The organism is Candidatus Villigracilis proximus (assembly GCF_016717045.1).
Lineage (GTDB): Bacteria > Chloroflexota > Anaerolineae > Anaerolineales > Villigracilaceae > Villigracilis > Villigracilis proximus.
In genome coordinates this window covers 1-52,232 of record NZ_JADJUO010000024.1, presented here as the reverse complement: position 1 = coordinate 52,232, position 52,232 = coordinate 1, and the positions used below count along the sequence as shown (strand labels likewise).

Below are 52,232 nucleotides of genomic sequence, written 5' to 3'. Positions count from 1 at the left end.
TCCCAGCCCGCGCCTGCGTGCTGTTCCTGACGATGAATCTCAGCCCGGATATTTAACCGAAATCGATGGCGGCGTGCAGTGGAATATTTCCATCATCGGCGCGGACAAAGTATGGGACGAGTTCAATGTGCGCGAAGGCAGCGTCGTGATCGGTCAATCTGACTCAGGCGTAGACGGGAATCATCCGGCCATTCACGATCAATATCGCGGCGTGACCGAAGGCGACGATTACAACTGGTTCGATCCATGGGATGATACAACCTCGCCCAACGATGAAGGCGGGCATGGCACACACACCACCGGCACCATCCTCGGTGCAGACGGTATCGGTGTTGCGCCTGATGCGCAATGGATCGGCTGTGTGAATCTAGATCGCAATCTCGCGAACCCCGCTTTGTATCTGGATTGTATGCAGTTCGTGCGCGCCATTTCACGACGGCAATCCGTTGACCGATGGTGACCCGACCCGCGCCGCGCATGTATTAAATAATTCATGGGGCTGCCCGAGCATTGAAGGCTGTGACCCCGATGCATTATTACAAGCTACGGATAATTTAAGATACGCGGGTATCTTCGTAGTTGTCTCCACCGGCAATGACGGGCCAAATTGTGAAACCGTTGAATCTCCGCTCTCGTTGTATGACTCCGCTTTTTCAGTGGGCGCAATTGACCAGCTTGGAAACATGGCTGATTTCAGCAGCCGCGCCCGGTGATGGTGGATGGCTCAGGTCGTATCAAACCTGATATCGTCGCCCCCGGTGTGGATATTCTCTCCTCAATGCCTGATGGCACCTGTGGTTCAACAGCGGCACATCGATGGCGGGTCCGCACATTGTGGGCGTGGTAGCTTTGATCTGGTCTGCCCAGCCTGAGTTGATCGGCGATATTGATGCGACAGAACAACTCATCATTGACACCGCTCACCCCTACACAGGTGACAAATCCATTGGATGTTTCAGCGGCAGCACACCCAGCAATGCATATGGCTACGGCGTTGTAGATGTGTACGAAGCTGTGAAGCAGGCATTGGGTAAATAAAATAATATAGTCTTGAATTACAGAGACACAGAAGAATGACTCTGTGTCTCTGTTTTATAAGCAGGGTCATAAAGAAAAAAAATGGTATCTTTGCGTTAAAACTGAAAAACGGTTTTGTAAAAATTCAAAGGAGAATAAAATGCCAAAAGTTTCCCGTCCCAAACTGCCAAAAGGCTATGTTGATAACCCGATCTCCGAAGTGCCGTGGGAACATGTCGAAACCCGCCTGACCGGGTCAACCAACTACTGGCTCTGCACTGTCTACCCTGACGGGCGTCCGCATGTTGTTCCGCGCTGGGGCGCATTGTTAGACGGCAAACTCTATTACGATGGCAGCCCTGAGACGCGTCACGCCCGCAATCTGGAAAAAAATCAAAATGCGACTTTGCATCTCGAAAGCGGAAATGACGTGGTCATCATGGATGGGACTTCACACCCCGCATCCAAACCGGACCTCGAACTGGCTCAGCGACTATCGGCAGCCTACTGCGCCAAATACGAAGCTGACGGCTACGCCCCCAAACCCGATCAATGGGATGCAGGCGGACTGTACATCTTCACCCCGTGCCAATGTTTAGCGTGGACAACGTTCTTCGAGAAATCCTACGAAATTTATTTTTGAGTAAATAATACAACTTGGAAGTCTGCATTTTCTCAAACTTCCGAAGTCTCTAGATCCCTTCCTGCAAAAACACCTCAAAAAAGACTTCGGAAGTTTTTAGTGACTATGTGGATTTACTTATTTCAAGGCACCGTCTACGGGCTAACCGCCGCTTCACGCAACCGGGTTCGTTCCAAACCTACCTCATTTCGCAAACTCTCACCCGCGGTTGGAAGCGGACCCTGCCTGCTGCGCTCGCACCGCTCATCAGCGACGGGCCGATCATCCTGATCTGTTTGCTGCTGCTTAGTCAGGTGCCTGATTGGTTGAAACGTTTTCTGCATATCGCCAGGCGGACTGTTTATTTTGTATCTGGCCTATGGCACATTCAAAAACCTGGAAAAACTTCAACCTGTCTGTTCCTGTGGTTGAAACAGAAACCCGTCAAAGTGTGCTGAAGGCTGCGATGATGAATGCCTTGAATCCCAACCATACATCTTTTGGACTCTTGTGACCGGCCCATCCTTTTACAAGGCTGGCGCGAATCTCCGCTCAATGGGATTGGGTTCCTCGCAGGTTTTTATCTGACCATGGTCGCATGTCTGGCTGCGATCATCCTTATCTTTGGCACAGCGCAAAAATTGGGGCCAAAGGTCAACCGTATGATGCTTGGCGTTTCAGCAATTGCATTATTTTGCTTTGGCTTGTATCAATTATGGCTTGGACTATTTCAAGGAGGAACCATATGAACACAAAAACAGATCTACTTATTATCGGTGCAGGACCATTTGGGTTATCGCTTGCCGCGTATGCCGGATCTTTGGGCATCGATCATCTTGTGGCAGGCAAGCCAATGGAATTTTGGAAGCAGAATATGCCCGACGGCATGTATCTGCGTTCCGCATCAGACTGGTCTCTCGACCCGACAGGCAAAGCCAGTATTATGAATTATCTGGAAACTCAGGAAAGACCCCGCAGATGTGGAGCCGCTCTCCCGTAATTTTTACCTTGCGTATTGTCAATGGTTTCAAGAACAGTCCGGCATCGAATCCATGCCGCATTACGTGACTCAACTCGCAAAGAAAAACGACAACTTCTTTGCACATTTTGAAAATGGGGATGTGGTTGAAGCAAAGCAGGTAGTCATAGCTATTGGTATGGGATATTTCAAGAATCAACCGTCAGACTTAACTGCGCTTCTGCCAAAGGGAAGATACAGTCACACTTGTGATGCGGTGCAGTTGCAAGGTCAAAAGGAAAAGCGGATTCTCATCCTCGGCGGCAGACAAAGCGCGTTTGAGTGGGCTGCTTTATTAAATGACGCGGGCGCGGCGGAAGTGCATCTGGTACACAGACACGAGTCACCCAAGTTTACCGAGTCAGATTGGTCGTGGGTGGCTCCAATGGTGGATGGAATGGTCGCGGACCCTGCATGGTTCCGAAATTTGCCGCAGGAAGAAAAAGATACGATCACCAAACGGATGTGGGGGAAGGACGTTTGAAAGTGGAGCCCTGGCTGGAAAAGCGCGTTATGAAAGCGGGTACATATATTCATGAGAAAGCAGCGCTGGCTTCATGTGTAGAGTTGGCTGATGGTTCAATGAATATCACACTTGATAACGGAGATACTTTTGTCGTGGATGAGATCATTCTTGCCACAGGTTATAAAGTGGATCTAAATCAAATTCCATTCCTTGATAAGAATCTATTGAGTGAAATTTCAACGCGTAACGGCTTCCTGTTCTCGATGAACATTTTCAAACCAGTGCGCGGTTTATATTTCAAGCATGCCTGCCGGTCAGATTTCGGTCCTTTCTTCGGGTTCACAATTTCAGTCAGAGCTTCGGCGCAGATCATCGGAAATGCAATCGCAGGCAGGTAGGAAAAATGAATATCGTTCACGTGCATGTGCATATTAAACCTGGAGTTCGTCAGAAGCCTTCAAACAGGCCACTCTCGAAAATGCATCCAACAGCGTGCTTGAGGAGGCATTGCCCGTTTTGATGTTCTTCAACAAAATGACGACCCAGCCCGCTTTATTCTCGTTGAAGTTTATAAAACTACCGAAGCGCCCGCTGCGCACAAAGAAGACCGCCATTATGCAAAGTGGCGCGATACGGTTGCTGAGATGATGGCCGAAAGCCAAGACAGGAATCAAATTCAATAATATTTATCCCGAAGATTCGGGCTGGTGAGCGTGATGTCCGCTTTTGAATTCGCCACCGCAAACCGAATCATCTTCGGGGCGGGAAAATTAAACGGGTTGGCCGACCAGCTTACGGGTCGTGCGAAGCGTGTGCTTTTGGTCTGTGGAAATTCCCCCGATGCGATTCCGCGTGTGAGGGAGATTCTCTCTGCGCATGAAATTCCCTTTGACGAATTTCATGTTCGGGGCGAGCCGACAGTTGCCACTGCCTCCGAAGGAGCCGACCTTGCGCTTCAACATGGCTGTGATCTGGTGATCGGGTTGGGCGGCGGCAGTGTGATCGACGCCGGCAAGGCCATCGCCGCGCTGACAACGAATCGCGACGATGTGTTTGATTATCTCGAAGCGATCGGCAAAGGCTGCCCGTTGACCAACGCACCGCTGACGTATATTGCCATCCCGACCACCGCCGGCACAGGTTCTGAAGTGACTCGTAATGCTGTGCTTGGCTCGCCCGCGCACGGTGTAAAGGTCAGCTTGCGCAGTCCGATGATGCTGCCTGAGACCGCACTCGTCGACCCGAGTTGACATATTCCCTGCCGCCCGCAATTACCGCAAGCTCCGGTTTGGATGCGTTGACTCGGGTGATCGAACCGTTTGTTTCAGTCAAAGCGAATCCCATGACCGATGCCATTTGCCGTGCAGGGATCCGTTATGCGGCGGGGCCATTGCGTTTGGCTTATCACACCGGCTCAGACGCATCTGCACGCGAAGGTATGGCACTCGCAAGTTTGTTCGGCGGACTGGCTTCTGGCAAACCGCCGCACTCGGAGCCGTGCATGGTTTCGCCGGTCCTCTGGGCGGGATAAGCTGCAAGCTCCGCACGGAGCACTGTGCGCGAAATTACTTCCGCTGGTAATGGAAGCGAATATCAAAGCGTTGACTGGTCAGGCCGCAATTGAAAGATATGACGAGATCGCCCGCATCGTCACCGGCGATCAAACGGCATCCGCGCAAGATGGCGTGCAGTGGGTGAGCGACTTGGTGAAAGAACTGAATATCCCATCATTCTCTGCGCACGGGATGAACGAAGCACACATCCCTGAAGCCGTGCAAAAACTTTGAACGCCAGTAGTTATAAGGGAATCCAATCGCATTGAGCGAAGGTGAATTGAGAGATTTTGGAAATGGCGTTGTAAGGGAATAGTGTTTTCGAAATTCACCACAACCACGGATAAACACAGATGAACACAGATTTTTCTTCCATCCCTTTTATCTGTTTTCATCTGCGGTGAAAAATGTTTCCAAGAGCTTTTTCTCCGTGATCTCCGCGGGCTCTGTGGTGAACGCTTTTGGGGACCATCAACAAAAAACTCCTTCCAGAAGGAAGGACTTACCAGAGTGAGCGCGGGGGGATTCGAACCCTCAACAAATGGCTTAAAAGGCCACTGCTCTGCCGTTGAGCTACGCGCCCATCATTGAAGCGGATTGCATTCTATCACGTGAAATTATTTGCGTCAACGTAATAATGAACAAATAACAACGCGTCTATCTGGCTGGAGGCCAAAATGACAGACATAACTTATGTAACCGAAGCAGATTTCCAGGAAGAAGTAATCTCATCTACCCTGCCCGTCCTTGTGGATTTCACAGCCACCTGGTGCCAGCCATGCAAGATGATCGACCCCATCGTAAAGCAGCTCGCAGGCGAATGGGACGGCAAGGTCAAGGTGGTAAAACTTGACGCCGACCAAAACCCAAACCTCATGATGCAGTACGGCGTTATGGGCATCCCGACCTTGATGCTTTTCAAAGGCGGCGAAGTCAAAGAACGCCTGACCGGTTTCCAGCCCAGGAAAAACTGGCTGCGAAAGTCACCCCGCACGTATAGCATTAAGTTGATGAAGGGCAAATAGAGCCGGTGAAGCCGGCTCTATTTTATTTCCCACCTCCATAAAAAATGATAACAAGCGGTAGAATACGCACATGAAATGGAGATGCATGTGTCAGAAGAAGAGATCATAAAAGCAGGCATCGCGGCTGCGAGGGTCCGGGGGATATGCCGCAGGCAGCTTCGCTATTTGCGCAGGTTGTCAAAATAAACCCGGCCTCAGAGCGTGGATGGTTTCTGCTCGGGATGAGTTGCTCTACTCTGAGCAGCGCGAATATTGTTTACGTCGGGTTCTTGCCATTAATCCCAACCACGCCGATGCCAGAAAACACCTGGCTGGCCTGGAGCAAACCTGCTGTGCAAATTCCGTCTCAAACGACCGTTCCGGAACATATTGAAAAGAAGCCGGTTCAGCCGAAAAGAGCGAAACCGCAAAAGAAAAAATCGAACGCTCTTCTTATCACCGCTATCATTGCCGCACCGCTTTTAATGATCTGTGGATTGGGACTCGCTTATCTGTTTGTCTCAGCCCAAACGCCCCGCCTGGTCCCTGCCGACGTTGCAGCCTTGCCCTCAGACACAGCGCAGCCTTCCCCACCGACAGTTGATTCTGCACCCACATCCACCCTCCTGCCCCCGACAGTTCTTCCGTCCTGCAATGGATTAATGAGCGCACAGGGTGTTAACTTAAACGCCTACTCCACCATCGAAAGCGCGGCAGATGTAAAAGATATTTTGAAAGTACTGGGATATCAAAAGGTAAACCTTTACGGCGCATCCTATGGGACCCGCCTTGCGCAGGTGGTGATGCGCGAATATCCTGAGATCGTTCAATCTGCCATTTTGGATTCCGTGGTTCCAGTGGATGCCAATATCTTTAATCGGTATCCTGAATCTTCCGAATCCGCACTTAAAGCATTATTCGAAACCTGCAAGAGTGACCCGAAATGTAATGCGGCCTATCCCGATCTGGAGGCAGTCTTCTGGAATATCGTGAGTAAGCTTGAAGCCAATCCGGTTACAGTGACCACGTCAACCTATCCGATCGGCACTGTCACAGAATCAATGACCGGGTCCACGTTTATGTCGGTTGTGCTTGGTTCCATCAAGAGTTCCAGATTTATTTCCACGGCCCCGCAGACCATCGCCCGTTTTGAAATGGGTGATTACGACCCTGATCGCCGCACAATATTCCCTGCCTTTTGCGTTCGAGAGCATTAGTCCCGGCTTATATGTTTCCATGATGTGCCATGAACATATTCTCACTACAAGCGTTGAAGAGCTTCAAACCATTGCGGCAAGGCGCGGCGTTAAGGATTATGGCTGGCTTCCCTTTTATGGCGAGGCCGATGAAATATTTAAAACCTGTAAATCATGGGGCGCAAAAGGTCCCTTCCTCGGTGAGAATGATCCGGTGGCGAGTGACATTCCGTCACTGATCATTACGGGAAGTATGACCCCGTCACACCGCCGGTTTATGGATTGCAGATCGCTGAAAAATTAAGTAACAGTTATTATTTTGAATTTCCAAACCTTGGGCACACTCCAACCGCTGCAGATTCCACGGCTTGCGCCATGGGAATTGCAACCGAGTTTTGGATAATCCTGCGGTTGAACCTGACCGTGGATACATGAGCCGTTTGAAACAGGTCAATTTCCCTGTGCCCCTATACGGGTGACCTGAGATTTCTCTGCAAACTGAAAAGGTGATGGGCGTTTCTGTTACAGCACCCGGAGGATTGGTATAACATTGGCGATGGCTTTTTCTTCCGTGGAAGTTCTGCATTGGACATCACTCAGATCGGCATTCTCCGTGCGAGACTCAGCGCAGAGAGTTAAAGTTGGTTTTCGCTGGGAGCCTGGTTACCGCGGACTGAACTCGGCTCCTTTGGATGTTGGCAAACATGAGGCAAACGGCTTAATCTGGACCCTCTACACAGCCACTTCAAACGGCCGTCCGGTGGATATTGCCATGGCAGATTTTCGCGGTAATTCATTGGTGGTGATGCTCTTCTCACATATTGATGAGCATGAGGCCTTATACCGCACGGTCTTCTTGCCAATGGTTGACTCTGCGAGGTAGCTTGAACCAAAATGGGGGAGATATCCCTGCTTGAAAAATCACATTTCATTGACGATTCGCCGTTGAGCATGGTATTATTCGTCCGCTAAAAACCAGCCGCTAAATGGCTGGATTTGTTTCATAGATAATGAGGAGTAGCATATCAGCGCCAACGAATTTCGAGTAAATGAGGGCATCCGCGTCGCGGAAGTTCGCCTGATCGGCCCAGATGGTGGTAATGTGGGCGTCGTGCCGATTCGCCAGGCTTTGCAAATTGCCCGCGATGCCGATATGGATCTTGTGGAGGTTTCTCCCGAGCCACACCGCCTGTTTGCCGTGTAATGGATTTTGGTAAGTTCATTTACGAAAAGGCAAAGAAGGAACGCGAAGCCAAAAAGACTCAGACCAAGATTGAGATCAAGGAAATCCGTCTGCGTCCCAAGACCAACGGTGCTCACCGCGGTTTCAAAGTGGATGATGCACGCCGCTGGCTGAATCAGGGACACAAAGTGCGCGTCACGATCAAGTTCCGCGGCCGCGAAATGGATTACCCTGAGATCGCGCTTGAAGATCTGCGCGAGATCGTTCAGGACCTTGTGGATGTGGCTGTGGTTGAAGTGCCGCCGCAGATGGAAGGCCGCACCATGCTTGTGGTTTTGGTCCCTGCCAAAGTGGCGGCCAAGAAGAAGGAAAGAGCGAGCAGGCCGAAGTTAAGAGCGAAGCGGCTCCTCAAGCGTAGTAAAGTTTCAAACAGGTTGATCGTCTGCGGGTGTGGTTAAATCCCGTGGTTAATTTTCTGAAAGGAGTGAATTAGCAATGCCTCGCAAAGCAAAGAAATCAGGCAAAATCAAGCTGAAGACTCACAAAGCGACATCCAAAAGATTTCGTTTAACTGGTTCGGGCACACTCGTGCGAACCAAGGGCGGCAAGAGCCATTTACGCCGTCGTACTTCAGACCGTACCAAAGCGTTATTGAGCGAAATGATCGTAGTGAAGGGTCGTAAGTTCATCAAACGTATCAAGCGCCTCGCGCCAAACATGGAATAAGATTTATTCCGGTCATCGTCAATTTTTATTTGCGGCTTTCGTTGTATGCAACTGGTGTAACTCACCGACGCTCGCGGGTTTGCAGGAGGTATAAGATATGCGCGTAAAAGGTGGTCCGCAAGGACATCTTCGTCACAAAAAAGTTTTAAAGATCACAAAGGGCCAGCGCGGTTCCAAGCACTTGTTATTCAGACGTGCGAACGAAGCCATGCTCAAGAGCCTGTGGTACGCCACACGTGATCGCCGCGTTCGCAAACGCGATCTGCGCAAGTTATGGATCGCCCGTATCAATGCGGCCGCCCGCTTGAACGGCACCACCTACAGCAAGTTGGTGTCTGCCCTCAAGAAGGCAAATATCGAACTCAATCGCAAGATGTTGTCCGATATCGCAATTCGCAATCCGCAGGCTTTCGCCGCGGTTGTGGCAAAAACAAAATAAATGAAATTGGCCGGGATGAAAATCCCGGCCAATTTTTTAAGGGGGTAAAATAAATGCATGAATACCATTTTGGTTGAACGTAATCTATCAACAGGCCAAACCCTGCAAATTGTTCAAGGTGATATCACCATTGAAGAGGTGGATTCCATTGTCAACGCGGCCAATGAATATCTACAGCATGGCGGCGGTGTGGCTTGGGCGATTGTGCGCCGCGGCGGGGATGTGATCCAGACGGAGAGCGACAAGTGGATTAAGAAACATGGTCTCGTTTCACGCGCATCCAGCGTGGACTTCGGGCGGGGCACTGCCTGCGAAATACATTATCCACGCTGTGGGGCCGGTTTGGGGCGATGGGGATGAGGATAAAAACTTGCAGATGCTGTTACTGGTTCCTTGCGCGTAGCAAGCGAGTTGAAGTGTGCATCTATTTCCATGCCAGCCATTTCAACCGGAATATTTGGTTTTCCAAAAGACCGTGCGGCGAAGATCATTTTTCTGCCATTGAAAAATATTTTATAGATACACAAGATTCAACCCTGAAAAATGTTCGTATTGTTTTATTTGATGATGCCACCATTCAGCCTTTCCTAAAAGTATGGGACAGTTAACTTCATCATTCATCCTTTCCCCATGATCACATCCAACCAGAACCCAAAACTAAAATTAATCCGCGCTTTGCAGGGACGTGCAAAAGAACGCCGTGATGCGGGCGCATTTCTCGCGGAAGGAATCCGCCTTGTGGAAGAAGCGGCCAATGCAAACTGGCCGATGCGATTTGTGCTGTTTGATGAGACGCTGAATGAAAGAGGAAGGTCGCAGGTCGAAACCTTAAAGTCACGCGGCGTGGATGTTGAGGAAGTTTCCACGAGTTTGATGAAGTCATTGAGTGATACAGAGTCTCCACAGGGAATCCTGGCTGTCCTCAACGAATTCCAACTCCCGATTCCCAACTCCCCAAACTTTATTCTCATTCCAGATCAAATCCGTGACCCGGGTAACTTGGGAACTTTGCTGCGCACCGCGGCTGCGACAGGTGTGCAGGCTGTGCTGCTTCCGCCTGAAACTGCGGATGCGTTTGCGCCGAAGGTGGTCCGCTCGGGGATGGGAGCACACTTTAATTTGCCGATCCATTCTTTAACCTGGGATGAGATACATCAAATTATAAAGACGGCAGGTTTGCAGGTTTTTATCGCAGACATGGACGGTCAATCGTGTTGGGATATTAACTTGAGTCAGCCGGTTGCGCTGGTCATCGGTGGGGAAGCGGATGGCGCGAGTGAGCAGGCGCGCAGACTGGCTCACGGAAAGATCAGCATCCCAATGCCGGGACAGGCAGAATCACTAAATGCAGGTGTGGCTGGAAGTATATTAATGTTTGAAGTGATACGACAAAGACAATCTAAAAATAGTTAAAGAGGAATTATGGGCAAGTTATGCAGTCAGGTACATTTATTATTTTCTTCGAAACAGGCGGTCCAATTCCCTTTTAATCCTTCAAAGCTGCCGAAGAATGGCATCTATGTTTTATTTGAAGATGGAGAGACGGCTCACGGGACAAAAAGAATTGTCCGCGTGGGAACGCATACGGGAGATGACCATTTACGTTTGCGTTTGCGTAATCATTTTATGCAGGATAGCAAAGACCGCAGCAGCTTTCGTAAAATGATCGGCAGCGCCTTGTTGCAGCGTGAATCTGATTTGTTTTTGAAGCAATGGGAGTTGGATCCGTTTACCGTGGATGCCAAAGAGAAAAATGTAAATATTGATCTCAAACGATTAGCAGAAGTTGAAAATAAAGTAACCGAATATATTCAAAAACATTTTCAACTCGGTGTGATCGAGGTGAAAGAAAAGACAGACCGCCTTGAACTTGAGTCGAAGATCATTTCAACGATCTCAAGATGCGAAGAGTGTAAACCTTCTGCGGGGTGGCTGGGTTTGCAATCACCAAGAGAGAAAATCCGTGAGAGCGGACTTTGGCTGACGAATGAACTTTATAAGACACAGCTTGTTGAAGCTGACCTTGAAAAACTTAAATCCTTTGGGTGAGATATTATGAAAATCCGTTCAATCACTTATTTTTTTGAATCCGAAATATCCGCTTGATGAGAATGCCTTGCGCAAGGCAGGTGATTTCCTAGCGCAGGCCAAATCCACTTATGAGGCGGCGGGATATGAAGTGCAGACGACCCGTCTGGCGACGATTCCGTTTCCGGTGCTGCTGCATGGCAGGCTCGAAGAGACTCCGCTTTTCGCGCAGAAAATGTCTGAGATGTTGAAGCAGATCGGAGTTGCGTATGCGGCGCTGGGTCCGGCGTTGATCGAATTTCCGCAGAGTTATGAAGTCATCCCCGAAGCCATATCCGCAAGTGAAAATATTTTCTTCGGCGGCGTGATGGCAGATAAGAAGAACGGCATTTCACTTCAGGCGATCAAGGCTTGCGCGAAGATCATGCAGCGCGCATCCACGATCACAGCGGATGGATTTTCCAATTTGCGATTTGCAGCGCTGGCGAATGTGCGAGCGGGCGCGCCGTTTTTTCCGGCAGCGTATCATGATGGCGATGTGCCTGCGTTTGCGATCGCAACCGAGGCGGCTGATCTGGCAGTGAATGCGTTTACTGAAAACCGGACGTTGGATGATGGACGGCGCAGGTTGATCTCTGAAATTGAGAAGCATGGACAGGCGATTGCCCAGATCGCAAATACTGCGCTGCCTTATAAAAAATTTGTTGGCATTGATTTTTCATTCGCGCCTTTTCCCGATGATGCGCATTCACTTGGCCGCGCTGTGGAAAATTTGGGCGTTCCGAAAATTGGGTTGCATGGTTCGCTGGCTGCCGCTGCAATTTTGACCGAAGCCGTTGACCGTGCTGATTTTCCTCACACGGGTTTCAGCGGATTTATGCAACCGGTGCTTGAAGATTCTGTCCTCGCAGCGCGCGGCCGAAGGAACCTTAACGATAAAAGATGCTCTGCTTTATTCTGCGGTGTGCGGCACCGGACTGGATACAGTTCCACTGGCGGGAGATACGACCGCCGAACAGATGGCACCGCTGCTGCTGGATCTATCCGCGCTGGCGATGCGACTGGACAAGCCGCTCACTGCGCGGCTAATGCCTGTTCCCGGTAAAAAGGCAGGGGACGCCACTGAATTTGACTTCACCTTCTTTGCCAACAGCCGCGTGATGGCTCTCGATTCTGAGCCGCTGAATATGCCGTTGGGCGGCAATGAAAGTTTTGCGTAAAGAAAAACGCTGACCAAAGGTCAGCGTTTTTCTTATTCGCGCCAGTAATCCCCACCTCCGCCTTCGCGTTTCATTAATCCATACCCAACTAATTCACGCCGTAAGCTGGCTGTGTCTTCATGGTACCGGCTCAGTATTTCATTTACCTTTTTCTCACTATATTTTTTATTGATCTCAAAAGCCTGCACTACATATCGCAGAACTGCTTCCAGTTTTTTGCGCTGGGCCGGGATGGTTTTCAGACTGCCGTCTTTACGTGAATAGTCTGCAATAACTTTTTGATCATAGGCATTGGCATTTACATCTACAACGGATGCGGCGAGGTTTTCCTGCGAGAAAAGATTTTTCGATTTGCTTTGCAGTGCTTTTTCATCGAGTTGATAGACGTTGTAATAACTTTCTGTCTTTGCGCTGACCAGTCCGATCTGTGCAAGTTTGGCAAGATGATGTGGAAACCGTGGACGGTTTGAGATTAAGCAGTGCAGCGAGTTCTTCCACGCTGTAGGGCTGCTGCGCCAGCAGCCCGATGATCTTGAGCCGATTCGCATCTGCGAGAGCCTTGAAGAAGGTGACGACTTCATCGCTCATTTTTCACCCGTGTTCACGCGCCAGTAGCGCGAACCGTCGCTGATGCGAGCCAGAAGTTTTGCCTCCACCAGGTCACGGCGCAGACCGGCTGTATCTTCGTTGAAACGCCGCAAGATGGTGTTAACTTCCTTCTCTGTGTAATTGGTATCGTACTCAAAGAATTGGACCAGATAATTTAAGATGACCTGCAATTTTGGCTGGGCGGGGATCTGCTTGATGCTGCCATTAGCGTTGAGGTGGGCTTTAGCACTCTTTTGATTTTTCATCCAGGTCATCAGGCGGGGTGTAGCTTGAACGTATCTTTGCCAGTTTATCTTTCTCGATCAGCGCAAGCTTTTCATTGTCGAGGTAAAGACTCCATTCGTTTGGGTGACGGCTCCCACGTATTCGAGAAACGCAAGGTGATTTAAAGATCCTTTGCCGAAAGGTTGAGCCGTTCGGCAATTTCTGGGCGGGTGGCGGATTCCTGTGTAAGCAGGCCGATGATCCGCAGGCGGTCTGGGTTGGAGATTGCTTTTATATAATCAAGCATTTCGGGGTTTGTATTCATTTCTTCTTCCGTAAATCTAATTTGATGATTATCGAAATGAATTTTATGCAGGAGTCCAGCTTGTGTCAAGAGGATTATGAGTCTGTGCTGCGGGGTTTCGATTGGCATTGCGCTGAGCGAGTTAGTAAAATATACTCATTCATATCCTTAAAGAAAAGAGATGTCACTTTGGAAAATAAACAACTTTACTTAAAGAGCAGTATTTTCGGCGCCGGCTTGGGATTTTTGGGCGGGGTGATCCTTGGGGCTGCAACAGGCGCCATAAGCGCAAGTTTGGATGGGATTCCGGTTTGGCGCAATTGCCGGAGCGATCCTTGGTTCGTTGACCGGTGCATTGACCGGCGCTCTTACCGTCCGCACGGCGGGGCGAACCGGCGGTGTGAGCATTGGCGCCTATACGGGAATGTTATTTGGCGCGGTATTTGGCGGCCTGCTGGAATTTTGTATCCCTGATTCTTTTCGCGCGAGTGTGGCTTCCTTTGATGTACTGCTGCTTGATGTGCTAACGCAGGGAAGATTTGAAACCGCTGTACTCTTGAGTTTTTGCTTTCGTGTATTGCCACCATGGTGGGGGCGTGGGTCAGCGGGCGGAATCTTGAGGCGCGAGATTTTACAAAAAAATCCTAGAAACCCACACTTACGAAAAATGTAACCTGTTGTAGGGATTAATGTTCCTGCTCTTTGTGTCATATTAGTGATACAAAGAGCAGCTTGTATTTAATTTATCGAGGAGATATACAATGACTTCCATTCAAGAATTAATTCCCGTATTACAGATCGCCATCGGACCTGTGATCTTGATCTCAGGCGTTGGCTTGCTTTTATTGAGTATGACCAATCGTCTGTCGCGGGTGATCGAGCGGGCCCGGACTCTGCTTGCTGTGTCTGAAACAGTTTCGGGGCGCGTCCAGAAGCGTGTTCTTGCCCAGATCGATATCCTGTGGGTGCAGGCACGTTTGATCCGCTTGTCCATTTTGATGGCGTCCACAAGTTTGTTGTGCGCGGCTTGTTTGATCATCGCCCTGTTTATTACGGCTTTGTTCAAACTGGAGGATGCCTGGCTGATCAGCGCTCTGTTTGTGGCCTGTCTGCTTTCGTTGATCGGATCATTGCTGGCTTTTATAACGGATATTAATCGTTCGCTTACTGCGTTCAAGGTTGAATTGTATGATCGTTAATAAATACTTGCAAAAATAAGCTCGCTATTTCCAGCGGATGTTGAAAACATCCTTATTGCCATCCGGCTATGCTATACTCTCGTGAAATTATTCATCTCTTTGATAAGGCAAAAACTTTATGGACAAAACCATTATTGAAATCCCAACTGAATTATTACAGGCCGCAAAATTGACTCCTCAGGAGGCAAAGAAGGAACTTGCGATCCGCCTTTATCAACGGCATAGACTGAATGAAGAACAGGCCGGGGAACTGGCTGAAGATTCAAGGTGATTGAAGCGTTGGCCTGGAATTTATCAGGAAACGGGGCCTTGTAAATCTTGATGAGTTTTTGTCCTGGGCTTCTCATGATTTGAAGACTCCGCTTAATGCCATTATTGGGTTTACCAAGATTGTGATCAAAGGCATGGACGGGCCGATCAATGAGATGCAAAAAACGGACCTGACCACCGCTTTCAACGGCAGCCAGCGGATGTTGATTCTGCTCAATAATCTGGTGGAAATGGCACATTTGAATAACGGAGATATCACTCTTCTGCAAGAAAATAAAATCGCTGGCCTGATCAAAAGATGACCCAGGCAATGGGTGATAAAGAATCCCGGGCTGCCCCTGACGCCCAATATTCTGATCGCTACTCCCGAATTGCCAGCGTGGATGAAATCCGCCTGCGGCAGGTGGTCTCCAATTTGTTGACCTATGCCGCTGTCCGCGTGACGGAAGGGGCGATGTCGCTTTCGGCCAAAGATGATGATCGCAAGAGTTCAAGATTAATATTCAAAGCGCCGGGAAGAAAGCACGTGATAAATCTGAAATGGATTCTGCGATGCTGGGGTTTATCTGTTCGGCGTTGATCAAATTACACGGCGGTCAAATGGACGAGCCGCAGGAAACCGAAGACGGATTGTTATTAAGTTTTTCACTGCCAAGAAAGGCGTGATAAACAAACACAATGCCCCTCATCACATGAGGGGCGTTGTTTTGTTAAACAGTGTATGTTATTGCAGTTTGTATCCCCGGGCTTCGAGGAATATCGTTTGCAATCCTGTGGATCAAAATGTTGACCAGCCTGTTCCTGAATGTAACGATAAACCTCTTCTCGCGGCCACGCAGCGCGGTAGGGACGGTCGGATGTGAGTGCGTCGAAGACATCCACTACGCTGAATAAGCGGGCGGAAAGCGGGATATTCTTCACCTTTGAGTCCGCGCGGGTAGCCGCTGCCATCCCATTTTTCATGATGACAGTAGGAAATTTCCAGCGCATTTTTAAATATGAAATTGGGAAAGCATTTGATGCGCGTATGTAGGTGCATTCGCATGATCTCCCATTCGCTTTGTGTAAGCGGACTGTTTTTGAGCAGGATCGGATCAGGGACTCCCATTTTTCCCGATATCATGGAGCAGCGAGCCACGCCAGAGGTTCTGTTTTTCCGTATCGTCCATTCCCATTTTTCGGCCAATTCCAAAGCCATTTTTGTGACGCGTTGCGTGTGACCTTCTGTTTCCCGGTCGCGCAGGTCGAGCTGGTGACCAGCCTTCGATGGTGGCGTCGTAGGCGAGTTTGAGTTCGGCGTTGGAGCGTTGTAAATTTTCAAGCAGGGATGCGCTTTCAATTGCGATGGCGGCTTGTGTGGCGAGGGTTTCAAAGTAGTTGATCCACTCGGGGTCGGGATCAAATGCGCTCCGATGGAAAAGTTCAAGCACGCCTTTAATTTGTCCCTTGACCACCAGCGGTGGCACAGGTGTGCGGTAAATGTTTCATCAGCCAACAGCGAGGAGCGGCTGAAAATACCAGGTGCCAGTTTCAGGTCGGGGGCGGATACGGTTCGATATTCCAGGGCGACTGTTCCTGCGCATCCTTCCCCAATTTTGACGTGTGTGTTCAATGTTGCGGGTTTTGAATCCAATTCCGGCGGCGTAATCGAGCGTGTGCGGATGGACGATTCAATAGAGGATACCGGCAGCATCATTTCAAGTTCGTTCTTTACGTTGTTGAGGATCACATTCAATGTGACATTTGAGTCGGATTGCTGCTGATGGCAAGATCGATCTGATGCAGGGCGATCAGATGATGCAGCTGCATCTCAGTTTGTTCATGGAGGATGATGCGGTGGATCGCATTGGCGGCGATATCGGCATTAGCGGCCAGCAGACGCAGGTCTGGTCTGCCAGATCGATCTTGCGGGCGATCCATAATGCGCCGATGGCACGTTCCTGTGCATCAGGGGGACAGATGCAGGGCAGTGGGGACTTTCACCGAGCAGGTCAGGCGGGTAAAGAGGTGTCGCTTTCTGCGCTGTTATTTAAGTAGGGCTTTTGATTTGTGATCACCCAGTTGCGCACGCCCTGCCCCGGCGGAATGTGCAGGCCGGCCATTCTTTCTGGCAACAATGCGCGTCCCATTTCGTTAATGAAAACCGCCGGTCTGCGGATTGGGCAGCACCAGCATGACCCCATCTGCTTTGAAGAGTTCCACCAATTGATCGAGAATCACATTTAGAATTTCAGCTCCTGGTAACTGCCTGACGCAAGGCCGCACTAACTGTGAGGATGGCTTTCTGTTCGCGTTCATATTTTTGCGTTCTGTAATGTCCCGCGCAATGATCTGAATGGACTGTCGTCCTGATATTGAAACGGGACAGCCGCCACTCCACATCAACAGATGTGCCATCCAGCCTGAGAAAATTTTTCCTCTACAAACGGGACCGGCATATTGTTGTCAGCATATCGTGGATGCGCTTTTGAGCGAGCAGACGTGAATCTGGATGTATGAAATCCTGGTGGGTCTGCCGAGTATTTCCGCTTCACTTTTTGCGCCCATCAGTTGCACATTGGCTGGATTGGTAAAGACGACCAATCCCTGGCTGTGAATACCGATCGCATCAGGGAGAGTTCCACGAGACGACGATAGCGCTCTTCGCTTTCCTGCAGATCACGATAGGCCAACAGACTGGTGAGTGCATCACTCAGTCGTCTGCTGATTTCCCAGAAAGAGTCTTTCCTCCTCCTGATTCCAGATGCGTGGACGGGAACATTGATGTAAGCCAAACGACCAGGGTTTGCCGATCTTTGGATAAAAAGCCATGGTAATTATAGATTGAACGTTGGATCCTTTTTCCATTTCCAGTGGAACCGGGTATTCCTCACCCGCTCCAAATTTTACCGGTCCATCTGTATTTCTTAAAGATGCGATATATATTGGCACCGGCCGGTTCCATTGGAAGTTCGATGCCCAGCGGAAGCACGCCGGGATATTCAGGCCGGGTGCGTTCCATCGGCACCTGCCATGTCGCAGTCTCCGGGTCACATGGATAGGCCAGCCATGCGCGGTCGCACTCAAAGATCGAAAGCAGGACATCCAGAACATCGCTCATCGTTTGCTGAAGATCGTTCGTTGCCTGAATAGCGCGGTTGACGCGGTCCATGTTTTTCAGGAAGCGCAGATAAGCCCGGCGTTCTTCCTCGGCGCGTTTTTTCTCGGTGATATCGCGGATGATGCCCCGGTAGGATGAGATCGTGCCCGTTTCATCCTTGACGGCTGTGAGAGAACAATGGGTGATCATGGTCTCCCGGTTCTTTCTTTTGACCTCCACCTCATATTCTGCACTGTTACCACTATTGACCAGCTTGAGGATGCGCTGCCGGTCTTCCGGGCGGGCGTAAACATCTGTTGCGAGATTAAGAGACTGCATCTCTTCCATTGAGTCATAACCGAACATCTCAACCCCTTTTCGATTCATGTCGAGGATCTTCCCTGAAGGGGTTGTGATGAAAAGCCCGTCAAAGGATTCTTGATAGAGAGTGCGGTATTTCTCTTCGCTTTTTTGCAGCGCCTCTTCCCAAATTTTTTTCAGTAACATCATGTCAGAGATGCGATGCAAAGCCCGCCTCTGTTTTGACCGGGAAAACGGTCTGCTGAAGATAATGCTTTTCCCTGTTCTGTTGAGCGTTGATCTCCACTTCCATCGGCTGCGTAAACATGGGAGACTCGCCGGTCTTTAAAGCCTCAAGAATGGCTGATTTAAGATATTCACGGCGTTGAGGTGTTTTCCGCTCAGCGGCCGTGAGTTCCGACACAATATCCCAGAACGGTTTCCCGATCACATCTTTGCGCGCGAGGCCGGTCATTTTCTCATAGGCTTGATTCCACTCGATCACGCTGCCCTGTTCATCAACCAGTATGATTCCTTCCGCTGATTGTTCGATCACAGCGCGGAATTTTTCCTCGCTTTCATGCAGCGCCTGCCCGGCCTGTTTACGCTCTGTAAACAGGCGCAGACGATCGAGCGCGGCCGCCACGTGACTTGCCAGCGCTTTGAGATAATCGCTCTCCATGGCCGTCGGCGGACGCACGCCCTCATCACCAAAACTCCCGGTGCCGATCGTTCCCAAATGTCTGCCCAACTTCGTTATCAATCACTGCTTTTTCCTGAGGTCCGCTGGCAAGCAGCGCCTTGAAATATTGCCTGTCTTCGGTCAACAGATAAACCCATAGATTTTGATACCCAATAATGTCCTGCACTTCTTCGCGTGCAGCTTGCAGTACTTCGCCGTAGGTTTGCGCGCGTTCAAGATTTCTGGAGAGTTGAAGCAATGACTGTGAATGTCTCTCGCGTTCGTGTAATGTCTCTTCGACCTGCTTGCGCTCGGTCAGATCAATAAAGGTGATCAGATGTTTTTTGCCGATGGATGAAAGACGGAACTCAACATAACGGCGTGTGCCGTCCTTGCAAACAACACTTGCCTCCATGGCTTCAACCCGGCCATGGGATCGTTCGACCTTTGCCTTCCAGCGTGCTTTGATCTCCTCCCTATATGTTTCATCGGGATAGGCCAGCGGCCACCAACTTGCCACATTCGGCATGTCTTCTGTTGTGTAGCCGAACAACTCGGTAAATCTGTTATTAATCGATTCAACGCGCTCGTCAACCCCCGAAGAGACAACAATTGCCACGGGCAGTGCTTCGATCATTTGCCTGACCTGATGTTCGCTTTCCCATAATTGTTGATGGGGCGCCCTCTTCCCTAAGGGATTGTTCTGATTTGGCCTGCGCATGAAAACCTCCGAACGAAATATACATCTCAAATCCTTTCAATTTGGGAATACAACTTATTGTGACATAATTATTGTTGATTTACCACTGACGTTTATACCTAAAACACCGACACTAATTGCAGTCTTCCGCGATGATACAATTTTGGGGATGGAAGGAAGACCCCGCATCAAGCGGACCTCAAGCCCGAGTGCTGCTCTCAATCCTTTTCAGCGCTGACGGAGTTTCCCGGTCTATTTTGCGAACCCGAAAAATTTACAGGAGCCTGCATGGATAAAACTTTTATCAAAGACCTGCTTGTGCGCGGCATTATTGGAATTCGAGATTGGGAGCGAGTTCACGCCGCAGGATATTCTGATCAACGTAACTGTTTTCAGTGACATCACCCGCGCCGCGCAGACCGATGACATTGCCTACTGTGTGGATTACAGCGCGCTGGCGAAGAAAATTCAGTCTCATGCCGAGACCGCCTCAAGTCTAACAGTGGAAGCGCTGGCCAATGATCTTGCAGAAATTTGTTTGCAGGAAAACGGCGTGACGAAAACGATTGTCCGCGTGGAGAAGCCTGGGGCGGTGCGCTTCGCCAGATCGGTGGGCGTGGAGATCGAACGCAGCCGCGCAGACTGAAAAACTATCAGCTTGAAAAAATTCTTTTGTTTTTCCGGGCAGGCATCGGGTTGGATGGGATGCGTGGTTTACATCCAGTACTGATTGATGATTGCCATTCATTTCTTTTTGTCTTATCATGTTACTAGTGTTAAGGAGAAAGAACCATGTCACATAAAATTTTTGTTCAAGTCTCTGTCTTGTTTCTGTTCGCTCTTTCCCTGTTGTCGGCTCCGCTCGTTGTGCAGGCTGGCGGCGTGTGCGGCGGGGCGTACACGGTGGGGCAGGGCGAGACCCTCGCGTCGATCGCCGCGACCTGCGGTACCACTGTCGCTGCGATCATGGCTGCCAACCCCGGCATCAGTTCGACAGTTTCTGTCGGCCAGGTGTTGACCGTGCCCGGAAGCAATTATGGAACTTCGGTTACGCCTGCGCCAGTTACGCCAGTGCCTGCTACACCCGTGCCTGCCACGCCCGTGCCGGCGGTGGTTAATAATTATTACAACACATACAATTACTATAATTCGCCCGTCAGTTATGGCGGTACTTATACGGTGCAGGTCGGTGATACGTTTTCTGCGATCGCCGCTCGATATGGGGTGAGTGTGAATGAGTTATGGGCACTCAACCCGTATATTCAAAATATCAATTTGCTGTATGTGGGACAGGTCATTTATATCCCCACATCCGGCGGGACTTATCCCTATTATCCGCGTATGGCAAGGTTCCGTATGGCAGCCCGGTCGGGAAAGTTAAATTAATTGCCCAACACCAGTTCCGATATTTATGTTTCATTGCAAGGCACCACCAGAGACGGCATTAACGTCATTCATGAATATCCGGTCAACGATTCGATGACGGTTAAGATCCCTGCCTGGCTGGTACACCTACGTGGCCTGGGTGGGCGGAATGAAATTCACCGGCCAATTTAATCTCGGTGATGGTTCAGATCATTCGATTATTTTCTACGATAACAAGGTGGTTGTGCAAAAGTTGAGGTGATAATTAACGCAAGTTGCCACCCATAAAAATTCTACCGCAGAGACGCGAGGACACAGAAAAAGCCATTAAAACTCCGCGAAATCTGTGGCAAAGGTCTTGGATTTCTTGGCATGGTGACAACCTTGAGTTAATTAATAAAACACGTCCGCGAGTCTTGTGGACGTGTTTTATTATGTGTCATGTGATTGCGGGTAAAATGTGTTTTATGAATACTCCTTCCAAAACCTCCCGTTTTATTTTGTATGCTGTAAAGGCGTTTTCGATCTTCTTTACGCTGCTGTTCGTGCTGATCAATTCGTGCCGATCACAGACCAAGCGAACGGGAGCGGGTGGTGCTCGCCATACCTTGGAGCACCCGTCGGGCTGGGACATTCCGCCTTCGACATGCGCCTGCACGGATTCCCTACCCGTTTGTGACGGTGATTACTGAAAATGTTTTGAAGCGCGTGAAACCCGTTACGAATGGTCACCGATCGGCATCGGCGTGGAAAGTTTACTCCTGGCGCTACTGACGTATCCCTTGGGCGGGGAGATTGAAGAAGCAAAGAGCAATTTCCACCCAAATAATTCAAATTGACACAGCAAAAAACGCCGCGAGAAAATTTTGTCCGCGGACGTGTTGGTGATCAAACCATTGATCCCCCAGTGCTTTTGCTTGTTCAATAAAGTATTTTTTAGTTCGTCCCATGATAAACCTATAAACATGGCTGGTTGAATGTCCCGTTCTCCATTCTCAAAGCACCTGCTTTCAATTGCCATGATGGCAAAATCACGTAGTTGGGGATATTTCTTCCTGCCGGCTTCGAGCAAATCAACAAGTGGAATGTGTTGGGAGATCACGTAAACGTCATAGAAATCTTTTCGACTTCCCCGCCCGATCAGCGCATCCAATTTCATTAATCCAATATCCAATGGCGCAGCAAAGCTGATATTCTCAACTGATTGAGCGGGCTGCAATAATTTGTACCCATAACTGAAAAAACCAACGTGAATGTTGTGAACAAGCATCAGCAGGTTGCCGTCTACATTTTCAATGACTTGACCGTTTTGGTTTTCAAATGCTTTTATGATCTCGTATCGTGTTCTTTCGTGAACCTCATCTTTTTCCGAGAAAAATCAAGATCAATGGAAGGCGGTGCCCCATTTGCAAAGCAAGAGCCGTTCCTCCCGCCAGATAAAAGCGATTTGAAAATTCCTGCTGACCTATGAAGGTCAATAGAGATTTGATCTCTGGGGTAACTGTTTCCCAATGTGGTGATTTCAATATGCCCATGAGGTTTTCTTCTTTATAGGTTGAGGAGTAATGTCAAACAGCACACACCAAAGGTTGTATCTTCTCCTGGATAGTAAACGTGCACCATCTTGTTTCACCAATGGATAAGTCTTTCTTTGCCATATGTTTTAAAAAACCAGCGGACTTCGCTTCTATCCCCGTACGCCAGAATACGCCCGATCACCAACACTGTGCTGATCTGCCTTTAGCATGGAAAAGTTGTATTCCTGAAAAAACGGAGCCGTGGATAAAGGGATTTGCGCAGTCATTTTCAATTATAAACCAACTACATACAGTTTGTTTTCTTATTGCAAACTATTGAGAGTAAAATATACTCCAATGACTCCAATAACCCTTGCCATTTGGAGAAAAAGCAACACGTTACGAAGTAGAAAAGAAACATCTTAACCATGATTTTACGGATTACAGGATGACCACGATTAGAAATCCTGTAATCCAAAACACCCAATCATGGACATCAAGCAAATCAGGAAAATCACGGTTAAGACAAAGAGGTTCCCATGCCAAAAGACGAAGCCTATTACGAAGCCGAACAAAAAATCCAACACGCCCTGCAATCGGGCGCAACGGAACTTGACCTCAGTCGCATGAAGTTAACCGAATTGCCAGAATCACTGGGACAACTCACGCAGTTGACAGAACTGGATCTCTCCAGCAACCAACTGACCTCACTGCCACACTCGCTGGGACAACTCACCCAGTTGACAGAACTGAATCTCTCCAACAACCAACTGACCACCCTGCCAGACTCGCTGGGACAACTTACGCAGTTGACAGAACTGGATCTCTCCAGCAACCAACTCACAACGCTGCCAGAATCGCTGGGACAACTCACGCAGTTGACAGAACTGAATCTCTCCGACAACCAACTGACGATACTGCCAGACTCGCTGGGACAACTCACGCAGTTGACAGAACTGGATCTCTCCAACAACAAACTGACCACCCTACCAGGTCGATGGGACAACTCCCGGAGTACAAACTAATCTCCAAAGGTTTTGGCAGATCATTGGACCCACTCCCATAAATGGCCTAACACCAGTAATCGTTGGATTGAATTATCTTTCAGAAAATTGATTAAAAGAAAGTTCCACAATTGGATAAATAAATTTCAGAACTTATACTTGGACTAAGTAAATGAAACTTCATCATACCAGATTGGATTGGAATTTAAAAGTTTGATATCACGGAAACTATGGATTGGCGAATCAACAAACTGAAATAATTTATTTTCTAACAACTTTCCGACTTCCCTCGCTCATACTTGAAAATTTGAAAGAACTCAACCTCGACAGACAACCCCCTCAACCCTGCGCCTGCAAAGCGCATACGACGCTGGTCTGGACGAAGTCAAGGCATACCTCCGCAGTCTCGAACAAAATGCCGAACCGCTCTACGAAGCCAAACTGGTGCTGGTCGGCGAAGGCAACGTCGGCAAGACCACGCTGCTCAAAGCGCTCAAAGGACCGCGGACCACGGACGATGGACCGCGGCAGAACGAACCGACGACGCATGGGGTGGAGATTGATATTCATGGGTTGAAGTTGCCCCACCCAGAGAAAGACGGCGTCGAGATCCAACTCAACGCCTGGGATTTTGGCGGGCAGGATGTCTACCGCGTCACGCACCAGTTCTTCTTCAGCCGCCGTTCGCTCTACCTGCTGGTCTGGGAGCCGCGCCGCGCGTCCAGCAATGTCAGGTGGAAGATTGGCTGAACATGATCCGCCTGCGGGTGGGGATGAAGCGCGTGTCATCATCGTTTCCACGTACAGCAAATCAGGCGAACACATTGCACGCATTGACAAACCCGTTTTCAAGCAGCAATACGGCGAGATGATCGTTGGCTTTCATGAAGTGGATAGCCTCACTCTCGATGAATCCACAGGTGAAATGGTCGGCATCGCCGAGTTGAAAAAAGTCATCGCCGCAGAAGCTGCCAAACTGGAACATGTGGGTATGCCATTCAATCTTAATTGGAAGGCCGCCCGTGATGAATTGATCGCCCGTGATGAACCTCATATTTCTTACGGAACATTTGCAGAAACCTGTGCCCGCCATAACTTGAGTGAGATCGATACGACAACATTGGCGAGAATAATGCACGATCTCGGCTACATCGTGCATTACGGCGACGACGAAAAACTGCGCGACGACGTAGTTCTCAAACCAGAATGGTTAACCAAGGCCATTGGCTTTGTGCTCGAAGACCGCGCCACGGTCAAGAGCGGAAGGCATCCTGCCCGATAAACATTTGTATGAAGTCTGGCACGATCATCAATTTAAAGACGAACCACGCTACACGTCCGATCTTTATCCCTTCTTTCTGCGCTTGATGGAAAAATACGATGTTTCCTATCGTTTACCCGAAGAGCGCAAAGCAAGTCTTGTGGCTCAACATGTGCCCAGGTACGACCCGAACTGCCGTGGCAACCGGAAAAGAAACGCCTCAAGACTAACGCCGCATCGCCATGGTCTGCGCGATGGAAGAAGACCCGCCCGGCTTGGTTCCGTGGATGATCGTCCGCACGCATGATTATTCAGTAGAACAAGGGAAGCATCACCTGCATTGGCAAAAGGGCATGTTCCTCGATCACAGGTCACATGGTCAAGCCATGTTTGAAAAACGCGCGCGTGAATTTCATGTTTATACACAAGGATTGGCCTGAATATTTCATGAACGTCTCCAGCACACGCTGGAAAAACTCATCACGATAACTGGCCTGGCATGAAAGACCGTTATCGTTTTACAGTTCCTTGCCCGCAAAAGGGTTGAAGATCAGCCCTGGAAGATTCAACATCAACGCGTTGCGCCAATTTTTGCCGGGGTGCGACTATTTCCGCTGTCAGGAATGTTCCTGTAAGCTTCCATTATCCGAATTATTGATGGGTTTTGAAGAACGCGAATGAGCGTTCAACTAACGCGAGAAATCAAAGAACAACTCACAGGCATGGACAGTCGTATCGCCAATTACTTTATGGCAACCATGCGTGCCATCGCCGACGAAGCCAAAGATGGTCCGCGCTTGTTTACTTCCGCTCGCGTGAAGCGGGTCTCTCGCCGAAGCAAATCTTTTCACGTCCATGGAATTGCAATTATGGTGTGAGGCGGAAGGCTGTCAACATCCTGTCATTGAATCAAGGCAAGGCGTTTACACCATCGATCAAACCCGTGAATGGGTCAAACAAATTGCGCCGTATGCAAACACCGTCTTGAAAATCCTTGCCACGGTTGCGCCTGTCGCCGGCCCCGCCATTGACCTCTTCTTTGGTCGCGACAAAACCAAAACCTTGGATATTGACCGTCATTTGGATTTCGCAAATGCTGTCATCGGTCAACTGCCAGATGAACTCAAAGCAAAAGATCATGGCATGACGCCCGGCAAAATGCTCAGCGAACCCGAGCGCTCCGGCATCCTCGCGCTGCATCGCTTCCTGAACGAAGTTGATTCCACGCAAGCCAAACTCGGTCTGCACCGCGTCACCACCTACACCGGTGATTACCGCTGGCTGTGCAAACATCACTACGACGCATGGCAGCCGAATATCCCCGATGTGATTTCGGCACACGGGTGATAGAACGTGTGAAAGATTTGCAAGTGAATATTAAAAATAAATCGACCCTGAAAGTCTCGCGACTCTCAGGGTCGATTGCTTTAACACGAACCTAATTCCTAATCCCTAATTACCTAATCCCCTTACACCACAATACTGACTAACTTCCGGTTCGCCACGATCACCTTGCGCGGTTCCTTACCTTCCAAAAACTTCTGCACGGTCTCACTCGCCAGCGCCGCAGACTTGATCTCGTCTTCTGTGGCTTCGGCTGGGACAATGACTCTATCACGCACCTTGCCGTTGATCTGAACAGGCAGTTCGATGGAATCTTCTTTTGTGGCACCTTCGTCCACGGTCGGCCATGGTTGGGTATGGATCGAATACGGCTTGCCCAACTGTGACCACAATTCCTCGGCGATGTGCGGCGTGATGGGAGCCATCATCTTCAAGTAGATTTCGACCGCTTCGTTCCAATCCTGTGAGCCGACTGCGCCGGCTTCACGCGCCTTGTACATTTCATTCATCAATTCCATCAGAGAGGAAATGATCGTATTGAATTCAAAATTATCGAAGTCACGTGTCACCTTGCGCAAAGTCTGGTGAACCTTGCGGCGCAGATTCTTCGTCACCTCGGCAGAGGCAGTTGTCGGTTGAGTCGGATCGGTGAATAAAGTCCACACACGGCGCACCCAACGCACAGCGCCTTCAATGCCTTGTGAGTCCCAGGGCGCACCCATTTCCCAACGTGCAAAGAACATAATGTAAGCGCGCACACTGTCTGCACCGTATTTGTTCACCAGCACATCCGGCGCGATCACGTTGCCCTTGCTCTTCGACATCTTATCGCCGTCTTCGCCCAGCACCATGCCTTGATTGCGCAATTGCATCATCGGCTCATCGCCTTTGACAATGCCCGCGTCACGCAGCGCCTTGTGGAAGAAGCGTGTGTACAGCAAATGCATGGTGGCGTGTTCAATGCCGCCCGTGTACGTGTCAACGGGCATCCAGTACTTGTATTCGGCAGGGTCGAACGGACCCTGATCATATTTGGGTGACAGATAACGCAAGTGATACCACGACGAGCACATGAAGGTATCCATCGTATCGGTCTCGCGTGTGGCGGGGCCGTTGCAGACCGGGCAGGTGGTGTTCTTCCAGGTCGGGTGCAGCTTCAACGGGCTTTCACCGGTCGGGCGCCACTCCACATCCTCGGGCAGTTCCACGGGCAGCTGGTCATCGGGCACAGGGTTCCAGCCATGAATTTCACAATTGACCATCGGGATCGGCGCGCCCCAATAACGCTGACGCGAGATCAACCAATCGCGATAACGATAGTTGACCGACTCTTTCCCAATTCCCTGCGGTTCCAACCAATCAATGACCGCGCTGATGGATGGATTCTTGCGGCCTTTTTCTGTATTGACTGGTGTGCCGTTGAAGAAGTCACCTGAGTTAACCATGACGCCCGGACCGACATAAGCGGCTTCCATGGTTTCACTTTTCGCTTCGGGGCTGCGCTCGGGCTGGATGACCGGTACGATGGGCAGTTCATACTTTTTGGCAAATGCAAAATCGCGTTCGTCATGCGCGGGCACCGCCATAATTGCGCCTGTGCCGTAAGACATCATGACATAATCCGCGATCCAGATCGGAATGCGTTCCTGATTAACAGGGTTGATGGCGTACGCGCCCGTGAAAACGCCCGTCTTTTCCTTATCCACTGCGCCGCGTTGAATCTCTGTTTGACGCGCAGCCTGCGCTTTATATTCTGTGACTGCGGCTTTGTTATCAGGCGCGGTGATCTTGTCGACCAATGGATGTTCGGGTGAGAAGACCATGAAGGTCGCGCCCCACAACGTATCAGGACGAGTGGTAAAGACCGGGATCATCACTTGCGATTCAGGTGTGGGGCCGTCTTCTGTGCCCATACCTTTTTCCTGAATTCCCAGTTTTCCTTCAACGGATTCCCAATCCAAACGGAAGAATACTTCCGCGCCTTCAGAGCGGTCGATCCAGTTTGTCTGCAAAGTCTTGACCGTTTGCGGCCAGTCAATGCCGTCGAATTTCAACAACTCATCGGCATATTTTGTGGCTTTGAAGAACCACTGATCCAAATTCTTCTTGATGACGGGCGTGCCACAGCGTTCGCAATGACGGTCATCACCCCAGACCTGTTCACGTGCCAAAGTGGTATTGCACTTCGGGCACCAGTCCACGGCCGACATTTTGCGATAGGCCAATCCGGCTTTATATAACTGAATGAAGAACCACTCCGTCCACTTGTAATATTCAGGGGAAGCAGAAACCGCCTCACGCTCCCAATCGAACATCGCGCCCATCGAACGCATCTGCTTGCGCATCCGCTCGATGTTTTGGAAGGTGCGCTTCATGGGATGAATGCCATCCTTGATCGCCGCATTTTCTGCGGGCAGACCGAAGGCATCGAATCCCATCGGGAACAGGACGTTGTATCCACGCATACGCATGTAACGCGCGCGCGCATCAGACGGAGTCATCGCGTACCAGTGACCGATGTGCAAGTCACCGCTGGGGTAGGGCAGCATGGTCAGCGCGTAATGTTTCGGTTTGCTATTGTCGATGATGGAGCGATACAACTGGTCGGCATCCCATTTATCCTGCCACTTCTTTTCGATGTTCTGTGGATTATAGGATTTGTCCTGACGCGGTTTTTCTTCCTTGGCGGAAGTTTCTTTCACTGCAACGATCGCCTTTGGTTTGGTATCCGTTGCGACAATGGCTTTAGCGGGCTTGGGAGCAACGACTACAGCACTCGCCTTGACAGGCACCACCTGGATCGCCTTGCTCTTTGGCGCAGCTTTCTTCGCTTTGACAGAAGTTGTTGTTGCGGATTTTTGGCAACAACTTTCTTTGCGGCAACCTTTTTTACAACTGCTTTCTTTACAACAGGTTTTTTGGCAGCCGCTTTTGGCGCCTTGCTCTTTGCGGGGACAGCCTTAACTGTCTTCTTTTCCTTCGAGGGCACAGTATTCATGGCCTCAATGGCTTTCACTACTTTTTTAACCGCTTTCAGTGTTGACTTTTTTGGAGCCGCTTTTTTCTTCGTTTCGTTCTTCTTTGTTGTAGCCATTCTTACCTCATTCAAATTAAATATTGTTTTCACGGATTTTCGACGAATCGGTCTTTGAATTATCCTGCATCAGAGGAATGCAAAAGCAAAGGCACCTGCTTCCAGAAAATAATTTTGCTTTTCATATTCGCTTTCATCATAGGCCTCCTGTTCAATTATTACAATGGGTCACTTGGGCGACGAGCCGTTTTAGTGTAGTTGACCAACTTAAACAAAAAATCCTTCATCCACAAATAGGGACGAAGGACGCTGTGCGCTCCGCGGTACCACCCAAATTACGTTAGATAACTAACGTCACTTTGTTGCTGTAACGGGCTTTCCCGTCATCGACTACCCGCGGATTTATCGCGTTTCACCGATGAAGTCTCTCTTGCGAGGAACAGGCGAGTTCGGTCTTGTGTGTCCCGTTGACACTGGTGCTGGGCTTCCACCTCACTTTCCCAACTCGCTGACGGGTGACCTACTACTCCTGCCATGACTTTGTAAAAAGGGCAGGTATTTCTACCTGCCCCTACATTATGGTGGACCCAGAGGGATTCCGAACCTCGACCTTCTCAATGCCATTGAGACGCGCTCCCAACTGCGCTATGGGCCCATATGTCAACTAATTTTTTAGCAGTGAACATTGAAAAATTTTTTCGTTCACTGTTCGCTGCCCAGTGGACCTGAGGGGATTCGAACCCCTGACCTCCTCAGTGCGATTGAGGCGCGCTCCCAACTGCGCTACAGGCCCTTTTAACAAGGCGAAGCGTATTCTACCCGACGCGTTTGGGAATGTCAATGCAAATGGGGTGAAAAAACGGGGCTTTCTTTAAAGTAAAAACCTTCAGAAAGAAATTTCCAGGCTTTGTATTTGATGGAAAACATGAAATCAAAAAGGCTGATCGCATCAGCCTTTTATTGAATAAGTTATTCGTCTGCTTTTTGCAGGACGACCTTGAAGGTTGTCCCTCGTCCTTCACCCTCAGACTCAGCCCAGATCTTCCCGCCCTGGGCTTCGATCAGTCCCTTTGAAATGGTGAGACCGATCCCAAGGCCGCCGTAGTGACGTGTGTTCGGCGGTTCGATCTGGTAGAACTCTTCGAATACTTTCTGCAGTTTATCAACTTGAATACCAATACCATAATCCTGAATCCATATCATTACCTGCCTGCCCTGATCCACTGCGCCAACCACAATCTCGCTTTTTCAGGGGAGAAGCGAATGGCATTATTTAGCAGGTTGACAATGGCCAGCGTGGTCTTTTCGGCATCAACGTTCACAAAGATGGGATCCTCTTGAAAAGCGAGGACCAGCTGCAGGTCACGCCGGGCAGCGGTGTATTTGATCTCATCCAATGCAAAGTTTAAGATATCCTGCACCGCGATCTTCATCTGCCGCATTTCCATCCCATCGGTTTGGAGCAGGGTCAGGTTGTTCATCTGGTCGAGCAGGGAGCGCATTTGTGATGCCGCGCCAAGTACTTGATTGGCGTGGTCGGTTGATTCTCCGCGCGCGCTTTCCTGCAGGAAGGTTGCGTAGCCGATGATGATGCCGAGCGGCGTTCTTAATTCATGCGAGGCGAGAGACAGGAAATTGCTCTTGATCTGATTTGTGACTTTAACTTTTTCCAGCGCTTGTTGTGTGGCTCGTAATAAGCGCGCGTTGTTGATCGCGATCGCGGCATGCGCAGCGGTGACGGAAAGGATCGCCGCATCGTCCTCGTTGAAACCGCCTGTGCGTTTGTTGACCGCTTCGAGCACGCCCATGGTTCTATCTTTGATCGGCATGGGCACGCCAAGCAGCGTGTCTATTTTAAATTTGATGTGATCAGAAACGGGGGAGAAGTGACGCGGGTCCTGTTCGGCGTTGTTGAGGATCAGCGGCTGGTTCGTGCGGAAAATTGTCCCGGCGAGACTGCTGTCGATCGGAACAGGAATCTCTGCCAGTTGAGCGGGATCCGAGCCGGTGGCGGCGGCAAAGTAAAGGCGTGGATTCTTCTCATCGTAGAGCAGGATCGATGCAGCTTCACAATCCAATAATTCTGTGGCGGTGGCGGTGATAAGTTGCAGCAGGGCATCGAGGTCCAGCGTGGAGTTGAGTGTGACGCTTAACTCCACCAGTCGCAGTAAAAGTTTTTCGCGGCCCTCAAGATTTGTCAGTTGTCCGGTTTTTGAAGGTGTATTCATAGGGATAGTGTACAGGGATTTATAAGTGAATTCAAGCCCCAATAGTCCGGTATATTTAGAAATTATCTGGGAAGTCCTCTTCCCGCCCCCCCAAGAGAAAAACTGAGCGAGACTTTGTGCAGCACTTTTGACAGGTGAAAGGGGGAGTCTTTCACCTGTCAATTGCTTACCTTGTTGAGATGGAGAATTTAATTATGGGGCTGTAGTTTGTGTAGGAGGAACCGGTTGATCACCGGGACGGTCACCGCGCGGGCCGCCGAAACCGAAGCCGGGGCCATCAAGATAACCTTTGTCGAGACCTTCCAAAAGCCAGTCGGCTTTGGCCTGAGTGATACTTCCATCGGCTACACCGGCTTCGATGCGTGCGCGCATTTCAACAGCATGTGCGGCACTGATCGCATCCTGCACATCTTGAATGTCCACGCCGGCAGTGGTTGCCAGTTCTTCAAGGGTCTTACCATCTTTCAGTGCAGCGGAGAGTTCGTCAGTGGTCATGCCAAGCACGGATGCCGCTGCGGCCAACTCGGTTTCGCCCATGCCGGGTCCGCCGTGACCGCGGCCTTTATCGGGTTGCCCGGTTGTGGTCGTCGCGGGGGGCGTGCCTTCCTGTGCATAGGCTGTTGTGACGCTCACCGCGCCGAATAACATCGCAACCGCCAGGAGTCCGCCGATCAGGATTGAAATTTTCTTTTTCATATTTTTACACCTCTTTATAATTTTTGGCTGGAGCGCCTCCAACCTTCCCTTATGATATTTGAGGTGTGTAATCGGGATGTGACCGGCTTATATGGAAATTGTGTGGATGAAAAACACTATTTTTCACTTGACCTTCCTCCACTCCCGTCCTACAATCTGACTGATAACACGCTTCACACTTAATCTCAAACCTGATTCTGTTTTCTAGGAGAATTCCCCATGCCCGATTATTTGTTCCGTGGTTCGCTCGAAAAACTTGACCCCGATGTTTATAAATTAACCCAGCTCGAAGCGGAGCGGCAGTATCGCAAGTTGATTCTGATCGCGTCTGAATCCACTGCGCCGATGGCGGTGCGTGAGGCGTTGTCTTCCGCGTTTCAAAATATTTATGCGGAAGGCTATCCCGATGAAGACACGCGCTGGATGGATGATGAAGAGATTTTGGATTATCCCGCCCGCCTCGGAAACTACCGCCGCAACAGTGACCCGCGCTATTACAAGGGCGTGGAATATGCCGATACGGTCGAAGCGCTTGCCCGCCGGCGTGTGGCGCAAACCTTCGCCGCGAATGGAATCACAGCCGACCAAATTTTTGTCAACGTGCAGGCGTTATCGGGCGCACCCGCCAACAACGCGGTCTATCATGCGCTGATCAATCTCGGCGATACCGTGATGGGACTCAACCTGCTGCACGGCGGACATCTCTCTCACGGCTCGTCGGTCAACCGCTCGGGGAAATTCTTCAAGGCCGTGCATTACACAATTGATTCAAACGAAAAAATTGATTACGACGCCGTGCGCGCATTGGCCTTGGAAAACAAACCCAAGCTGATGATCGCTGGTTATTCATCGTATTCATGGGTTCCAGATTGGAAAAAGTTCCGTGAGATCGCGGACGAAGTGGGCGCGTATTTCCTCGCGGACATTTCGCACATCGGCGGGCTTGTGGCGGCGGGCGTGGTGCCTTCCCCCATCGGATACGCGCATGTGGTCATGTCCACTACGCATAAATCGATTGACGGCCCGCGCGGTGCAGTGTTGATGACAACGGATGCGGCGATTGCGAAGAAGATCGACAAAGCCGTCTTCCCCGGTGAACAGGGCGGCCCGCATGTGAATGTGTTCGCGGCTCTTTCTTTAACCTTCAAGCTGACTCAGACCAAGCAGTTTAAACAACTCCAGGCACAGACTCTCAAAAATGCAAAAGCCATGGCCGACCAGTTCACCAAGCGCGGACTGCGCGTCCCGTTTGGCGGCACGGACACCCACCTCGTCAATGTCGATTGCACCAGCATTGTCGGTGAGGACGGAACCAAACTAAGCGGCGACCAAGCCTCGCGCATTTTGGACATCGTTGGTGTCGTCGTAAATCGCAACACGATTCCAGGGGACAAGAATTCAATGGATCCGAGCGGCATTCGCCTCGGCACACCTTGGATCACCCAGCGTGGATTTGACGAGAAGAAGACTCGCGAATTGGCAAACGTTATGGCGGATGTGCTTCTGGCTTGTGCGCCGTATTCAGTGGACACGGTCAAGAAAGGCAAACAGCGCCGCGCGAAATTAGATTTCAACGTGTTGAACGAAGCCAAGTTGAAGATCCGCAAATTAGCGACTTCGGCAGGTATTGACTTCAAGCCGACCAAGAATGGCTATCCTCATTTCTATTACATTGATGATAAATCCACTACAGGCGTGTATGAATTGAGCGGACAGCGTATTCGTCAGGTGTTGGATTTTGCGGTGTCTTCTGATCTATCCGCTTTGAAGAAGGGCAAGACACAAGTTACATCCATTGCGACACCGAAGGGGCGTTATCAAAGGTTTGTTGAAGAACGTGGACAACAACACCTATCAACTGCAAGTGCCTGTCAAGAATGCTTCGGCAGTGGCAACCTGGCTGCGTGACCTTTCGGATGGATACACATCCTTCAACGTGGATGGGACAAAAGATTTCAGCGCGAAGCGTATGCCTGGTGCATTTGTGGTGAATGAAGTGAAAGCCAAACTCTCGGCGACGGTTCCCCCGCTTCAGGGTGGAGTCAAGCCCTGGTTTGTTGGAGTCAACCCACAGTTAAAGGGTGAGGCGCTGCCGCCCTTCGAGTGGAATGAGGCGGAAGGCGAGTTAAAGAAAACAGCGTTGAATCAAGTCCATAGAGACTTGGGCGGCAGAATGGTCCCATTTGCTGGTTGGGAAATGCCTGTGCAGTACACGGGGATTTTTGAGGAGCACCTTGCCACGCGCAATGCGGCGGGGCTGTTCGATGTTTCGCACATGGGCGTGTACGATGTGCGCGGCGCGGATGCGGCTTCGTTCCTCGATACGGTCTGCGGCAATGACTGCGGCGGACTGCTGCCGGGCGAGTCTTTGTATTCGCACTTCCTGACCCCCGATGCGGACGTGATCGATGACACGCTCATCTATCGCCGCGGCTGGGACAATTATCTCGTGGTCGTGAACGCGTCGAACGATGACAAGGATCGCACATGGCTCGAAAGTGTGCGCGATGGCGCAGTGAAAATTGACAACGGCCGACCGTGGGCGCGGACGTATGGCTACAATGCGGAAATCCGCAACCTGCGTGACCCGCGCTCTGGCAATGAAATGCGCGTGGACATTGCGCTGCAGGGGCCGAAGAGCCGCGACACGCTGCTGGCGATGGGCGTGGACGATGCGACCCGCGCGCGCATTATGAAGTTGAAGAGAACCGAGTTGTGTGATGCGGTGGTTGGCGGGTTCGACTTAATTGTCTCGCGCACGGGCTACACAGGCGAGAAGATGGCCTTTGAATTATTCGTCCACCCTGAACGCGCCGTGGACTTCTGGAATGCGATCATGAAAGCTGGTGAACAGTTTGGCGTCAAGCCCATTGGCTTGGGCGCAAGAGATTCATTACGCACCGAAGCAGGCTTGCCGTTGTACGGTCACGAAATGGGATTGGGCTCTGGCAAATTTGATGGCAGAGATTTGGGCGTAGCGGAAGGTGGATTTGGTTCGTACGTCAAACCGTACAAGCCGTGGTTCATCGGGCGGGATGCTTATGTGGCGCGCGAGAAAGAACGCAAGGGCGGCGTCATCCGCTTCACCTTCGATGACCAGCGCGTCCGCATGGCGCACAACGGCGACCCCGTGGTGAACGCGAACGGCGAGCGCATTGGCTTCGTCACCTCCTGCGCGATTGATGGGCAGAGATTTATTACTGGTCAGGCGTTCTGGGAATTTGCATATAGGAAGGAAGGTACGCCGATGCTCATTCATCAAGGTGGGGTGATGGATCGTCCGCTACGGCGGCGAAGGTGGTGAGTCGGTTTGCGAAACTTTAGTAATTGGTAATTAGTAATTGGAGATTGGTAATTGGGACGGTCTGTGGGGGCAGATCGTCCCTTTTTTTATTGCCATTTTCGTTTGGTGGGATCCCATTTTGTTTCTGAAGAAAGTTTTGGGTTTGCAAGAGGCATTTCCAGAAAACTCCATATTTCTTCTGTCAATGCGGACAAGTTTTCCATGTTGGTGCGCAGGGCGTTTTTCTTCAAGAAACTTCGCCAGCCTGCTTGATATTTAATTCCGAAGTCGGCGGATAAACATTTGGGACGGTTGATGGGGATCTCGGTATTGCGATTGTTGAATGTTGTCACGAGTGCTTCCTGCAAAGGAAATATATCGAACTCAAAATATTCGGAAATCAACCACACATCATAATAATCTTTCCAGCGGCTGGGCGCTTCGACATATTTTCCCATCGCGTGCAATTTTTCCGAGATAACAAATTCTGGCGAATATCCCATAAGCTGCGGGCGTTCCATGCCGCTCAACAATGTGGGAAAACTTATCTCTTTGGCAGAAGATAGAATTTCATCTGAAAACCCAATGTCAATATGAATGGGAATTTCAGCTTTACCCAAATATCCCAATAGATTTGCGCTGATTCCCATACGCTCAACATCCACCAACCTTTCTGTGACTTGAATTGTATTGGCGTCAAAGACTAGACCGTCTTCGGGCACAGAAGTCGCTATGGCTGCTTGGAGAATTTGAACAATCATTTCTGTATTGCGTTCCAACGAACCGAGGAAATCTATATCCCTTGTAGCACGGCGCTGCTCTATTTCCCATACTGTGAATATCAAACCTCCTTTGAGGACAAAACTATTTGCGTATTCAGTTTTGGACAGGCGATACAGAAACCGCTCCATGCCATAATGTTGAAGCAATCCATTAAAAGGCTTCTTTGTATTTTGGGATTCATTGGCAAGGCGGGCATGGATGGAGGCGGGGATATTTTTCATAGCAGCGTTTCCACATAGGGAAGGATGAGTTTCTCAACACGGTTGATTCTGGCATATTCCATGAGTCCGCTCACGTTGCGGGAGGCGTTTGACATATAGTCCTTCAATGCTTCCAGGGCAATATCTTTTCGATTTCTTTTCGATATTTGAAACAATCGGCAACAGTTTTTTCCTGCTATAGATGCGGACTTTAATACCGTCTATCGTGTGTTCTTCCACGCCAGCAGAATATTGTTTTTCCGACCTGATGAACGCCTTCACAGGCGGATACTCGACTTTGGGAGAACTCGTTCCGCGCGGCAGGGCAAGATATATCCAATGCGGGATTTGAGTGGTGAGCCGATGAAAATAAAGCGCGGATATCAAAAACACCACACCTTTGGGAATCAGGAGGCTGGCTTGCACAAGGTCGGGGTTGCTCAACGGTTCAGACTCCGCCAGTTTGTACAGCCCGCGTGCTTCTTTGATCAAATCTCCGCTTTTGGTCATCTCGTAGATGACATACTCAGGCACGCCAAGTTTGATTGCTTCCACCCGTCGCAAGATGCCATGCCGTTTTTGGAAAATGTTTTTGGCTTTCTGGAACCTGTCGTTTTTCATGGACTCATTTCTCCGTCCTTATTTTACAAGGAAAACACTACAATTACAATATAAATGTAGTGTTTTCCTGAAGTGCACGTTGAAGGTGGTAAGGCGGTTTGCGAAACTTTAGTAATTGGAGATTGGGACGGTCTGTGAGGGGGCAGGCCGTCCCTTTTTTTTTATCTATTGAAATTTTTCTTTAAAAACTATATTATGAAGCCATAGGAAAGGAGAATAAAATGGTACGTAGACTGACTATCCTCACTCTCGTGGTCATTGGGGTCGCGTTGACGGGCAGCCTGGTTTGGTCTTTCATCCTTAATGCCAGACATGACACAGTGCTGGCAGTGACTGCCTTTTCAGTCAGCGTGGTAACGTTCTTTGGTGTCATTTCATTAAACCGGCCTCGCGAGGGAAAATGGCTGGTTGGCAAGGAAAATTTGAGATCGGCCATTGCAAGCTGTGTTGTGATCACCTACGTTTTTATTCTTACCTTCACCACATTCGCAGGTTCGCCTAACGAAATGTCCGCATTAACCCAGTCATATACGCAGATGCTTTCCAATATCACGGGGGTGACGCTGGCCTTTTATTTCACTTCTTCCGCCGCAGTGGAAATTTTTGGCAAAAAAGGTTCAAGTGAAGAAGAGGATGACGAGGAGACTGAAAACAAAGTGCAGAAAGATGAGCTGGCAAAAAAGAAAAAGTGATATCCCGCCGAGTGGAGAAGGCATAGGAAGAAATACTGAGCTGTACACCGAGCGAAATTATGCATTTTGCGCGGATTAATCGTGTGGCGCAAGTCGTGCTTCCCTATTTGCAGGCGCTGATAATATGAGCGGGGAAATATATGCAGGAAATGGAGTAAGGAATACAAATAAGCAATAAAATGGATTTGTCCCGCCATGGCGGCGAATGTGGTGAGTCGGTTTGCAAAGTTGTAGGAGCAAGTGAATAGGAAATAGGGAACGGGACGGCTTTCTAAAAAGATTGCCGTCCCATAATTTTATCTTTATAATCAGGCTTAGTCGTGGCTATCCAATCTATTAAGATATAAATCAAAAAACACTATCACTACCAGGGAGAATGAAATGACAAAAAAAAAGCACAAAATTGACTTTAAGTAAATTATTGCCAATCATAGTGGCGTTAATTGCATGTTGCGGTACCGTAACTGCCGCATTCATCGGGTCAGACTCTATAAAAGGATTGTTGGCCCAATTTTATCCACAGTCAAATAATGCCATAATTACAGTTCATGTTGCAGATAGTTCAGGCAAACCACTTTCGGGGGCAAAATCTCTGTTCTTTTACTCTGCAGGCTCGCTGAGTCAATATACTGACACAAACGGCATATCTACATTTTTCATCGCCGATAAAATACAAGGAAACGTCAGATTAATCATTGAGGCTGATGGCTATCAAATTTACGAGAAACAGATAATTTACCCGATCGAATCTGTTGTTGATGTTCGTTTAATTGAAAAGCAAGGAAGCGAAGAGAATGTTATTCTTAGAGCAGTAAGTGAAAGTGATGGATTACCCATTTCTGGCATAGATGTGATAGTTTCTTTCTCTGGCGAAATCACTAGACAAACAACAGATTCTGACGGCTTTGCAGTTTTCACTTTACCATTTGACAGTAATGGTAAACTTGACGTTCAGATTAGTGTTAATGCGCAGGGTTACGGCATAGAAAATCAGTTTAGCACATTAGCACCTGGAAAATTGCAATATATCTTGCTTTCCCCTAACTCACTGAGAATTGAAATACCAAGCATCTCTAATTCAGGAAACAATTTGCCTGTGGCAACACCAAGTAACACTGCTGGCGATATTCCAATGCTAGAAGATTTGATTGGCACTGGGGTAGATATTAGTCAGCAGACCGGTGCAAGTGGATTAAAAAGTAATTATGTTAGACCCAAATTCGCAGCCATTGAAATACGCAAGCGCTGAAGTATATGAACAAATAGCTGATGCAAGTGGCAATCCCTCACGCAAAGATCGGATTGGGACTGGTTATATAAACCCTCAGGGCGAGATTGATTTTGATTTGAAAGCTGGCATGTATGCAGTATGCCCTAGCGAAAATAGCGGCTATGGGTGGATGGGGCGTGATTGTGTTTATAATGTGCAGGTTGTAGATAATAATCTAACTATAGTCAAGTTAGTTGGTGGCCAAATTGAGTTTGGGGTTGTAGATGTTGATGGAGTGCCCCTAAATAATGTTAATGTTGAGGCGTATACACAAAAGCCCGATATTAATGGAAATCCCGTTACTGATGCGCGTGTTTGGTATGGGTATCTAGAAAACACAGGTACTGTGAATATTTGGCTTACACCTGGTTTGTATTCAATAAGTACGGATTTAAAAGGATATAATTGGGGAAGTCTTTCTGATAAAAAAGGCGAAGTTAATTTTGTTGTGCGGAAAGAGGAAAAAACCTCTTATATTATAAGAATGGGGCGAATTGTTGTTGGAGTAACCAACCCAGATGGCAGTCCAAGTACTGGTATTTATGTAGCTATATATACTCAAAAAACAGATGTGAATGGTAGCTCGGTCATTGCTGACACTCTTTTTTCTGGGAGTACAGATAATGGCGGTTTTGTAAGCTTGGATTTGACACAAGGTTCTTACGCCGTGAAGATTGGCGATAATATTCTTTATGATGTCCCGGTAGTTTGGGGAAAAACTACTCAAACAGATGGAAAAAAATATCAACAAAAATAAGGAGCCGTAATTATCTGGCTGATTTAGTAGTTGTTGATCTGTTTACTAGTAAGTTTCCCACACCAATTCGCTAGGCGGCGTGATGGATCGTCCCGCTACGGCGGCGAAGGTGGTGAGTCTGTTTGGGGGTTGTAGGAAGTAGTGAGTGGAAAGAAGAAAGATGGGACGGCCTGAGGGTGGGCAGGCCGTCCTAAATTAGTATGAGGACTGGTATATGATTGAAATACTCCGTGATCCTATTTGGCAAGGTATTAGTGGCATAGTAGCGATTGTTTCTCTGACATTATATATATTGGTCGAGAGGGGAAAACTTCCGAAATTAGGAAGTTATTTTTCATCTATTAAGTCGTTTTTTGTTGTGATGTTTCTTTTATCTTTGTACATTTTGCTTTTCGGAGCCAGTTATTTAGTAATAGATGCTGTCACAAAAGAGTACGGCCTTGTTTTCGGAAATGCTGTAAGCGAAATAATTTACGGCTTAGGTGTCCTTTTGGCATTTATTTTTGTTGTAATTATTTTTCCAGGTGATTTTAAACTTCCAATAGTTTATATGAAAACAATATCTTTATTTATTCTATTAGAATTAGTTGTAAGAATTGTGTTTGTTGTTTTTTTAAACGGTAAGACACCCCAAGACGAAATATTTGGGTTTTGGAGAGGAGTGATTTTCGGTGGATTATTTATGTACATTGCAATTAGCTGGATGAATTTTAATTACTCAAAAAATTATTTAAAGTAATAGCTGTAAGTATTTAACTTCACCCTGATTGAGATAAATTATGCCCTTTCCTTTTGGAGGGGGCAGTTTTGCGCAGGTCAAGATAATTTTTGAACAACACGATTGTCCCCCGCTTATCATAGCAATTGACAGTAAGAAGTCGTATGATGAACCTATGACAAACACATCGTTATGGAGAACATCATGAACAAAGACACACTTCGTCAACTTGCCAATGCGCTATCCGTCGTCATCGCGCTGACCGTCAACATCCTCGCCAGTACCCTGCCGCTCAATGGGCAGAACACAGGCGAGATCTCAGACCGCTTTCAAGTCTACTTCGTCCCCGCGGGATACGTCTTCGCCATTTGGGGCATCATCTATATCGGCTGGATCGCATTTAGCATTTATCAATTTGGATCGGCACAGAAGGAAAGTCCGCGCCTGCGCAAGCTCGGATATTTATTTGCCTTAAGCGGCATCTTCAACGCGGCCTGGCTTTTCTGCTGGCATTACAACCTGTTTGGCTTGAGCGTACTGGTCATGCTGATCCTGCTCGGCCTGCTCATCGCCAGTTATCTTAAACTCAACGTCGGGCGCACGCCTGTCAGCGCCGCTGAAAAATGGAGCGTGGACGTTCCTTTCAGCGTCTACCTCGGCTGGATCTCCGTCGCCGCAGTTGCCAACGTCACCGACTATCTTTACTTTATCAACTGGAATGGATTTGGACTCGCGCCGCAGGCTTGGGCGGTCATCATGTTGGTTGTTGCGTGTCTGCTTGGTCTGCTCATGACGATCACACGTCGGGACAGCGGCTACGCCTTCGTGTTGGTCTGGTCCTTCGCTGGGATCGCTCAAAAGCAAGCCGATACGGCACTGGTCGCAAATAGCGCCTGGGTCGCAACCGTCTTCGTGCTTGGGCTCGCGATCTACAGCATCATCCAACGCCGCCGTGCAGCAGCCTGATCAAATAAATAATTAAGCCTGCTTTTGAGGTAAATGATTTGACCCTCTCCTGTATGGGAGAGGGTCAAATTTTAAACTTCCTATTTGGAATGCTTCACGGCGGGCTTTTCTTTTTCACGAAGAAAAGCAGCGTCGTCTTTTAATTTCCGGTATTGCGTATCCTGAAGTTGGTACCAGGTGAGCCAGCTAAAAAAGGAAAAAAAAAGCCGGTCAACAGATTTACCCAAATGAACATCAGGTTGACCAGATACTCGTTGCTGCTATAGATCAACCCGGATGAACGCCCCGATTCCAATCGCGATCAATTCAACAAACAGTTCAGTAGTTCCCATGGGCTGCTCTTTTTTTGCGATTATAGCATCTGCGGATTTTGTCTAAAAAATCCCGGTTTTTTAGAGTAGAAACCTTTGCTATGCTAAAATGTTTAACGAATAAACATACAGCACGGATATGTAATTTGCCAGACTGTCTGGGCCTTGAGTAAGGTCCATGCGTAAAAAGGAAAATATAATGACACAAAACGAGCAGGAAGAACTGGAGCGGGAGCAAAAGCGCAAACAGCGCCACGAGGAACGTCAACAGCTTGATGTGCAGCAGGGGCAAAAACAAAAGCCGCAAAAAGAGGAACAGGAAAAGCTGGAACGCGAACAGGAAGAACAGCGGATCCAACGTCAACAGGAACGGCTGCTTCTTGATCAACAACAGGTGGAGAAACAAAAGCTGCGTCGTCAGGAACAATTACTGCTGGAACAACAGCAGGAAGAGAAACGCAAATTGCGTAAGCAGGAAGAGGAAAAGAAAAATAAGAACCGGCTTCGTTTCTTAAAATATAAACAAATGGGGGATTTTCTCTGGTGTTGTGTCAGATATAAAATACGCTTATGAATAAAACTCTGTTTGCTTTTGGTTTGTTTCTTGTTGTCCTCGCCACCGTATTGCTGTTAACGAATGTGATCCCCTTTGGAATCGCTGCGGCGCTGGCCTTGCTCGGAAGCGGTCTGAGCGTTGTATCCACTCAAAGCAGGCGTATCAGGCCAAAGTCCGCGCCTGAAGCGCAGGTGGTGCAGACCGTCACGTCTGCGGATAAAAAATCCCGGGCGGTCATCAAACAACGTCCCGATGGAAAATTCCAAGTGGAGACCTGGAAACAGGTGGATTACATTCAGGATTCTGGCCCCAGTTGGGCGCGGCAGGGCGCATCGGGAATTACCGATACCCTGTCTGACGCGATGGATATGGCGCAGAGTTATGTTCATATGCGATAGTTTGAGGAGCAGGTTATGAACACAAAAATATTGATGACCTCCAGCAGCCTTGTACTTGGGTCTGCGGGAGTCTTCGCCTTGTTCGCGCCTGATGTTTTACTATCTGCGCTGGGATCGGCAGCTACAGGGACATTATCCATGCTGGTGCAGTTAATGGGCGCATTGTATTTTTCCCTGGCGTTGATGAACTGGACGGCCAAAGACAGCACGATCGGAGGAGTTTATGCGCGGCCGGTTTCGCTTGCGAATTTCGGTCACTTCTTAACGGGCATGCTGGTCCTGTTACGATATGAATTGTCCACTGAGATGAATTTGTCTCTTTTGACCGCGCTGGTTGTGTATGCAATTTATGCAGTTTGTTTTTACTGGCTGGTATTTCGGTCTACAGGGGTCAAATCATCTTCCCGTACATGAGGCCTCTCTAATGAAAAATCCGCAATGAGTACTAATTGCGGTGAAGGACAAAAAAGCGTATACTAAAATTGTCACAAGTGAAAAGGAGGATCTATGAAAAAGCAGATCGGCCTTTGGATTGACCATAAAAAGGCAATGCTGTTAAGTTTGGATGTAGATGGGGAAAATATCCAAAAAATCGAATCGGGGATTGAAAGGCATGTCAGCTATCGGGGCGCATCAAACACGCGCACTCCATACAGCGCCCAGTACCAAAAGGGAGATGATCAACTGGACAATCAGTTCACCGTGTATCTCAATAAATTTTACGACAAAATTATTATCCAGCTTCGCGGCGCAGGCTCGGTATTGATCATCGGTCCCGGCGAAGCAAAAGCTGAGCTGAAGAAACGCCTCGCCCATGCGAAAGTCCGCTTGCAGATCGTTGGCATTGAACCCGCCGACAAAATGACCGAGCGTCAGTTTGCAGCTAAGATAAGAAGATATTTCAAGCAATCTGGCATGGCCCGGGCATAGCTCTATTTTTTGCATCCGTCTCTTTTTTGGAGGGCCGTTATGTGTAATGGACAGAATCACCCCGTTAATTGTGATTGTGGCTTTGGTCCCAAAGATGGGAGTGCGGGGGACCCGCTTCCCCGGCCAAAAGGTAAGGGGTTTCAGGGACGTATCAAACGCGGAAAGAGAAGTTCGTGGGGTGAGGAGGCCATCTCAAACGAGAGTGTGCTTCGCAGGGGACTTTTCGAAATCGGGGTCGATAAACATGAAGTCCGAAAAGTAATTCGTGGTTATCACGACCTTAAAAAGGAATTCGCCGGGACGCATGCAGAAGTGGAGAGGGAGTTTGTCAACCGATTAAAGCGTCTCATTGGAATACGAAAATATAAGATCGAAGCGACAAAGACCAGAACGATCAAGGTGCCATTGTTTACCTTTGGCGCTCCCCCGGTTCCAAAAAGCAGGGTTACATATAAAGAAAGTGTGGATTTTAAGAATAAGAAAGTATGGACTGTTTCGCTGATCGTGCCGGGAATTGGCATGGGAGCCAGTCAGGAATACGAAACCAAGTACTCGCTCGAATATTTCTGTGATGCCGGTATTTTTAAAACGGTCTTTGCGCCGATCCGGGTTCGGATCTGCAAACTCGGAATATATGAAAAAGGCATCCGCATTAAAGATGGCGGACTGCGCATTACTGCAGAGGGTGGAAAATCTGAGCGGAACTTCCAGCATGGAATCAAAACATGCAGGCGCCCTGATTGCACTGAAGATAATGCTCTATTTAAAGAAACTTTCTTCAATGCCGGTGACGACACGAAATCCATTTCGACAAAAAAACAGGAACACTCATTCCAAAAACCATTGGAGACAAGTATCGGGTTGAATATTTTCGGTATTCAAACCAGCGTAAATGTTAACGTCACACTTAAGAAAACAGTTGCTCTTCAATATGACCTGCCGGGCGGGCATGATTATCACCTTTATCAATTGAAAAACCGGCATGGGATCCCCTGGACGGCCTCCATAAAACGGGTAGCCAGAAGGCAGCGGATATCACATGGAAAGCTGCCAAATTCCAAAAACCGAACTCGGCAACCGCATCATCCTCGAACTCCTGCTCTATCCAGAGTAACGAAGGCGCATACGGCTCATTGATCAAAACTGCCAGACAGTGATTAATATCGTCCATATTCCCGGCTTATCGAGGGAAAAGTTTTCGAATTCAAATTATCCCGCACTAGTATTATCCACAGTACGTAGTACAATGAAATCTGGTCGTTAAAAGGTAAAATGCCTATATGCGGGGGATATAGATCATCGTTTGCAAGCAGCACCACGCTACCTTTCAAGAATCCAAATCAAGTATTGCCAAGACGCCGCTTTGATGTGGCGCATTAAATTATTTAAAGGGGAGCAAGGAGAACATCGTGAATAAAACGATATTCGAAGAAAACTGGAAACTGATCCGCGGGCTGATCAATGGCCGCTGGAACCTGATGGTTGAATACGACCTGCTCAAAGTGGACAAGGCAGAGGTGAAGTTCGATAAATTCGTCACCATGCTGCAAGTTAAATATGGATATACCCGTCCAAAAGGCAAAGAGGAAATTGGCAAGCTCTGGGCTGAGTACGAAGCAAATCATAGAATGAAAACATAAAAGGAGTAATACAAGTGGAAACAACTACACCCGTCAAGACCAAACCCAAGCGCCCATCCAAAGGTGTTGCGAAACATAATCGCCTCGTGAAACAGGAAGCCCGTCGAAACAGCATCCCTGGTACTGTGATCGTAAAGAAAAAGAAACGCCTCGCACCTGCGGCGCAATAATATACGAATCCAAAGCCGGAACGCAATGTTCCGGCTTTTGATTCTTAACACACAGATCCATTCAGATACCACCTACAAGGGATCAGGATGGGTAGACCAAATATACACAATCGCGCTATTGAAGGTTAAATGCACGTACTAGAAAAACTGCCATTTGAGCACGCGTAAGAAAACTTTCCGGGCAATAGGTGCTGTCACCGCATCCACTTGTAATGCCTTCAGCAGCCAATTGTTCGATCCACGCAGCAGCCCAATAGGAAGCGGGTACGTCGCTAAATATCTTACCATTGGCAGCAGGTGGAACATAATCAGATCCGTGCCTGGCACGCAAGAGAAAAGCTGCCATTTGAGCACGCGTGACCATATCATCTGGACAGTAATTCCCGCTGCCACAACCAGAGGTGATCTCGTCAGCGGCTAAAGCGTCAATCCAATCCTGAGCCCAGTGATCGGCAGTATCTCCAAATTGAGTGGTTACATCCGGCGGGGAATAACTGCCTCCCTTAATACCACGTTCCAGAAAAATAGCCATCGCAGCACGAGTCACCTGTTCTTCCGGACAATACGTCAAAGGCGCAACATGGCAACCGCCAGTAATGCCATGTAGATAAACTTGATTGATCCATGAATACGCCCAGTAAGTATCGGGCACATCAGCAAAGATCGTCGTCAGTGGAGTTGTCGTTGGAGTAACAGTTTGGAGGGAAGAAATTAGTGGATCTGTTACATTCAAGTACTCTTCAACATTTGTATATCCATCGCCATCTTTATCCCCGTTTCCCTCCGAAATATTTACGTTGAAACCATATAAATTTTCCCAGGCGTTCGGCATTCCATCATGATCGGTGTCGAGGCAGGGAGTTCCAGTGGCAGGAACAACCCATCCACCCACTTGAGACGGGTCATCAATAATTTTTCCCGTGCCGTTCTTTACATCAGCAACAACCCGCTTATCGATCAAATCTCTACGGACGTACCAATTTCCAGCGCAATCAAGGCCCCGGCTGTTTCCAGCGCCGCCATCACCAATAACGGTGTTATATGCTTCTATTGCGCTAGTCGAATGCACTACAGGCGCTGGCGCAGGAGATGTTACGAGAATACCAGCCGGAGCACCCGACTTCATTTCAACCCAATTGGTTTCCGGTAAATTATCATTGGGTCGATTTTGGCCCTATATTTCCCTTTACATAAATTTTCCCATAAACCCATGTCCCATCATCAGCCGGGATGACCTTCAAATCACTATTAGACGTGCTGGAAGGACCTTTCTTATGATAATTATTTATCCAATTAACATAGCCTTCGCCTATAAGGCAGTTGAATTGTTGGTGCGAAAATGTCCATTGCGGATTGTAGGTAACATTATTAATTACCTGCACAATACCGCACACCTGCAAAAGTGGGCCGCGTTCTGCGTTATGGGCCATCAGGTTATTAAGAACAGAAACGTTTTCAGTTCCTTTTCCACCAGCAGATTCACTTCCTTGATAGCCCCCAATCAGAAGCCCTTTGCTATGGCAGCCTTTGGGATGGGTGCTGCAATTCAAGCCCTCGGAAATAATGTTCCATTGAATCGTAATGTCGTATGTACGATACCATGTAGTAAGTACTTCATCTGTAGCCCAACTAAAAGAACTGTGATCTATGATGATGTTGTAAATCGGAATACCGTTCCTGGCAATAACAATGGCATGATTCATTCCACCGGGACCTGGCCTTGAGGTAATGTAGCGGATAATGACATCATGAGTTTGAACACTTAATGTCTCGAACTCTCCGCCGCTAACTCCATTACGCAGGGTAATTCCGCCTCCAGGTGCCGTCTGACCAGCAATTGTAATGTACGGATTCTTGATTACCAGGGAGGAATTAAGGCTGATCAGCCCTCCAACTTTGAACACACAAATCCTGGGGCCTGTTTCCTCAACACAACTTCGCAGACTGCCTACGCCGGAATCATTCGTATTGGTAACCTCGTAAACTACCCCGCCTCGTCCGCCAATTGTATTTGCGCCAAAACCCTCTGCCCCAGGAAAAGCAGGGAGCGCAGCATCCATCAACGGCGCGCTATACGTTGTTGATGAAGCGTCTGCCGCATAAAAATTCCCAAGCATCAAGATAAATACAGCAAGACCACTTGCGAATCGATAAAACATCTTATTCATGGCTTTCTCCTTTTGGTATTGAAAAAAAACTGTCTGGCAATGCCAGACAGTTTTTGGTGTAATGTTTGCATCAATCTGGCAATTAAACTAAGAACCTGCTTTGGATCCCTGATCCTACATGTCTGCCCTGTGACAGACATGTTTTTTAAACATATTTATTTATTGTATTAATACTGGTAAAAAGACGAGACACTTACAGACTGTTTAATAACTTCACCACAAAGCCGCCAAAACACTTAAACATCATACGGTTATGTTTTAAGTGTTACATCATGATCATTGAAGATTAAATGTGCGAACCAGGAAAACTGCCAATTGCGCACGTGTAACAGAGTCATCGGGGCAGTAACTGCCATTCCCACAGCCTGATGTAATACCTTCGACTGCCAGTTGCTCTATCCAGGCGGCGGCCCAGTAGGAATCAGGAACATCAGTAAACATTGTTCCGCTAGCAACTGGTGGAACATAAGAAGCACCATGCATGGTTCGCAGCAGGAAAATAGCCATTTGAGCACGTGTAACAACGCCATCAGGGCAGAAGTTACCGTTACCACACCCTGAGGTGATTCCATCAGAAGCAGCGACGTCGATCCAATCCTGTGCCCAATGGTTGGCAGTATCTCCAAATTGGGTTGTTGTATCTGGAACATTGTAGCCTGAGCCTTTCATACCACGCTCAAGAAAAACCACCATTTCAGCACGTGTTACTGCATTTTCGGGGCAATAGATCAAAGGAGAAGTTCCACAGCCGCCAGTGATACTATTTTGATATAGTTTAATGATGGACTGGGAAGCCCAATAATCCGTATATACGTCTGCAAAAATTGTAGTCTCTGGAAGAGAAATCGCGGCATCGGGCCAGCCGGCTACATTTGCCGGGATCTGGCTTGGGTAGCCCGGAGGAGAAACCCAAGCGGGGGCGGGGATCGCTTGAAAAGCTCCCAGGTTGGCACCTTTTGAAATAATTGCCGATGAGGTAAACCAGGTGGAAATGGAAATTTCGGCTGCTTTTCCTATTGCAGGGCTGGCAGAGGATAGTTTTCCTTCTGAAGTAAGCAGTGCATCTGCTACTTTTCCATTTGGTTCTGTCACCCCAAAAGGTGCTTTGCTGATATCGTAATCAAATGAACCGGATGTAGGCGCCGCGTTGAATGCTTTATTGGCTGTGACATATATATTATTACGGACTGTCCAGGGGCTTGTAACTGTTCTGGAAAGTATGTCAAATGCCGAAAAATTATCGGCGGCAGTTCCGATGATCGTGTTGTTAAAGATCCATAAACCGTTTGTATAGCCTCTTGACAGGTCGATCTTGAAAGCTGAATTCAGGCGGTCGGCCTCATTGGTTGGATTGCCTGTGGTGATCTGAACGTTGTTATAGATAAATACCGGACCAAGTCCACTGGTTGTCAGGCTTGCCACCCGATGTGTCGATCATGGTGTTTCCATGAACATGGAAATTAAACGAATCACCTTCGGGTTCGGCGGGATCATCCACGACACGCTCGAAACGATTGCTATAGATGAATACATTTGAGTTCATCCATTTTCCGGTGCTGTCATCGGTGAAGAGAAAGCCATTAAATACATCATGTACATAATTATTGCGGATATGATATGTGCCGCCGCCAAACGATGATCCATATACGGCCCCGCCTTCACAGGCGGAATATTTTAATTGACTCCATGTTTTGCCTGCGGCGCAGGTTTGATAAAACTCGTTATTTTCCACAACCAAATGACTTGAATACTCTTTGATCAAAATCCCTGCGTGGGTAAAGTCGAAAACATTGTTCTTCAAAACAATAAAATGACTTGAAAGCACCGAAATTTCATCTTCTGCATTTTTGAAAGTCAGTCCTTGCAAAACAAGCCATTGTGAATTTTTCAAGATCAGGGAGCCGCCATCAAACACAGCATTGTTTCCTGTGATGTAGATCGGCGCAGTAGATGTGCCTTTTAAGGTAACGGTTTCAATTTTGGTATAGGTTCCTGCAAGTAAATTAATGGTGTCGCCTGCCGCTGCCTTGGTTGCGGCTTTTTGAATGGTTTTAAAGGGAGCAGAGGAAGATGTTCCCGGATTGGAATCACTGCCGTTTGCAGACACATAATACGAAACTGCCGCCATCGTTGGAACAGATGCGGATGAGGCTTTTGTGCTTGTGAAACTTCCAAGCGCCAGAATGAAGGCTGTGATGAAACTCATAATTCGATATGTTGCCTTGTGCATTATTTCTCCTTGCGTAATCAGTGAATTGCTTTCAACCCGTAGTTTTGAGTTTTTGGTATTCACATTTTTTTGTTTTTTTACGATCTCTCGATACTTTTGTGTTCTGACTTATGCAGGGTAACATAGCCACTTTGACCAGCCAGAGAAGTTTGGCATTACTAAAGTACTATTCAACTCCTCATTTTTGTAAACTTATCATTTACGCAAGGAAACAGACGCTGTTTTAACGAGCTGGCCGGGAAATATCTGTCAAAAAGCAAAATGGGATCGAATCTGCAAAAGCCCTTGCGTTATCGCAAGGAGGGAAAAACCCACCAACACACGGCACAAAGCCGAAAAAACCGCAGATGACAGGCCGTGTCAAATGGGCTATGATTGATTTGTTCATCAAGATCATTTATCGGCGCCAACGCAAAATTCACCATCACGAGGTGAAATATCTTTGTTAATCGCGGTTCACGCTCTACCCGTATTGGTATCTCTGGTTAAAATTTTGGCGAAAGTTATACTTACAAAAAATATTATGTCCCGACCTTCTACATTTAATCATCAAGCCGTTGCGATTTGTTCACGCGAACAAGCCGAGCAATTGGCAAATTACGATCATCAGCGCGTCAATGTCTTGGGAGAGGCGGGCGTTTTGTTGACTTCTGAGTGGATGCCGCTTGAAAAGCACGCCGGCCCATTCTTATTGACGGTTGTGTTTCATTATGCCCAATCGCATCCGCCTGCCCCGGCGGAGATTCAAGCTATCGTAGACAGACTCAAGTTTCAGGTCCGCGGGCAGCCGCGATAAATTCATCCTGAGCAGATCAAAATTCAAGCATAGAAAAATCCACAGAATCTGCCGAATCAGCCGCTAAAATCCGATATTTAGCATAAATGACGTTAGAGGCAAATTAGAGACCAATTCACCTGCTTGACGATGCTTTTGCGCGGATGGTAATATAAAAGCATGTATCTTAGAGGAAGTAAATGGAGTATGAACCGCAAAAGAACGCGACCGAACTGGTTTCGCATTATTTTGCTATGCCTGCTGGTATTGGGCGGCGCGTACGTGAATCGATTTATCATTTCCACGCAGCCTTCACCTTTTGTATCCACCCCCACCCCCACCCGCGCCCCCGAATCATTTATTACTGAAGCTGAAGGAATTATTTGAGGCGGGTAAACTTTTTCAGGCGATGGAAGCTTATAAACAAGCCATCGCATCACGCCCTGGAGACCCCACAACGCATATTGCGCTTGCGCGTGTGCAAGTATGGGCCGGCCTATATAAAGAAGCACAGATCAGCGCAGAAGATGCATTATTGCTCAGCCCTGATAACTCAATGGCAAATGCGGTGCTGGCCTGGACTTTGGATTTCCAGGGTGAATATCTCGAAGCTGAATCCAAAATTAAACGCGCCCTCGAATTGGATGATCAAAATGCGCTCGCACATGCGTATTATGTTGAAATCCTTGTAGACTCTTATTACAATGGCACATGTGTGGTCGATGCCATCGAAAAGGCGATTGCCGCATCAAATGTCGCACTGACCCTCGCCCCCGAAAAATTAGAATCGCATCGCGCACGCGGATATATTCTTGAAGCCACCGGCAATTACGAAGAAGCCATTCGTGAATATGAAGTTGCGGTCAGCATTAATAAAAATATTCCCGACCTGCATCTTGCCCTTGGGCGCAACTACCGCACACTTGGCATTTACGATCAAGCCGTTGAAGAATTTCAACGTGCAGATGCACTCAACCCCGAAGACTCAACCCCAGACCTGTTCATATCACGCACCTATGCCACGATCGGCGAATATTCAAAAGCCCTGCAATTTGCAGACTCTGCTGTAACCAACAAACCCACCGACGCAAATCTGCGCGGCAATCTTGGCGTGATGTACTATCGTAATTCATATTGGCCTGAAGCCATTGTGGAACTCAGTTACGTGGTCAATGGTGGTTTGACCAAGGACGGCGACCAGATCGAAGCCGTCAACCTTGCCCCCAACGATGGACGCAACGCAGAATATTATTTTACCTATGGGTTGGCGCTTGCACGCATGAATCAATGCGGTGAAGCATTAAAAATTGCACAGCTGATTCAATCCCGCATTCCAGCGGATGAACTGGCCGTGGAGAATGCAGCCGAGATCATTAACCGTTGCCAGCAGAATCTTAACGCGACCCCGGAACCGCTTCAGACTCCGTCCGAGCCTGCTCCTACTTCGACAAAGACTCTTGTCCCTGTCACCCCCACGCCATGAACATTTATCAAAG

The 52,232-nt window shown here is 48.6% G+C and carries 80 protein-coding genes, 3 tRNA genes and 4 pseudogenes (1 of these 87 running past the window's edge); 58 read left to right on the top strand and 29 right to left on the bottom strand.

The window, feature by feature from the left end; all coding sequences use genetic code 11:
- The 13 genes and pseudogenes from IPL71_RS21475 to IPL71_RS21415 all read left to right on the top strand — a co-directional run.
- Positions 1-460 carry the 3' portion of a S8 family serine peptidase gene (locus IPL71_RS21475; RefSeq protein WP_345325182.1) on the top strand. Its footprint begins 251 nt before the window's first position, so the window shows 460 of its 711 coding nt (coding positions 252-711); the start codon falls outside the window, past its left edge; its stop codon occupies positions 458-460.
- Entirely contained in the window at positions 447-713 is a 267-nt protein-coding gene (locus IPL71_RS21470; protein ID WP_345325180.1) for a S8 family serine peptidase, read from the top strand. Before IPL71_RS21475 ends, IPL71_RS21470 begins: the two co-directional genes overlap by 14 nt.
- 103 nt (positions 714-816) lie before the next feature.
- The gene (locus IPL71_RS21465; protein ID WP_345325179.1) at positions 817-1,038 is read left to right on the top strand and encodes a hypothetical protein; all 222 of its coding nucleotides are present in this window, start codon (positions 817-819) and stop codon (positions 1,036-1,038) included.
- 139 nt (positions 1,039-1,177) lie between these two features.
- The gene (locus IPL71_RS21460; protein WP_345325178.1) at positions 1,178-1,660 is read left to right on the top strand and encodes a pyridoxamine 5'-phosphate oxidase family protein; all 483 of its coding nucleotides are present in this window, start codon (positions 1,178-1,180) and stop codon (positions 1,658-1,660) included.
- A 107-nt stretch (positions 1,661-1,767) separates the two neighbouring features.
- Entirely contained in the window at positions 1,768-2,097 is a 330-nt protein-coding gene (locus tag IPL71_RS21455; protein ID WP_345325176.1) for a hypothetical protein, read from the top strand.
- Between the two features lie 42 nt (positions 2,098-2,139).
- Positions 2,140-2,388, top strand: a complete 249-nt coding sequence (locus IPL71_RS21450) for a hypothetical protein (RefSeq protein WP_345325175.1) — start codon at positions 2,140-2,142, stop codon at positions 2,386-2,388.
- Positions 2,385-2,639, top strand: coding sequence for a hypothetical protein (locus IPL71_RS21445; RefSeq protein ID WP_345325173.1), 255 nt, complete (start codon positions 2,385-2,387; stop codon positions 2,637-2,639). The genes IPL71_RS21450 and IPL71_RS21445 overlap by 4 nt, the downstream gene beginning before the upstream one ends.
- Positions 2,620-3,141 (top strand): SidA/IucD/PvdA family monooxygenase, encoded by a 522-nt coding sequence (locus IPL71_RS21440; protein ID WP_345325171.1) that lies wholly within the window; start codon positions 2,620-2,622, stop codon positions 3,139-3,141. Before IPL71_RS21445 ends, IPL71_RS21440 begins: the two co-directional genes overlap by 20 nt.
- 29 nt (positions 3,142-3,170) lie before the next feature.
- Positions 3,171-3,521 carry a hypothetical protein gene (locus tag IPL71_RS21435; RefSeq protein WP_345325169.1) on the top strand — a complete coding sequence of 117 codons (351 nt, stop codon included), beginning with the start codon at positions 3,171-3,173 and terminating at the stop codon, positions 3,519-3,521.
- A 5-nt stretch (positions 3,522-3,526) separates the two neighbouring features.
- A pseudogene (locus IPL71_RS21430) lies at positions 3,527-3,834 on the top strand (putative quinol monooxygenase).
- Positions 3,835-3,839: 5 nt separating this feature from the next.
- Complete coding sequence (locus IPL71_RS21425) at positions 3,840-4,373, top strand: iron-containing alcohol dehydrogenase (protein WP_345325167.1); 534 nt, start codon at positions 3,840-3,842, stop codon at positions 4,371-4,373.
- Positions 4,370-4,654 carry an iron-containing alcohol dehydrogenase gene (locus tag IPL71_RS21420; protein WP_345325165.1) on the top strand — a complete coding sequence of 95 codons (285 nt, stop codon included), beginning with the start codon at positions 4,370-4,372 and terminating at the stop codon, positions 4,652-4,654. The genes IPL71_RS21425 and IPL71_RS21420 overlap by 4 nt, the downstream gene beginning before the upstream one ends.
- A gap of 49 nt (positions 4,655-4,703) precedes the next feature.
- A complete protein-coding gene (locus IPL71_RS21415; protein ID WP_345325163.1) occupies positions 4,704-4,910 on the top strand; it encodes an iron-containing alcohol dehydrogenase in 207 nt (68 codons plus the stop codon).
- Positions 4,911-5,187: 277 nt separating this feature from the next.
- On the opposite strand, the gene IPL71_RS21410 is transcribed toward IPL71_RS21415, so the two are convergent.
- Positions 5,188-5,259, bottom strand: a tRNA-Lys gene (locus IPL71_RS21410).
- Positions 5,260-5,353: 94 nt separating this feature from the next.
- Here IPL71_RS21410 and trxA point away from each other — a divergent pair.
- The 14 genes and pseudogenes from trxA (at position 5,354) to IPL71_RS21340 (ending at position 12,472) form a co-directional block, all read left to right on the top strand.
- Positions 5,354-5,701: a thioredoxin gene (trxA, locus tag IPL71_RS21405; RefSeq protein ID WP_345325161.1), complete on the top strand. Its 348-nt coding sequence runs from the start codon at positions 5,354-5,356 to the stop codon at positions 5,699-5,701.
- Positions 5,702-5,922: 221 nt separating this feature from the next.
- Positions 5,923-6,897 carry an alpha/beta fold hydrolase gene (locus IPL71_RS21400; RefSeq protein ID WP_345325159.1) on the top strand — a complete coding sequence of 325 codons (975 nt, stop codon included), beginning with the start codon at positions 5,923-5,925 and terminating at the stop codon, positions 6,895-6,897.
- Positions 6,839-7,180 (top strand): hypothetical protein, encoded by a 342-nt coding sequence (locus tag IPL71_RS21395; RefSeq protein WP_345325157.1) that lies wholly within the window; start codon positions 6,839-6,841, stop codon positions 7,178-7,180. The genes IPL71_RS21400 and IPL71_RS21395 overlap by 59 nt, the downstream gene beginning before the upstream one ends.
- A gap of 252 nt (positions 7,181-7,432) precedes the next feature.
- Positions 7,433-7,759 (top strand): hypothetical protein, encoded by a 327-nt coding sequence (locus IPL71_RS21390; RefSeq protein ID WP_345325155.1) that lies wholly within the window; start codon positions 7,433-7,435, stop codon positions 7,757-7,759.
- Positions 7,760-7,978: 219 nt separating this feature from the next.
- A pseudogene (locus IPL71_RS26225) lies at positions 7,979-8,070 on the top strand (translation initiation factor IF-3); the annotation flags it as partial.
- Between the two features lie 9 nt (positions 8,071-8,079).
- Positions 8,080-8,517, top strand: a complete 438-nt coding sequence (infC, locus tag IPL71_RS21380; protein WP_345325151.1) for a translation initiation factor IF-3 — start codon at positions 8,080-8,082, stop codon at positions 8,515-8,517.
- A 37-nt stretch (positions 8,518-8,554) separates the two neighbouring features.
- Positions 8,555-8,785 carry a large ribosomal subunit protein bL35 gene (locus tag IPL71_RS21375; RefSeq protein WP_345325149.1) on the top strand — a complete coding sequence of 77 codons (231 nt, stop codon included), beginning with the start codon at positions 8,555-8,557 and terminating at the stop codon, positions 8,783-8,785.
- A gap of 97 nt (positions 8,786-8,882) precedes the next feature.
- Positions 8,883-9,224, top strand: coding sequence for a 50S ribosomal protein L20 (rplT, locus tag IPL71_RS21370; RefSeq protein ID WP_345325147.1), 342 nt, complete (start codon positions 8,883-8,885; stop codon positions 9,222-9,224).
- A gap of 57 nt (positions 9,225-9,281) precedes the next feature.
- The gene (locus IPL71_RS21365) at positions 9,282-9,584 is read left to right on the top strand and encodes a macro domain-containing protein (RefSeq protein ID WP_345325248.1); all 303 of its coding nucleotides are present in this window, start codon (positions 9,282-9,284) and stop codon (positions 9,582-9,584) included.
- Positions 9,484-9,743 (top strand): annotated as a pseudogene (locus tag IPL71_RS21360) (macro domain-containing protein). The gene IPL71_RS21365 and the pseudogene IPL71_RS21360 overlap by 101 nt, the downstream one beginning before the upstream one ends.
- 111 nt (positions 9,744-9,854) lie before the next feature.
- Positions 9,855-10,637 carry a TrmH family RNA methyltransferase gene (locus IPL71_RS21355; protein WP_345325145.1) on the top strand — a complete coding sequence of 261 codons (783 nt, stop codon included), beginning with the start codon at positions 9,855-9,857 and terminating at the stop codon, positions 10,635-10,637.
- Positions 10,638-10,646: 9 nt separating this feature from the next.
- Entirely contained in the window at positions 10,647-11,273 is a 627-nt protein-coding gene (locus IPL71_RS21350) for a GIY-YIG domain-containing protein (RefSeq protein WP_345325144.1), read from the top strand.
- Positions 11,274-11,307: 34 nt separating this feature from the next.
- A pseudogene (locus tag IPL71_RS21345) lies at positions 11,308-12,322 on the top strand (DUF711 family protein); the annotation flags it as partial.
- A gap of 18 nt (positions 12,323-12,340) precedes the next feature.
- The gene (locus IPL71_RS21340) at positions 12,341-12,472 is read left to right on the top strand and encodes a hypothetical protein (RefSeq protein WP_345325140.1); all 132 of its coding nucleotides are present in this window, start codon (positions 12,341-12,343) and stop codon (positions 12,470-12,472) included.
- Positions 12,473-12,504: 32 nt separating this feature from the next.
- Here IPL71_RS21340 and IPL71_RS26220 read toward each other — a convergent pair whose 3' ends face one another.
- From IPL71_RS26220 to IPL71_RS21320, 4 genes are all read right to left on the bottom strand, one after another.
- Entirely contained in the window at positions 12,505-12,945 is a 441-nt protein-coding gene (locus IPL71_RS26220) for a DUF2087 domain-containing protein (protein ID WP_514130836.1), read from the bottom strand.
- Positions 12,842-13,060, bottom strand: coding sequence for an ArsR/SmtB family transcription factor (locus IPL71_RS21330; RefSeq protein ID WP_345325136.1), 219 nt, complete (start codon positions 13,058-13,060; stop codon positions 12,842-12,844). Before IPL71_RS21330 ends, IPL71_RS26220 begins: the two co-directional genes overlap by 104 nt.
- The gene (locus IPL71_RS21325) at positions 13,057-13,326 is read right to left on the bottom strand and encodes a DUF2087 domain-containing protein (protein WP_345325135.1); all 270 of its coding nucleotides are present in this window, start codon (positions 13,324-13,326) and stop codon (positions 13,057-13,059) included. Before IPL71_RS21325 ends, IPL71_RS21330 begins: the two co-directional genes overlap by 4 nt.
- Before the next feature lie 140 nt (positions 13,327-13,466).
- A complete protein-coding gene (locus IPL71_RS21320) occupies positions 13,467-13,610 on the bottom strand; it encodes a hypothetical protein (RefSeq protein ID WP_345325133.1) in 144 nt (47 codons plus the stop codon).
- Between the two features lie 277 nt (positions 13,611-13,887).
- Between IPL71_RS21320 and IPL71_RS21315 the strand changes: the two genes are divergently transcribed.
- The 5 genes from IPL71_RS21315 (at position 13,888) to IPL71_RS21295 (ending at position 15,638) form a co-directional block, all read left to right on the top strand.
- Positions 13,888-14,262, top strand: coding sequence for a hypothetical protein (locus tag IPL71_RS21315; protein WP_345325131.1), 375 nt, complete (start codon positions 13,888-13,890; stop codon positions 14,260-14,262).
- Positions 14,263-14,350: 88 nt separating this feature from the next.
- The gene (locus IPL71_RS21310) at positions 14,351-14,788 is read left to right on the top strand and encodes a DUF2721 domain-containing protein (protein WP_345325129.1); all 438 of its coding nucleotides are present in this window, start codon (positions 14,351-14,353) and stop codon (positions 14,786-14,788) included.
- Positions 14,789-14,906: 118 nt separating this feature from the next.
- Positions 14,907-15,059, top strand: a complete 153-nt coding sequence (locus IPL71_RS21305) for a UPF0175 family protein (protein WP_345325127.1) — start codon at positions 14,907-14,909, stop codon at positions 15,057-15,059.
- Positions 15,060-15,117: 58 nt separating this feature from the next.
- A complete protein-coding gene (locus IPL71_RS21300) occupies positions 15,118-15,360 on the top strand; it encodes a histidine kinase dimerization/phospho-acceptor domain-containing protein (RefSeq protein ID WP_345325126.1) in 243 nt (80 codons plus the stop codon).
- An 8-nt stretch (positions 15,361-15,368) separates the two neighbouring features.
- On the top strand, positions 15,369-15,638 hold the full coding sequence (locus IPL71_RS21295) for a hypothetical protein (protein WP_345325124.1): 270 nt from the start codon (positions 15,369-15,371) through the stop codon (positions 15,636-15,638).
- Positions 15,639-15,703: 65 nt separating this feature from the next.
- On the opposite strand, the gene IPL71_RS21290 is transcribed toward IPL71_RS21295, so the two are convergent.
- The 9 genes from IPL71_RS21290 to IPL71_RS21250 all read right to left on the bottom strand — a co-directional run bounded on the left by IPL71_RS21290 (position 15,704) and on the right by IPL71_RS21250 (position 19,840).
- Positions 15,704-15,940 carry a hypothetical protein gene (locus IPL71_RS21290; RefSeq protein WP_345325122.1) on the bottom strand — a complete coding sequence of 79 codons (237 nt, stop codon included), beginning with the start codon at positions 15,938-15,940 and terminating at the stop codon, positions 15,704-15,706.
- Positions 15,837-16,256 (bottom strand): HD-GYP domain-containing protein, encoded by a 420-nt coding sequence (locus IPL71_RS21285; protein WP_345325242.1) that lies wholly within the window; start codon positions 16,254-16,256, stop codon positions 15,837-15,839. Before IPL71_RS21285 ends, IPL71_RS21290 begins: the two co-directional genes overlap by 104 nt.
- Positions 16,153-16,524 carry a hypothetical protein gene (locus IPL71_RS21280; RefSeq protein ID WP_345325246.1) on the bottom strand — a complete coding sequence of 124 codons (372 nt, stop codon included), beginning with the start codon at positions 16,522-16,524 and terminating at the stop codon, positions 16,153-16,155. Before IPL71_RS21280 ends, IPL71_RS21285 begins: the two co-directional genes overlap by 104 nt.
- Positions 16,525-16,789: 265 nt before the next feature.
- Positions 16,790-16,978, bottom strand: coding sequence for a hypothetical protein (locus IPL71_RS21275; RefSeq protein ID WP_345325120.1), 189 nt, complete (start codon positions 16,976-16,978; stop codon positions 16,790-16,792).
- A 71-nt stretch (positions 16,979-17,049) separates the two neighbouring features.
- Positions 17,050-17,187, bottom strand: a complete 138-nt coding sequence (locus IPL71_RS21270; protein ID WP_345325118.1) for a hypothetical protein — start codon at positions 17,185-17,187, stop codon at positions 17,050-17,052.
- Between the two features lie 4 nt (positions 17,188-17,191).
- On the bottom strand, positions 17,192-17,455 hold the full coding sequence (locus IPL71_RS21265; RefSeq protein ID WP_345325116.1) for a hypothetical protein: 264 nt from the start codon (positions 17,453-17,455) through the stop codon (positions 17,192-17,194).
- Between the two features lie 472 nt (positions 17,456-17,927).
- A complete protein-coding gene (locus IPL71_RS21260) occupies positions 17,928-18,665 on the bottom strand; it encodes a PAS domain-containing protein (RefSeq protein WP_345325114.1) in 738 nt (245 codons plus the stop codon).
- Positions 18,649-19,137 carry a PAS domain S-box protein gene (locus IPL71_RS21255; protein WP_345325113.1) on the bottom strand — a complete coding sequence of 163 codons (489 nt, stop codon included), beginning with the start codon at positions 19,135-19,137 and terminating at the stop codon, positions 18,649-18,651. Before IPL71_RS21255 ends, IPL71_RS21260 begins: the two co-directional genes overlap by 17 nt.
- A 7-nt stretch (positions 19,138-19,144) precedes the next feature.
- Complete coding sequence (locus tag IPL71_RS21250) at positions 19,145-19,840, bottom strand: PAS domain-containing protein (RefSeq protein ID WP_345325111.1); 696 nt, start codon at positions 19,838-19,840, stop codon at positions 19,145-19,147.
- Positions 19,841-20,150: 310 nt separating this feature from the next.
- Here IPL71_RS21250 and IPL71_RS21245 point away from each other — a divergent pair, with 310 nt between their 5' ends.
- The 3 genes from IPL71_RS21245 to IPL71_RS21235 all read left to right on the top strand — a co-directional run bounded on the left by IPL71_RS21245 (position 20,151) and on the right by IPL71_RS21235 (position 21,376).
- Complete coding sequence (locus IPL71_RS21245; RefSeq protein WP_345325110.1) at positions 20,151-20,465, top strand: dihydroneopterin aldolase; 315 nt, start codon at positions 20,151-20,153, stop codon at positions 20,463-20,465.
- A 146-nt stretch (positions 20,466-20,611) separates the two neighbouring features.
- Positions 20,612-21,205 (top strand): LysM peptidoglycan-binding domain-containing protein, encoded by a 594-nt coding sequence (locus tag IPL71_RS21240; protein WP_345325108.1) that lies wholly within the window; start codon positions 20,612-20,614, stop codon positions 21,203-21,205.
- Positions 21,206-21,376, top strand: a complete 171-nt coding sequence (locus tag IPL71_RS21235) for a hypothetical protein (protein WP_345325107.1) — start codon at positions 21,206-21,208, stop codon at positions 21,374-21,376. It begins immediately after the preceding gene.
- A 526-nt stretch (positions 21,377-21,902) separates the two neighbouring features.
- Here IPL71_RS21235 and IPL71_RS21230 read toward each other — a convergent pair.
- Both IPL71_RS21230 and IPL71_RS26215 read right to left on the bottom strand, forming a co-directional pair.
- Positions 21,903-22,454, bottom strand: coding sequence for a nucleotidyl transferase AbiEii/AbiGii toxin family protein (locus tag IPL71_RS21230; protein WP_345325105.1), 552 nt, complete (start codon positions 22,452-22,454; stop codon positions 21,903-21,905).
- A 359-nt stretch (positions 22,455-22,813) separates the two neighbouring features.
- A complete protein-coding gene (locus IPL71_RS26215; protein WP_514130835.1) occupies positions 22,814-22,903 on the bottom strand; it encodes a hypothetical protein in 90 nt (29 codons plus the stop codon).
- Between the two features lie 337 nt (positions 22,904-23,240).
- Between IPL71_RS26215 and IPL71_RS21225 the strand changes: the two genes are divergently transcribed.
- The 6 genes from IPL71_RS21225 to IPL71_RS21200 all read left to right on the top strand — a co-directional run bounded on the left by IPL71_RS21225 (position 23,241) and on the right by IPL71_RS21200 (position 26,313).
- On the top strand, positions 23,241-23,726 hold the full coding sequence (locus IPL71_RS21225) for a leucine-rich repeat domain-containing protein (RefSeq protein WP_345325103.1): 486 nt from the start codon (positions 23,241-23,243) through the stop codon (positions 23,724-23,726).
- A gap of 324 nt (positions 23,727-24,050) precedes the next feature.
- Positions 24,051-24,455: an ADP-ribosylation factor-like protein gene (locus IPL71_RS21220; RefSeq protein ID WP_345325241.1), complete on the top strand. Its 405-nt coding sequence runs from the start codon at positions 24,051-24,053 to the stop codon at positions 24,453-24,455.
- Positions 24,448-24,987, top strand: coding sequence for a COR domain-containing protein (locus IPL71_RS21215; protein ID WP_345325101.1), 540 nt, complete (start codon positions 24,448-24,450; stop codon positions 24,985-24,987). The genes IPL71_RS21220 and IPL71_RS21215 overlap by 8 nt, the downstream gene beginning before the upstream one ends.
- Positions 24,988-25,208: 221 nt before the next feature.
- Positions 25,209-25,406, top strand: coding sequence for a hypothetical protein (locus tag IPL71_RS21210; RefSeq protein WP_514130834.1), 198 nt, complete (start codon positions 25,209-25,211; stop codon positions 25,404-25,406).
- 237 nt (positions 25,407-25,643) lie between these two features.
- Positions 25,644-25,844, top strand: a complete 201-nt coding sequence (locus IPL71_RS21205; RefSeq protein ID WP_345325097.1) for a hypothetical protein — start codon at positions 25,644-25,646, stop codon at positions 25,842-25,844.
- Positions 25,822-26,313, top strand: coding sequence for a hypothetical protein (locus tag IPL71_RS21200; RefSeq protein ID WP_345325096.1), 492 nt, complete (start codon positions 25,822-25,824; stop codon positions 26,311-26,313). Before IPL71_RS21205 ends, IPL71_RS21200 begins: the two co-directional genes overlap by 23 nt.
- Before the next feature lie 122 nt (positions 26,314-26,435).
- Here the strand turns inward: IPL71_RS21200 and leuS are convergent, their stop codons facing one another.
- The 7 genes from leuS to IPL71_RS21165 all read right to left on the bottom strand — a co-directional run bounded on the left by leuS (position 26,436) and on the right by IPL71_RS21165 (position 32,268).
- Entirely contained in the window at positions 26,436-29,012 is a 2,577-nt protein-coding gene (gene leuS, locus IPL71_RS21195; protein WP_345325239.1) for a leucine--tRNA ligase, read from the bottom strand.
- A gap of 65 nt (positions 29,013-29,077) precedes the next feature.
- The gene (locus IPL71_RS21190) at positions 29,078-29,404 is read right to left on the bottom strand and encodes a hypothetical protein (protein WP_345325095.1); all 327 of its coding nucleotides are present in this window, start codon (positions 29,402-29,404) and stop codon (positions 29,078-29,080) included.
- A 519-nt stretch (positions 29,405-29,923) separates the two neighbouring features.
- Positions 29,924-29,999, bottom strand: a tRNA-Ala gene (locus IPL71_RS21185).
- Positions 30,000-30,064: 65 nt separating this feature from the next.
- Positions 30,065-30,137: transfer RNA gene (locus IPL71_RS21180), tRNA-Ala, on the bottom strand.
- 176 nt (positions 30,138-30,313) lie between these two features.
- Positions 30,314-30,547, bottom strand: a complete 234-nt coding sequence (locus tag IPL71_RS21175; protein ID WP_345325094.1) for an ATP-binding protein — start codon at positions 30,545-30,547, stop codon at positions 30,314-30,316.
- On the bottom strand, positions 30,547-31,572 hold the full coding sequence (locus IPL71_RS21170) for a GAF domain-containing sensor histidine kinase (protein WP_345325093.1): 1,026 nt from the start codon (positions 31,570-31,572) through the stop codon (positions 30,547-30,549). The genes IPL71_RS21175 and IPL71_RS21170 overlap by 1 nt, the downstream gene beginning before the upstream one ends.
- 192 nt (positions 31,573-31,764) lie before the next feature.
- On the bottom strand, positions 31,765-32,268 hold the full coding sequence (locus IPL71_RS21165; protein WP_345325091.1) for a hypothetical protein: 504 nt from the start codon (positions 32,266-32,268) through the stop codon (positions 31,765-31,767).
- 219 nt (positions 32,269-32,487) lie between these two features.
- Here IPL71_RS21165 and glyA point away from each other — a divergent pair, with 219 nt between their 5' ends.
- Together glyA and IPL71_RS21155 are read left to right on the top strand one after the other, a co-directional pair.
- A complete protein-coding gene (gene glyA / locus IPL71_RS21160) occupies positions 32,488-34,176 on the top strand; it encodes a serine hydroxymethyltransferase (RefSeq protein WP_345325090.1) in 1,689 nt (562 codons plus the stop codon).
- Complete coding sequence (locus tag IPL71_RS21155) at positions 34,106-35,572, top strand: aminomethyl transferase family protein (protein ID WP_345325089.1); 1,467 nt, start codon at positions 34,106-34,108, stop codon at positions 35,570-35,572. The genes glyA and IPL71_RS21155 overlap by 71 nt, the downstream gene beginning before the upstream one ends.
- Before the next feature lie 86 nt (positions 35,573-35,658).
- Here the strand turns inward: IPL71_RS21155 and IPL71_RS21150 are convergent, their stop codons facing one another.
- The gene (locus tag IPL71_RS21150) at positions 35,659-36,555 is read right to left on the bottom strand and encodes a nucleotidyl transferase AbiEii/AbiGii toxin family protein (RefSeq protein WP_345325087.1); all 897 of its coding nucleotides are present in this window, start codon (positions 36,553-36,555) and stop codon (positions 35,659-35,661) included.
- 33 nt (positions 36,556-36,588) lie between these two features.
- Complete coding sequence (locus IPL71_RS21145) at positions 36,589-37,155, bottom strand: type IV toxin-antitoxin system AbiEi family antitoxin domain-containing protein (RefSeq protein WP_345325086.1); 567 nt, start codon at positions 37,153-37,155, stop codon at positions 36,589-36,591.
- A gap of 221 nt (positions 37,156-37,376) precedes the next feature.
- On the opposite strand from IPL71_RS21145, the gene IPL71_RS21140 reads away from it, so the two are divergent.
- The 12 genes from IPL71_RS21140 to IPL71_RS21085 all read left to right on the top strand — a co-directional run bounded on the left by IPL71_RS21140 (position 37,377) and on the right by IPL71_RS21085 (position 45,563).
- The gene (locus IPL71_RS21140) at positions 37,377-37,847 is read left to right on the top strand and encodes a hypothetical protein (protein WP_345325084.1); all 471 of its coding nucleotides are present in this window, start codon (positions 37,377-37,379) and stop codon (positions 37,845-37,847) included.
- A gap of 433 nt (positions 37,848-38,280) precedes the next feature.
- Entirely contained in the window at positions 38,281-39,096 is an 816-nt protein-coding gene (locus tag IPL71_RS21135) for a carboxypeptidase-like regulatory domain-containing protein (protein WP_345325082.1), read from the top strand.
- Positions 39,053-39,874 (top strand): hypothetical protein, encoded by an 822-nt coding sequence (locus IPL71_RS21130; RefSeq protein ID WP_345325080.1) that lies wholly within the window; start codon positions 39,053-39,055, stop codon positions 39,872-39,874. The genes IPL71_RS21135 and IPL71_RS21130 overlap by 44 nt, the downstream gene beginning before the upstream one ends.
- A gap of 214 nt (positions 39,875-40,088) precedes the next feature.
- A complete protein-coding gene (locus IPL71_RS21125) occupies positions 40,089-40,613 on the top strand; it encodes a hypothetical protein (RefSeq protein ID WP_345325077.1) in 525 nt (174 codons plus the stop codon).
- Positions 40,614-40,796: 183 nt separating this feature from the next.
- Positions 40,797-41,558 carry a TspO-related membrane protein gene (locus IPL71_RS21120; RefSeq protein ID WP_345325075.1) on the top strand — a complete coding sequence of 254 codons (762 nt, stop codon included), beginning with the start codon at positions 40,797-40,799 and terminating at the stop codon, positions 41,556-41,558.
- 510 nt (positions 41,559-42,068) lie between these two features.
- Positions 42,069-42,443 (top strand): hypothetical protein, encoded by a 375-nt coding sequence (locus tag IPL71_RS21115; RefSeq protein ID WP_345325073.1) that lies wholly within the window; start codon positions 42,069-42,071, stop codon positions 42,441-42,443.
- On the top strand, positions 42,440-42,823 hold the full coding sequence (locus IPL71_RS21110) for a hypothetical protein (protein WP_345325071.1): 384 nt from the start codon (positions 42,440-42,442) through the stop codon (positions 42,821-42,823). Before IPL71_RS21115 ends, IPL71_RS21110 begins: the two co-directional genes overlap by 4 nt.
- 15 nt (positions 42,824-42,838) lie before the next feature.
- Positions 42,839-43,237 carry a hypothetical protein gene (locus IPL71_RS21105; protein ID WP_345325070.1) on the top strand — a complete coding sequence of 133 codons (399 nt, stop codon included), beginning with the start codon at positions 42,839-42,841 and terminating at the stop codon, positions 43,235-43,237.
- A 93-nt stretch (positions 43,238-43,330) separates the two neighbouring features.
- The gene (locus tag IPL71_RS21100) at positions 43,331-43,753 is read left to right on the top strand and encodes a hypothetical protein (protein WP_345325069.1); all 423 of its coding nucleotides are present in this window, start codon (positions 43,331-43,333) and stop codon (positions 43,751-43,753) included.
- 519 nt (positions 43,754-44,272) lie between these two features.
- Complete coding sequence (locus IPL71_RS21095) at positions 44,273-44,890, top strand: hypothetical protein (RefSeq protein ID WP_345325068.1); 618 nt, start codon at positions 44,273-44,275, stop codon at positions 44,888-44,890.
- A gap of 272 nt (positions 44,891-45,162) precedes the next feature.
- Positions 45,163-45,393: a hypothetical protein gene (locus tag IPL71_RS21090; RefSeq protein WP_345325066.1), complete on the top strand. Its 231-nt coding sequence runs from the start codon at positions 45,163-45,165 to the stop codon at positions 45,391-45,393.
- Between the two features lie 14 nt (positions 45,394-45,407).
- Positions 45,408-45,563: a hypothetical protein gene (locus IPL71_RS21085; RefSeq protein ID WP_345325064.1), complete on the top strand. Its 156-nt coding sequence runs from the start codon at positions 45,408-45,410 to the stop codon at positions 45,561-45,563.
- A gap of 115 nt (positions 45,564-45,678) precedes the next feature.
- Here the strand turns inward: IPL71_RS21085 and IPL71_RS21080 are convergent, their stop codons facing one another.
- The 4 genes from IPL71_RS21080 to IPL71_RS21065 all read right to left on the bottom strand — a co-directional run bounded on the left by IPL71_RS21080 (position 45,679) and on the right by IPL71_RS21065 (position 49,961).
- Positions 45,679-46,689, bottom strand: a complete 1,011-nt coding sequence (locus IPL71_RS21080; RefSeq protein WP_345325062.1) for an S-layer homology domain-containing protein — start codon at positions 46,687-46,689, stop codon at positions 45,679-45,681.
- 28 nt (positions 46,690-46,717) lie between these two features.
- Positions 46,718-47,731 carry a pectate lyase family protein gene (locus IPL71_RS21075; protein ID WP_345325060.1) on the bottom strand — a complete coding sequence of 338 codons (1,014 nt, stop codon included), beginning with the start codon at positions 47,729-47,731 and terminating at the stop codon, positions 46,718-46,720.
- A gap of 276 nt (positions 47,732-48,007) precedes the next feature.
- Positions 48,008-49,153: an S-layer homology domain-containing protein gene (locus IPL71_RS21070; RefSeq protein ID WP_345325058.1), complete on the bottom strand. Its 1,146-nt coding sequence runs from the start codon at positions 49,151-49,153 to the stop codon at positions 48,008-48,010.
- Positions 49,107-49,961: a right-handed parallel beta-helix repeat-containing protein gene (locus IPL71_RS21065; protein ID WP_345325056.1), complete on the bottom strand. Its 855-nt coding sequence runs from the start codon at positions 49,959-49,961 to the stop codon at positions 49,107-49,109. Before IPL71_RS21065 ends, IPL71_RS21070 begins: the two co-directional genes overlap by 47 nt.
- A 523-nt stretch (positions 49,962-50,484) precedes the next feature.
- Between IPL71_RS21065 and IPL71_RS21060 the strand changes: the two genes are divergently transcribed.
- The 3 genes from IPL71_RS21060 to IPL71_RS21050 all read left to right on the top strand — a co-directional run bounded on the left by IPL71_RS21060 (position 50,485) and on the right by IPL71_RS21050 (position 52,219).
- Positions 50,485-50,757 (top strand): hypothetical protein, encoded by a 273-nt coding sequence (locus IPL71_RS21060; RefSeq protein ID WP_345325054.1) that lies wholly within the window; start codon positions 50,485-50,487, stop codon positions 50,755-50,757.
- Between the two features lie 186 nt (positions 50,758-50,943).
- A complete protein-coding gene (locus tag IPL71_RS21055; protein ID WP_345325052.1) occupies positions 50,944-51,123 on the top strand; it encodes a hypothetical protein in 180 nt (59 codons plus the stop codon).
- 22 nt (positions 51,124-51,145) lie between these two features.
- The gene (locus IPL71_RS21050) at positions 51,146-52,219 is read left to right on the top strand and encodes a tetratricopeptide repeat protein (RefSeq protein ID WP_345325050.1); all 1,074 of its coding nucleotides are present in this window, start codon (positions 51,146-51,148) and stop codon (positions 52,217-52,219) included.
- Positions 52,220-52,232: the final 13 nt, after the last annotated feature.

Coding starts and splice junctions, on each gene's coding strand:
- IPL71_RS21375 (WP_345325149.1), top strand. CDS start 8,555: ATGCCTCGCAAAGCAAAGAAATCAGGCAAAATCAAGCTGAAGACTCAC.
- IPL71_RS21310 (WP_345325129.1), top strand. CDS start 14,351: ATGACTTCCATTCAAGAATTAATTCCCGTATTACAGATCGCCATCGGA.
- IPL71_RS21400 (WP_345325159.1), top strand. CDS start 5,923: ATGAGTTGCTCTACTCTGAGCAGCGCGAATATTGTTTACGTCGGGTTC.
- IPL71_RS21435 (WP_345325169.1), top strand. CDS start 3,171: ATGAAAGCGGGTACATATATTCATGAGAAAGCAGCGCTGGCTTCATGT.
- IPL71_RS21065 (WP_345325056.1), bottom strand. CDS start 49,961: ATGCACAAGGCAACATATCGAATTATGAGTTTCATCACAGCCTTCATT.
- IPL71_RS21095 (WP_345325068.1), top strand. CDS start 44,273: ATGGGAGCCAGTCAGGAATACGAAACCAAGTACTCGCTCGAATATTTC.
- IPL71_RS21130 (WP_345325080.1), top strand. CDS start 39,053: ATGTTAGACCCAAATTCGCAGCCATTGAAATACGCAAGCGCTGAAGTA.
- glyA (WP_345325090.1), top strand. CDS start 32,488: ATGCCCGATTATTTGTTCCGTGGTTCGCTCGAAAAACTTGACCCCGAT.
- IPL71_RS21460 (WP_345325178.1), top strand. CDS start 1,178: ATGCCAAAAGTTTCCCGTCCCAAACTGCCAAAAGGCTATGTTGATAAC.
- IPL71_RS21145 (WP_345325086.1), bottom strand. CDS start 37,155: ATGAAAAACGACAGGTTCCAGAAAGCCAAAAACATTTTCCAAAAACGG.
- IPL71_RS21230 (WP_345325105.1), bottom strand. CDS start 22,454: ATGCTTGTTCACAACATTCACGTTGGTTTTTTCAGTTATGGGTACAAA.
- IPL71_RS21080 (WP_345325062.1), bottom strand. CDS start 46,689: ATGAAGTCGGGTGCTCCGGCTGGTATTCTCGTAACATCTCCTGCGCCA.
- IPL71_RS21120 (WP_345325075.1), top strand. CDS start 40,797: ATGAACAAAGACACACTTCGTCAACTTGCCAATGCGCTATCCGTCGTC.
- IPL71_RS21295 (WP_345325124.1), top strand. CDS start 15,369: ATGGGTGATAAAGAATCCCGGGCTGCCCCTGACGCCCAATATTCTGAT.
- IPL71_RS21390 (WP_345325155.1), top strand. CDS start 7,433: ATGGCTTTTTCTTCCGTGGAAGTTCTGCATTGGACATCACTCAGATCG.
- IPL71_RS21055 (WP_345325052.1), top strand. CDS start 50,944: ATGAACCGCAAAAGAACGCGACCGAACTGGTTTCGCATTATTTTGCTA.
- infC (WP_345325151.1), top strand. CDS start 8,080: ATGGATTTTGGTAAGTTCATTTACGAAAAGGCAAAGAAGGAACGCGAA.
- IPL71_RS21250 (WP_345325111.1), bottom strand. CDS start 19,840: ATGCGCAGGCCAAATCAGAACAATCCCTTAGGGAAGAGGGCGCCCCAT.
- IPL71_RS21305 (WP_345325127.1), top strand. CDS start 14,907: ATGGACAAAACCATTATTGAAATCCCAACTGAATTATTACAGGCCGCA.
- IPL71_RS21275 (WP_345325120.1), bottom strand. CDS start 16,978: ATGGATCGCCCGCAAGATCGATCTGGCAGACCAGACCTGCGTCTGCTG.
- trxA (WP_345325161.1), top strand. CDS start 5,354: ATGACAGACATAACTTATGTAACCGAAGCAGATTTCCAGGAAGAAGTA.
- IPL71_RS21270 (WP_345325118.1), bottom strand. CDS start 17,187: ATGGGACGCGCATTGTTGCCAGAAAGAATGGCCGGCCTGCACATTCCG.
- IPL71_RS21240 (WP_345325108.1), top strand. CDS start 20,612: ATGTCACATAAAATTTTTGTTCAAGTCTCTGTCTTGTTTCTGTTCGCT.
- IPL71_RS21125 (WP_345325077.1), top strand. CDS start 40,089: ATGATTGAAATACTCCGTGATCCTATTTGGCAAGGTATTAGTGGCATA.
- IPL71_RS21190 (WP_345325095.1), bottom strand. CDS start 29,404: ATGGCTACAACAAAGAAGAACGAAACGAAGAAAAAAGCGGCTCCAAAA.
- IPL71_RS21210 (WP_514130834.1), top strand. CDS start 25,209: ATGGTCTGCGCGATGGAAGAAGACCCGCCCGGCTTGGTTCCGTGGATG.
- IPL71_RS21105 (WP_345325070.1), top strand. CDS start 42,839: ATGAACACAAAAATATTGATGACCTCCAGCAGCCTTGTACTTGGGTCT.
- IPL71_RS21225 (WP_345325103.1), top strand. CDS start 23,241: ATGCCAAAAGACGAAGCCTATTACGAAGCCGAACAAAAAATCCAACAC.
- IPL71_RS21445 (WP_345325173.1), top strand. CDS start 2,385: ATGAACACAAAAACAGATCTACTTATTATCGGTGCAGGACCATTTGGG.
- IPL71_RS21325 (WP_345325135.1), bottom strand. CDS start 13,326: ATGAAAAATCAAAAGAGTGCTAAAGCCCACCTCAACGCTAATGGCAGC.
- IPL71_RS21200 (WP_345325096.1), top strand. CDS start 25,822: ATGGAATTGCAATTATGGTGTGAGGCGGAAGGCTGTCAACATCCTGTC.
- IPL71_RS21365 (WP_345325248.1), top strand. CDS start 9,282: ATGAATACCATTTTGGTTGAACGTAATCTATCAACAGGCCAAACCCTG.
- IPL71_RS21320 (WP_345325133.1), bottom strand. CDS start 13,610: ATGAATACAAACCCCGAAATGCTTGATTATATAAAAGCAATCTCCAAC.
- IPL71_RS21340 (WP_345325140.1), top strand. CDS start 12,341: ATGCCTGTTCCCGGTAAAAAGGCAGGGGACGCCACTGAATTTGACTTC.
- IPL71_RS21175 (WP_345325094.1), bottom strand. CDS start 30,547: ATGATATGGATTCAGGATTATGGTATTGGTATTCAAGTTGATAAACTG.
- IPL71_RS21285 (WP_345325242.1), bottom strand. CDS start 16,256: ATGGCTTTGGAATTGGCCGAAAAATGGGAATGGACGATACGGAAAAAC.
- IPL71_RS21050 (WP_345325050.1), top strand. CDS start 51,146: ATGGAAGCTTATAAACAAGCCATCGCATCACGCCCTGGAGACCCCACA.
- IPL71_RS21150 (WP_345325087.1), bottom strand. CDS start 36,555: ATGAAAAATATCCCCGCCTCCATCCATGCCCGCCTTGCCAATGAATCC.
- IPL71_RS21165 (WP_345325091.1), bottom strand. CDS start 32,268: ATGAAAAAGAAAATTTCAATCCTGATCGGCGGACTCCTGGCGGTTGCG.
- IPL71_RS21265 (WP_345325116.1), bottom strand. CDS start 17,455: ATGGCACATCTGTTGATGTGGAGTGGCGGCTGTCCCGTTTCAATATCA.
- rplT (WP_345325147.1), top strand. CDS start 8,883: ATGCGCGTAAAAGGTGGTCCGCAAGGACATCTTCGTCACAAAAAAGTT.
- IPL71_RS21415 (WP_345325163.1), top strand. CDS start 4,704: ATGGAAGCGAATATCAAAGCGTTGACTGGTCAGGCCGCAATTGAAAGA.
- IPL71_RS21110 (WP_345325071.1), top strand. CDS start 42,440: ATGAATAAAACTCTGTTTGCTTTTGGTTTGTTTCTTGTTGTCCTCGCC.
- IPL71_RS21350 (WP_345325144.1), top strand. CDS start 10,647: ATGGGCAAGTTATGCAGTCAGGTACATTTATTATTTTCTTCGAAACAG.
- IPL71_RS21140 (WP_345325084.1), top strand. CDS start 37,377: ATGGTACGTAGACTGACTATCCTCACTCTCGTGGTCATTGGGGTCGCG.
- IPL71_RS21060 (WP_345325054.1), top strand. CDS start 50,485: ATGTCCCGACCTTCTACATTTAATCATCAAGCCGTTGCGATTTGTTCA.
- IPL71_RS21100 (WP_345325069.1), top strand. CDS start 43,331: ATGAAAAAGCAGATCGGCCTTTGGATTGACCATAAAAAGGCAATGCTG.
- IPL71_RS21205 (WP_345325097.1), top strand. CDS start 25,644: ATGAGCGTTCAACTAACGCGAGAAATCAAAGAACAACTCACAGGCATG.
- IPL71_RS21330 (WP_345325136.1), bottom strand. CDS start 13,060: ATGAGCGATGAAGTCGTCACCTTCTTCAAGGCTCTCGCAGATGCGAAT.
- IPL71_RS21315 (WP_345325131.1), top strand. CDS start 13,888: ATGGGATTCCGGTTTGGCGCAATTGCCGGAGCGATCCTTGGTTCGTTG.
- IPL71_RS21425 (WP_345325167.1), top strand. CDS start 3,840: ATGTCCGCTTTTGAATTCGCCACCGCAAACCGAATCATCTTCGGGGCG.
- IPL71_RS21465 (WP_345325179.1), top strand. CDS start 817: ATGGCGGGTCCGCACATTGTGGGCGTGGTAGCTTTGATCTGGTCTGCC.
- IPL71_RS21115 (WP_345325073.1), top strand. CDS start 42,069: ATGACACAAAACGAGCAGGAAGAACTGGAGCGGGAGCAAAAGCGCAAA.
- IPL71_RS21075 (WP_345325060.1), bottom strand. CDS start 47,731: ATGAATAAGATGTTTTATCGATTCGCAAGTGGTCTTGCTGTATTTATC.
- IPL71_RS21355 (WP_345325145.1), top strand. CDS start 9,855: ATGATCACATCCAACCAGAACCCAAAACTAAAATTAATCCGCGCTTTG.
- IPL71_RS21170 (WP_345325093.1), bottom strand. CDS start 31,572: ATGAATACACCTTCAAAAACCGGACAACTGACAAATCTTGAGGGCCGC.